The following is a 57671-nucleotide window of genomic DNA, read 5'->3' as shown; positions in this document are numbered from 1 at the left end:
TCACGCACCAGTAAGATCTGACCGTCTCTAATCACGCCAGCCCGTAGATCTATTTTCGGCGTTGGGTAGCCGGTTTCCGGTAGAAACAGTTCTGTCACCTGCTCGACCGGCGCACTACTCAGATGAGCAAACATATCCGCAGCAATGGCTTCCAACTGCACAAAACGTTCAATATCAAATTTGTCTTTGGAGTAAGTCAGCCCAGCCTGACTGATGGCCCGGATCTGCTTAACCCAGTCAATCCAACGATTCATACCACGCTCCTGAGGAATATTGATGGCCCAGACTAGCAAACTCAACAACGGAAAAGTTAGTGTATCGTCAAGCTGTTAGATAAAATTGGTTTGACACATATTGTTTGATGATCAAATATTACTCGTATAAGATACTTTGAAAATCAAACAATATGTCAAATTCTCGCTGTTCAATGCATCAACACACTGCACATCCCGCTCAGCATGCCGGAGAAAGCCGTACCAAGTATGTTCTGGCGCTGACACTGATTACGATGATCGTGGAGATCGCCGCAGGCACCCTTTATGGCTCCATGGCATTACTGGCGGATGGCTGGCACATGGGAACCCATGCCGCCGCATTCTGTATTACGTTGTTCGCCTATCGCTATGCCCGTCAGCACGCTGGCGACAGCCGTTTTTCCTTTGGTACTGGCAAAGTCAGTGTCTTGGGGAGCTACACCAGCGCAATTGCACTGGGCATCGTTGCTCTAATCATGTTTGTTGAATCGCTTCTGCGTCTGTTTAACCCACATACGATTCAGTTCAATGAGGCGATCGCCGTCGCCGTGATAGGCCTGGTAGTAAACCTTGCCAGCATGCTGCTGCTGGGTGACCATCACAGTCACGATCATCACGCTCACGAGCATGGTTCAAACCACACTCATCATCATGACCATAACCTGCGCGCGGCTTACATGCATGTTCTCGCCGACGCTCTGACCTCCTTGCTCGCTATCATGGCGCTGATCGTCGGTAAATACCTTGGCTGGATCTGGCTCGATGCACTGATGGGGATGGTCGGGGCGCTGGTGATCGCCAAATGGACACTGGGTTTGATGAAACAAACCAGTCCGATACTGCTGGATGAGAGTATTGATGACGACTACAAGCGGCAGGTACAACAAGAATTGGAAAAAGACGCGACCGTGACCGACTTGCATGTGTGGAAAGTCAGTGCCGATCATTACGCAGCGGCGATCAGCCTGACCTCCCGTTGCAAAAAAACAACCGATGAATACAGGCAACAACTGGAACAATTTGATAAGATTCACCACCTTACCTTAGAAGTTACCACCGGACACTAACATGCCATCGCTAGAGACTCTCAACCACCTACTGATTGAATTTTACGACAAGCTCTCTTCGTGGGAACAGTCTGTGGTGAAAGGCACCGGGTATTCTCTGGCGCAAATTCACACCATCGAGGTACTGGGCAACCACGGTCCACTGCGCATGAAAGAGCTGGCGGACCGGCTGGGCATCACCACCGGCACATTAACCGTTCAGGTGGACAAGTTGGTGAGGGCTGAGCTGATTGAGCGTTGCCCTCATCCGGATGATCGTCGTTCGATTGTCGTCCAGTTAACCCCCAGCGGAGATGCCTTACATCGCCATCACAATCAACTTCATTTAGCACTGGTGGAAGATCTCACCCGTCATGTTGATCAACAAGAACGCGAAGTGTTAATTCGTTGTTTGGGCAAAATCAATCGCGAGTTCTGATTAACGTCAACTGTTGCTGTACCCCGGCTTGCTGAGCGAATTCCTGGTCGTGCGTGACCACGACAAATGCCCCCTGATACTCTGCCAGTGCCTGCGCCAATTGCTGCCGAGAAAGCAAATCCAAATGGTTGTCCGGCTCATCCAACAGTAACAGCGGAAAGCCCGGTTGATGACTCACTACCAACATGGCGAGTTTCATTTTCTCACCGCCACTGAGCACAGAGACTTGGCGAAATACCGCGCCCCGACGAAAGCCAATACCCGCCAAAAGGGTGCGAGCCTGTGATTCTGCCAGCCCCCGGCAGAGTGACATCAGACACTCCAACATAGTGAATTCGTTGGTGAGGAGGGAGAAATGCTGATCCAGATAACACACTGATGTGTTGATATGTCGCTCTCCGGAACGCGGAAAACACTCCCCGCTGATGATTTTCAACAACGTCGATTTCCCACTGCCATTGTCACCGCTGAGCAGCAAGCGATGTCGCGCGGTTAATCTGAGATTGATCGGTGTGTCGTTACCAAATGGCAAAATAAGGTCACGCAGCGTCACCAGTGTGGCTGCCGAACCTTGCGTCACCGGCAGGTAGATCTTAGGTTTCACCGCCGGATCGAGTTTGTCCTGAACCGCTTCACGCTTGCGATGCAGTTCACTCTGCCGCTGCTGCCCGGCGCGAATCCGTCCGGACGCACTGGCCGATGCATCGCTGCGGCGCTGATTTAACACGATCTTCGGTACGCCTCCCTGACGACGTAACTGCCTGCCCTGGGCAGAACGCTGTTCAGCCTTCTCCTGATTACGCTGTATCTGACGCGCGAGCTGCTTGTGTTCTTTATCCAGCCGCTGGCACTGGCGTGTCAACGCGGTTTGCTCTGCATGTTTCTGCGCCACGTAGTGGTCGTAGTTTCCGCCGTACTGGGTCAAACCCAGTGAACCAAGTTCCCAGATTTGAGCCATTTCCCGCAGCAGAATCCGGTCGTGGCTGACGAGCAATATAGAACCAGAAAATTCACGCATTTGAGCCACCAGCCATTGTCGTGCGGTTTCGTCCAGGTGATTCGACGGTTCATCCAGAATCAAAAGCTCAGCGGTTGATTGAAACAACTGCCACAATTGCAGACGCGAAAGCTGCCCACCGCTTAATGCCCGGCATGGTAAGTGCACATTGTCCGGCAGACCAAGCGAGAGCATCAGCTTTGCCAATTCGTCACGCAGAGTCCAGCGCTCACCCACACGTTCGAAGAGTTCCGGGTCGCAGTGGCCATTTTCTATCTGTTGCAGCGCGTCCAGCACCGGCCATACGCCGAGAAATTCAGCCACGCTCAACTCAGAGTTCAGCAGGTGAGACGGTTGTTGACTGTAAGTACGCAGCGTGACTGAACATTGCACACTGCCGCCGGTGGGCGTCAATTCGCCACTGAGCAGTGACGCCAGTACCGACTTACCAACGCCATTGCGACCGACTAAGCCAGTGCGCTTATCGGTTAGCAAGCCGTTGATTTCACTTAGTAAGGTATGACCATTATCAAAGGTGTAGCTCAGGTGAGTCGCCTGAATCATAGGTAAAGAAGATTGAGTTGGCATTGAGCCTCCTGTAGACAGGGGCACAGACGCAGCTAACGCGTGATCAGAGTCGAATCGATTGTGTAAAGTCAGGTATGACGAAGCTACGCCCACTAACCCTGTATATCCAAAAAAGAAAAAATGTTGGTTTGGATGACAGGTGTTAGATATCCATTGTGGCGCAGTCTCCTGAAGAAGTGATGGTCAGATTCTAGTCATAAGCATGATGGGTGATCAAGAATAAAATTGCGCGGCGTGATCAGGACTGACACTTTTCTTCGCTAAGGGATTGAATTACATTGACCGTATCGTTACCTACCGGGAAGCACCATGAATCTGCGCCAGTTGGAAGTGTTCTACGCCATCATGCAAACCGGCACAGTCTCTGGGGCCGCCAAGAATCTGCATGTATCTCAGCCCAATGTCACCCGGGTTCTGGCACACACCGAACAGCAACTGGGGTTTGCCCTGTTCGAACGAGTGAAAGGACGGCTTATCCCTACTCCGGAGGCGCAAACTCTGCTCCCAGAAGCGGAGCGGGTATATCAACAGCTCGGCCAGTTTCGCGCATTAACCAACAAAGTTAAAAAAGGCAGCCAGCATATTCGCATCGGCGCGCCACCGGTCCTGGCCACCAAGTTACTCCCCGAAGCGATTGCCCGTCTTCGTCGCAATGACGCGATCTCATTTGAACTCGCGACCGCGAACCGCGATGAACTGTGCCATGCTCTGCTGCGCCATGAACTGGACGTCGCAGTTTGCTTTGGAGAGGACGCCCCGACCGGCGTTGCTCAACTTCCTCTACTGAAGGAAACAATGGTGGCTCTGCTGCCCTACTCGCTCAGCCGGACAGACTTGCCATCCCCTTTGAACATGGCATCGTTGCTGACTCAAACTCTGCCCGTTATCGGACTGGATCCGCGAGATCCTCTCGGTATGCAGTTGCATCAGGTGATTCACGCCATTGACCCGAACTATTACCACCCGATTACCGTTCGCAGTTATGCAGCAGCGGCTGAACTGGCGTTACACGGCGCCGGTATCGCGATTGTCGACCCATGGACCGCACGTCATTATGCCACCCGACTTGATGTCTGTGCGCTGGCCCCCACCATCCCGATTGCGGTATCGGTGCTCTACGCCGAGCACTCGCCGTTATCCATCTCCACCAGACTGTTCATTGAGACACTCAACACCCTATAACCGCACGTTATAGGGGAGCAACAAATAAGCATTCGGCACGCGCAAGGCTCAGCCTTAGAGTGAGGAGACAAGACCAAACTCAAAGGAATGCTGATGAACATCACCCAACCCTACCTGCTTTTTCTCGGTGACGTAACCGATCCCATTGCTGCGAAAACCGCGCGCGGTATCCATCAATGGCGTCCCGACAGTTGCCTCGGTCAAATTCGTCTGACAACGGATACCGTCTCCCTTGGCCTGCCGGATCTCAGCCTGACACAGGCAAAACACCAAGGCGCCCGTACTCTGGTTATCGGCACCGCCAACGCCGGAGGAGTGATCCCGGCAAACTGGCAAGCCACACTGATTGCCGCCGCGGAACAAGGGTTTGATATTGCTTCGGGCATGCATCAGCGACTTGACGACATTGACGCACTGCGGCATTTGGCACAGGCAGGAAAAACTCGCCTCTTCGATGTGCGTCATTATAATTTGCCACTGAGTGTTGGCAACGGCAAAAAGCGCGCCGGTAAGCGAGTGCTCACCGTTGGTACCGACTGCTCAGTAGGAAAAATGTATTCGGCGTTGGCACTAGAGCACGCGCTGAACAAACAGGGGGTCAAGGCCCGCTTTCAGGCCACCGGACAGACTGGCATTTTAATCGAAGGACGCGGCATCGCGGTTGACGCGGTGATCGCTGACTTTATTTCCGGCGCTGTTGAAGCCATTAGCCCGGCATTTTCGGATCACGAGTGGGATATTATCGAAGGCCAGGGGTCGTTGTTTAACCCATCATTTGCCGGCGTAAGTATGGGCTTACTTCACGGAGCACAGCCAGATGCACTGGTAGTGTGTCATGAGATAGGCCGTGCGCACATTCGCCATTTGCCCCACGCGGCATTGCCCACCATAGAACAAACCATCACGGCCAATCTAGCGGCAGCGCGGGTGACCAATCCCAATGTCCGCCTGGCCGGAATGTGTCTCAATACCAGCGCAATAGATAGTCAACAAGCCGCAACCTTGTGCGCACAATGGAGCGAGCACTATCAGGTACCGGTCACGGATCCGGTACGCTTTGGTATCCAATCGATTGCGGACACGATCCGCACCTGGCCATCGGAGGATTAAACGCATGATAAGTATTCAATCTCAGGCTCATTCTATTGAAATGGCGCGCGCGTTTCGTATTGCACGAGGCGCTCGTACCCATTGTGATGTGGTCCGGGTGACCCTGGATTATCACGGCCTGCAAAGTGAAGCAGAGTGCACCCCCTATCCCCGCTATGGCGAGTCGGTCACTTCAGTGCAGGAGCAGATCCGTCAGTTCAGCCGCACTATCCAACACTTGACGCCCAATGTGGCCAGACAAGATCTGCAACAACAACCCGCCGGCGCGGCACGCAATGCGCTCGATTGTGCGTTGTGGCGCCTCGAAGCAGCGCTGGCGGACAGCCACTTTCCGGCGCCGTATTTCGCGATTTCGCCCAACATAGAAACGGCCATGACGGTGTCCGTGGATACGCCATCCGCAATGGCTGAACAAGCCAGTGAGTATGTTGCAAGCGGCGCCTCATTACTAAAAATCAAGCTCGATGAACAGCAGATTATTGAACGTTTACAAGCGGTACGAGCTTCGGTACCGAGCACCAAAATCATTGTGGACGCGAATGAAGCCTGGACGCACCTCGATTTGGCAGATCTGTTTGTCAGGTTAGCCGAGCTGGACATCGCCATGATTGAGCAACCTGTGATGAAAGGTGAAGACGAGAGATTGAGGAATATCGCCCATCCGGTAGCTTTGTGCGCCGACGAAAGCTGCCACACGCGTGACGATTTGCCAGGGCTGACCGGCTGTTACGAAATGATCAACATTAAACTGGATAAGAGCGGTGGCCTGACTGAGGCTCTGGCGCTTGAGCAAGCAGCACGCGGTCTTGGTATGAGCATCATGGTGGGTTGTATGCTAGGGACGTCGATGGCAATGAAGGCCGCACTGCCACTGGCCACACGCGCCGAGATCGTTGATCTCGACGGGCCTGTGCTGCTTGGTCAGGATTGTGCTGACGGTCTGCAATACCATCGTGGACGGCTATGGATATAGTCAATATGACAGGGGGAAGTGCTCTATCTCCCCCGTTTCGACCTTATCTCTGGTTATAATGCCGAGAAAGGCCAGCGAGAAATTCGGTTGCCCCCAAGCACAAGAAGACACCCATCACACTTAAAGTCAGATTTACTGCGATTAAAATCAATAACAGCATCCATGTTCTGAATAGGACACTCATTTCCAATCAACCAACACATTTATTTCGAACAAAATCAACCAGTTACCGTTTGACTGGCAATTCAGCCAAATCACCTAGAGGTTTAGGCAACATTAAACGCGTGCTTCCGCTAAAATCCTCAAACCAAATTGTGTGTCCGTCTTTCACTCTTATATGAAGCAACCAAAGTACGTTCCAGCTGGCTATAAACCTGTTCAGGAAGCGCCTCGCGCTCCATCATCCGGAGTCAGAATCGTCAATGAAAAACCTGCGCCCACACCGCAATATGAGTGCAACCTGAAAGTCTTATGTACCCCAGATGAACTGACCCCGCTTCAAGTAGGCACTTGGTCATTAGCCCGGACTGCTAACGAACCTGCCATCACCAAGTGGACTAAGACCGCAGACACTGACGGACACGCGCTGTTAACGGCGCGCTGCTTTGTACAAGAGCCAAAAACCCTCTATCACGAACAGTTTCAGAACGCGGGTCAGGCCGAACAGTACACCTTGCAACCTAACGGACAAAGTGCGGGTGTGAACAACGCGCAATTTTTGCCCGTCAAACTGGCCGTGCAGGTCGACGACTATTTGTGCTGGGTAACAAAGGGCTATTTTTATCACTTCATTGATGGCCACCTGAACAAAGAATACCGCCTGATGGGCGATGGGCGGTGGACGTTTCAAATCACCCGCTCCGACGCTCATCAGTTGAGCGATGAACTCCAGTCACCTCATCAGTTAGCCACGCTGCTGTTGCCTTACAAAGTGGAATCATCACCGGCCGTTCCGCAGCACTTGCTCTACCGTGGCACCAAACTAAACGCAGACACTCTTGCTACCATCGACACAAACTGGCTGGATACTCACGCAACCCGACTTGATATGGACAACGTTGCGGCCGTGCGTCAACACCGCTGCAAAAAGCGGGCGCGACCACAAAGTGACCAGTCAGTGAAAGCTGTCATCACTGAATATCAGGTTGGCTCGGCGTACCCATTTGGCGATATCTGGGGGCAGTACAGCAACCGCCAGGCTGCGGACAACGCCTTACATATCATGTACGCCTCGGTACCCGACAACTTGCCTGTGATTAACGTGGCCAAAATCGACGCAGTCCACTCCAACCGAATCCTGGCGGGTGATGAACGGACCATTGCGAACGCTCGGCCGCCTCAGATGATGAAAAAAGACACGCTGGAAGCAACAGGTTCGCCTGTCAAACCCGACGCTCTGCTCAAGGGTAATTTCGGCCAACAACCGGTCAGTTGTGATTTGCTCAACCGACAACTCAATACTCTGCACGCCAGTACCCGTCAGGATATTCAGGATGGCGGACAGCTGGTCTTTACCGGATTACAATTCAGCCACAATCACGGCACGCTCGGCGCATTGAAAATCGTCGATACGGCAGCCGGAGAAATACCAGACAACAACACATCGCAACTGGCCTACTGGGTTGCCCAAGGTAAGTTCCTGGATGTGCCTAAGCATCCGAATCCGCATCGGGACCCCCAATACATTTTCACGCCAAGTTTTAGCGGATGCTCCTTTGTTGTCGACGAGTGGGATGACAACACACTGCGGGTGTATCACGTTGAAGGCGGGAAAGAAAACACCCAATACAACAACCTGGCTGAGCATGGTAACGGTTTGCTGAACTACATGAGTTACCGAGACTATGGCTACTACCAGCATGGTGACAGCACCATTGAGAACATCACCGCATTTGCGTTCATGAAGTACAACGCCTCGGCACGAAAATGGGAAATCCATTATCAGCGGCAGGAACACGCTCCGGCAATACAAAATTATCAGATTCGCCCGAGAGTACTGAGATCAGAACAGCACTGGGCGCAAGTGCAGGCTGCGCCGGCTTCTCGAGTCGTCAGCACTGGCATCACAACGATAGAACGCGTGGCAAACTGATGTGACCCTGCGCGGACGCTCCGCGCAGGGTAGTTTGCACTCAAAGTAATACTTTCACCCGAGTGTCACGCGCCTCATAAACAAAATTAGAAACACTCTTATTCTCTGCAGAACTGTCCTGACTGATCTCGCCCAGTTCGGTTAACGTCTCAACACTGACGTTACCGTGGCGGTCCTTTTTGATCAGTGAGAACGAGCAACAAACACTGTAGAGAATTTCCGGCCGATAATAATTAAAACAACGCGCGTCCGCACGCTGCATTTTGGCTTCCGGCTTTCCGCTGTAGGCCATGGTTGCCTGAGAAAAACAATCCAGTAATGCTGGCATACCATCATTATCCCACTCAGGCGGTGCCGTCAGATCGTTCTCAGGCATCATCAATTTAAGCAGTGCATAATTGTCGCGCACTCCGTGCTGACCTGTTTTCCACTCATTGGGAGAGATCGCTGTCCCGGCATGCAAGGCGTAAAACTGCCGCCCTTTGACACCCGTGACCATGGTGCAGCCACTCAATGTTCCACCCGTCACAAGTATTTGCTGGCCCGGATCCAGTTCATCCAGGTCAATGCGTACGCCTGCCGCTCCGGTATAACCATTGTGCAACACAAGCACATCCAGCTCTTCGGGCAGTGGATTGTCATCCCAGAAATGAGTCACCCAAGCGTTCATTGATTTGTTGAACGACGTCATCTGTGTGCCATCACTGCACTCCAGTACATCCCGTTGGTCGCTGTCACTGAGACGCTCAGAGGCTTTTTCCGCGCTAAACTCTGCCCTTTGATCAATCCGCGAAAACCAAAACTTCGCTCGTGGTGCGCGTGGCGTTTTGAGGTAAAACGGCCCTCGTCCGGTCAATTGTGTCATCGAAACCTGCTCACCGGTGCTGTACCCCTCTCCGTCCCATTCTCCCACCATCACGACAGGCATACGTTGGTTCACAGAAGAATCCGTCTGAATGTGCACCAGCTCAGGAGCCAGTTCTGGATGGCGATATTGGCCCCAGACATCTCCAAACGGATACACATGGCCAACTCGCAAGTGACCACTTGGCGGAATATCTTCTTGTCGAACTTCTGTCGTCAACGGGCCATTGAACGCGGCAATGACAGCGTCCATATTCAGGCGAAGTCCATGCTGAGCCAACCATGAAGATGAGAGGCTGGCCCACTCTTCAGTGGAAAGTCGTTCACGGCGATACAGTAAATACTGCTCACCCGGCGAATGGTTCTCGATTCGATAGGGCAGCAAAAAATGCGAAAGATGGCGCTCGAACAGCGGACGCTCATCCAGCCCGCGTTCGTCCGAACAGAGCAACTGATAGCTCCAGCGACCTTCGCCTGCAATCTGGCATTCAGCCTGCAGCGCTCCATCAATAAAATGATAGAAGTAGCCTTGCGTTGGCCAGCCTGCGACACCGTCACGAAGCAAAGCCAGTTTAACGGGAACAAACTGTGCATTGATGTCAGACGAGCCTTTGGGGCGGGTCATGACCTCATACTGTTTGCCATAACCCGCCCCTCGAATCCACTCATACACTAACCTGCGACTGGCTTCTTTATGGCAAGACGCGGTCAGTAACGTGGTCCCGTCGTCTTGTGAGCTCACTTCCCAGTTGGCCAAAGGCGCAACCCCTTTTGTATTCGTCAGCAGTTTCCACTGACCTCGCCCTACACTGTACTGACTCAGTTCATCCTCAGCGGTATAGATTCTCAGTACGCACTGAAAGCGAGCACTCGGCTGAGGTTTTTCTCTGACCGTCTCCCTGGTTGGCAGACATTTAGACTGGGGTGTCTCTACCGGCGGATAATAAGCCGCGACAAATCGGGCTGCTGTTTTTTTGGTATTTGGCATCATTGACTCTCTACGTACGATGTTTTTTTCGCTCATCGTAATCAAGTAATGCCAACAGGGATGCTCAACAAAACGCATAAATACATAATTTCATTTCTTTTTAGTTATTTTTTGTCGACCGCCCATGCGCTACGCCCTTCCCGGTCTGAGGATAACCACCCTATCCATTCCAGTCTCATATTAAATTTATCTTTATTTTCAGTCAGATAAATTAATTTGGCATTTAAATTCTGTTCCTTAAGTCTTTCTTAAGTTTCGCCCGTTAACTTGATATTACTCACCAAATACGAGGGCACACGAATGAGAGACGACTGTTCCGCTTCATCACTCAATCTGGAAATCGTGGATCACCATCATGCGCTGTGGCCAGAGGTCACACAGCAAATCACTCGTCGTTATCAGCAAGCCTTTGATGCCAGACTGTGCTCATTTATGCCGGCTTTCATGGCACTGATGATGGACAACGAAATTAAATCTCTGTGCGGCTTTCGCATGGCACACAATGAGCCGCTGTTTCTGGAACAATATCTGGATGAACAGGCTGATGTGCTGTTGAGCCACACCTTTAACACCCATATCCAAAGGACACAGTTGATTGAGTTTGGTCAGTTGGCGTCGTTTACCAATGGCATTTCGCCACTGCACTTTTTGCTGATGACAGAAACCTTAGTCGAGCTAGGGTTTGAATGGTGCATTTTCACCGCTACCGACCCATTGCACGCGCTGATGCGGCGCTTAGGTTTGCGTCCGCAAGTGATAGCCGAAGCCGACCCAAGCCGCATTCCACAAGCAGGAACCATATGGGGAACCTATTACCAGCATCAACCACGCATTCTGGCGGGCAACCTGCAACAAGGGTTAACGCTACTGCGCGCCCAGCGTCAGGGTTTGACCAACAAAGTCATCGGAGGCTGATATGAACGCTATTCTCAATGCGCTGGCTCATCATGCCCGTCAGACTCCAGAAAAACTGGCCTTTTTTGGCCACGACGCACAGCAGAACCCGCACTCTCTGACTTACCAACAGCTGGCTGAGCAAGTCGATTGGGTAGCCGAACAACTGCGTCGTTTGGCACCTCAGTGCATCGCGCTACGCGCTGAAAACAGCCTTGACTGGGTCGTGGTGGATCTGGCAGCCATGCAAGCGGGTATTGCCATCGTGCCCGTACCGACGTTTTTCTCCGACACGCAAACCCAGCATACCTTACTGGCATCCGGTGCTGACCTGCTGATTGGTGACTGGCCAGGTCAGGGAGACGAGATTGAGGAACTCAGTCATCTGTCGGTGCGGCGTAATCCGTTCGCAGTTCACGCCGAACGCCTCGCCGGCACCAGCAAAATCACGTTTACTTCCGGCTCCACCGGCGCTCCTAAAGGGGTGTGCCTGAGCAATACTAACCTGACAAACGTCACGACAGCGCTGGCCGCAAAGATGGACGCGCACCACAAAACACACTTGGTGCTACTGCCCCTTTCCACCTTGTTGGAAAACATCACTGGCATATACGTGCCTCTGCTTGCTGGCGTGACCAGTACGATTTTCTGTGGTCCTCATGTGGGACTGACCGGTTCCAGTCAGTTCGATGCCACTGCCCTGGCGTCAGCGCTGGCTAGGTACCAGCCGGCCAGCTTAGTGTTAACGCCCGCACTGCTGATGGCGCTGATCCATATCATTCAGGCACAACCTGTCCTGGCTAAGCCACTACGATTTGTGGCGGTCGGCGGAGCCCGGGTGGCCCCTGAACTGATGCAAACTGCGCATCAATTGTCCATTCCGGCCTATGAAGGTTATGGCCTGTCGGAATGCGCATCTGTTGTCAGCCTCAATACCCCGCATGCATTTCGACCCGGCAGTTGCGGTCAGGTACTGGAGCATGTCGAGATCCGTGTTGATAAGAGCGGAGAGCTGCTGGTACGAGGCAATATCGCACTCGGATACCTTGGCGAGCCCTTTCAGCAGACCTGGCTACCGACCGGCGATTTAGCCGCCATTGATACCGACGGCTTTGTACATCTGATGGGCCGAAAGAAAAATCAAATCATCACCAGTTACGGACGCAACATTTCTCCGGAATGGATTGAATCCCAGGCTCAGATCTTCCTTCCCGGCAGCACCTTGATTGTCACCGGCGATGCCGAAGCAAGTTTGACCGCGGTGACTACTCGACAGCCGTCACTGGAAGAGAAAATCGTTCAGCTGAATGCCACATTGCCAGATTATGCCCGCATTGGACGTCTGATCGTGGTCAATGACCTGCGCCAGCGGCCAGATTGGTTTACTGACAACGGACGCCCGAAACGACAACACATTGAAGCCTGGGTGAAACAACTGGCGCCGGTAACCCCTCAACCAAATATTGAAATCCGTACACTCGCTAACGCTGAGTCCAATCGCTAACAGGAGCAGAAAATGAGTTCATTCTTTCAGACCTTAAAACTGGAAACCCAACCGGCACAACAGACCATGCTTCAGGCGCCCGTATTTGAAGCGTGTGCCCGCGGAGAAATAAGCCGTGAGATGTACATCGCGTTTCTGACTCAGGCGTTCCATCACGTCAAACATACCGTGCCTCTGTTAATGGCATGCGGAGGCCAGCTGGACGCTCAGCACGAATGGGTACGAGAAGCATTAGCGGAGTACATCGATGAAGAGAAAGGCCATCACGAATGGATCCTGAATGACATCCGAGCCTGTGGTGGGGACGCCGAGGCCGTGCGACAGAATCGCAGCGAGGGCAAAGCGGGAACCGCCATTGAGCTGATGGTCGCATACCTCTACCACCAGATTGACCGCCACAACCCGATGGCACTGTTTGGCATGGTATGGGTATTGGAAGGCACCAGTGTTGGGGTCGGCGGACAGATGGCCTCGCTGGTAAGAGTCACGCTCAATCTGCCCGACGAGGCGATGAGTTACCTGACGTCACACAGCGAATTGGATCAAGGCCACATCCGCTTTTTCGAAACACTCATGGATAACGTCACGGATCCAGCGGACCAACAGGCCATCATCGACTCCGCTAATATGGTCTTTCACCTCTACGGCCAGATGCTGCGTGACTTGTCAGCCACGACCGTTCAGCAAGTCGCATGAGGAGTTGCACATGCAGATAGACAACAGCCACATCCTGCTCACCGGGGCATCAGGCGGCATTGGTCGTGCGATCGCGCATAAGCTGGCCACCAAAGGCGCTCATTTGCTGCTGGTCGCCCGCAACGCGGAAAAACTGGCTCAGTTGCAGGCAGAATTGCCTCATCCAGAGCGACACGACTGCCTCAGCGCTGATCTGGCGAGTGCAGAAGGCTTGGAGACGCTGCGTCAAAGAGCGCAACAAGATCTTCGGGACAACCAACGTATCAGCGCCGTGATCAACAATGCCGGCAGCAATCAGTTTCGCTTTCTGGCTCAGCGCAGCAGCGACTCCATCGAGCAGGAAATCCGCCTCAATCTGCTTACCCCGATATGGATAACGCAGAGCGCTTTGGCTTGGCTGAGCCGCCCCGGCATTATTCTAAACATCGGTTCGACGTTCGGATCGATTGGCTATCCAGGTTACGCCAGCTACTGTGCAGCCAAAGCCGGGGTGCATCGCTTCAGCGAAGCCATGGACAGAGAGCTGGACGGAGCTGGCGTCCGGGTTCTCTATCTGGCTCCCCGGGCAACCAACACCGAATTGAACAGTGCCGTGGTCCATCAGATGAATCAGCAGTTGGGTAACCACAGTGACGCACCGGAGGTGGTAGCTTCACATGTCATCGCCATGCTTGAAAAAGAGCATACGGCCAAGTGGATCGGCTGGCCGGAAAAATTGTTTGCCCGCATCAATCAAGTGTTGCCCGGCATCGTGACCAACGCGATTCGCAAGCAACAATCCACCATTCACCATTACATCAATCAAATCAGCAAACAGTGAGGGAACAACATGAAAACATGGTTAATGATCAGCGGCGTACTGAGTGTCCCCGCCCTGAGCAACAACGCCTTTGCGTCCGACAACGCTCTGAACAACATTCAACAGGAATGGGCACATTGCCAATATGAAGTGCAAGACAGCGACAAACAGCAGACCTGTTTTGAGATCGCCATAATGCACACTTCTCAGGCACTCAACCTCAAGCCTAACAACCCTGACCTCACTGTATGGATGGCCATTAACAAAGCGTCGCTGGCCGGTGCTAAAGGTGGATTAGGGGCGTTATCTTTGGCGAAAGAATCAAAACGCTTACTCGAACAAGTCATTGATACAGCGCCCAAAACACTCGATGGGTCTGCCTACACCAGCTTAGGTTCGCTATACTACAAAGTACCCGGCTGGCCAATCGGGTTTGGCGATGACGACAAAGCCGAGGCCATGCTGAAAAAAGCACTCGAAATTAACCCCGATGGTATCGATCCGAACTATTTCTATGGTGATTTTCTGGCTGAAGACGGGCGCAAACAGGAAGCAATCAAATACCTGACCAAAGCGCAGCGCGCTGCCCCGCGTCCGGATCGTCCGTTAGCCGATCAGGGGCGTCAGCAAGAGATTACCGCACGACTGGAGAGTCTCAAATAAACATGCGTTTGTTACTGGTTGAAGATGATGCCCTGCTGGGGCAATCCATGGTGACGTCGCTCAGCCGCCATGGGTACACGGTGGACTGGGTTCAGCAAGGCAGCGGCGTCACTGTGACGCTGAAAATGGAGCAATTTACCGCAGTGATCCTTGATCTGACCCTACCGGATATCGACGGTCTGGAGGTACTGCGCCAGATACGTACTGCAGGATACGATCTTCCCGTGATGATCCTCACTGCCAGAGACGACATCAATGATCGGGTCAAAGGGCTCGACGGTGGCGCAGATGAATACATCGGCAAACCCTTCGCTCTGGAGGAGTTGCTCGCCCGATTGCGCGTCTTGATCCGTCGCCAGTCAGGCAGTGCCAACGAGGTGATTCAGGTCGGTCCGCTGACATTGTCGCTATCAGAGCAAACCATCAAAAGCGCAGACTCTCCCCTAAAACTGACACGCAACGAATACAAGATCCTCGCCAGCCTGATGACCAACGCAGGTCGGGTGATGAGCAAAGAGCAACTGCAACAATCTCTGCACGGTTGGGATGAAGGCAGCAGTGATAACGCCATCGAAGTTCACATTCACAACGTACGTAAAAAGGTGCCGGACAAAATGATCAAAAACATCCGTGGTGTGGGGTACATCATTGAAAAATAAAGCTGTTTTTTCAATCAAACGTCGCCTGACCGGATCCGTGATCCTGCTGGCGCTAGCGTTGGTGGTGTTGTCGCTGTATTACAGCTTTCAGGCAGCCCGGCATGAAATCAAAGAAGTGTACGATGCGCGTCTGGGTCAAACGGCCAAACTGCTGTTACTCACCACCTCGGTCTCCGCCACGACTTTGGCTGATGAGGCCCACCAGCATCAGTTTGATCAATGGATGAACAGTATCCGGCGTTTGTCCGCCGCCGACGATGACAAAGACACGACTTACGGTCACCCCTACGAGCAAAATATTCTGTTTCAGTTTTACCAGCACGATCGGTTGCTGTGGAGCTCTAACAAGCAAGTCGGCCCACTTAGCCCAGCACCGACGTTTGCCGGCTTTGGCAACCGGGATATCGAAGGTGAGCAGTGGCGCTTCTTTCAGTTGCACGCAACCGCGGATGAGTATGTGGTTGTTGCGGAGAAACACAGCATTCGTCAGGAGATGATTGATGAAATCGCTTTGTCCACCGCTCTGCCTCAGTTGATTCTGATCCCGGCCCTGATGGCGCTGCTGATATTTTTGATCGACAAAAACTTTCGACCGATTTCAGAGCTGCGGTCAGCCATCGCCCAACGCAGTGCCCACAAACTTGACCGAATCTACGTGGCAAACCAGACTCTGGAGTTGTCACCACTGGTGGATACCTTAAACGAGTTGTTGGAACAATTGGAACAGGCGTGGCAACGGGAGAAACGCTTTACCCGCATGGCCGCCCATGAACTCAAAACCCCGTTAACCATTCTGAGGTTGAACGCAGAAAATGCCATCAACAGTGAAACTCGCCATCAGTTAGAGCAGGATTTGGATAACATTCTCAAAGGGATTGATCGTACTGACCGGATGCTGCATCAGTTGCTGACGCTGGCGAAAGTGGAAAGCATCACCAATGTACACAAACAGCCCTGTGAGCTGAAAACGCTGCTGCAAAGCGTGATCGCCGATTTAGCTCCTCTGGCATTGCGTCATCACCAAACCCTCAGTCTGGAGGGCGACAACGTCACCATCGACGGGGACGAAGTGCTGCTGGGCATTTTGTTCCGCAATCTGGTCGACAACGCCATCCGCTATTCCGGTGATCACAGTGTGATTGATGTCGTGATTAAACAACACGCCGACGGTATTGATGTGACGGTGTCGGACAACGGGGCCAATCTAAGCGATGAAACCAGAGACAAGCTGTTTGACAACTTCTATCGCGCCAATACGGAAAAGGGCGATGGTGCCGGTCTCGGCATGTCGATTACACGAGATATCGCGCAATTGCACAACGCCAGCATTACCCTGCTGCCGCGCACGCAAGACAAAAATACCTTTCGGATAAGATTCAGCCAGGCTTAAACATCCAATCCATTCCATAGGGAAGAGCTCTGACAACGCGCCGTCAGAGCACCTCGACATCACACAGCGTGTCTTCAAGGAGAAAAAAGGCTTTACCTAAAGTTAACTTTAAGTATTAGAGTATCAGCCGACCTCAAATACTCCATGGAGAATAACAATGAAAAACAAAACCCTTCCCTATCTTTGTGGGCGGTTCTTCGACGGCATCAGTTCTGGCTTATTCATGATGGCCCTCCCCTGGATCATGCTCAAACAACCCAATATGGGGGCGTTTGTTGCCCTCACGGCTCTCGCCTGTACTGCGGTCTCGTTTGTCCTTACGCCTTTTTTCTCCACTCTGACTGACCGCCATTCACGTAAAAACCTGCTGATTATGGTTCAGATTATTCAGTCTTCCACCGCATTTACCGTACTCGTGGCCTACTGGTTTGACGCAGGCAGTATCTGGCTACTGGCGGCCGCACAGTTATTGTTTTGGGTCAGCAGTAATATGGCCTGGAATGTCAACAATGCCTTCACTCAAGAAAACTACGCCAAACACGAGTACGCGCGCATTTCCGGCTATCAGGAAATTGTCTTGCAGGGCACCACGTTGGGCGCGGGCGCGATTGGGGTCATTCTACTGGAAATGTGGGGCGTGGTGGAATTTGCTCTGTTTGCCGCCGTGGCTTCCACCATTTCCGCCATCAGTTACGTGCTCACGCCCTATCACCGTCAACTGCGAGAGTCGACCAAAACACCGTTCATGGCCCAACTGGCCGAAAGCAAAATGATTTTCCGCCGCCAGCCGACGTTCTACGCTTTTTTGCTGGTTTCGTGCCTCTCGTATCCGGTTCTGACTTACCTTGGTAAGCTGGTGCCAATCTGGTTTGCAGAACAGAATGTCTCCGGCAGTTGGGTGGCCGGGTATAACATTGCGTTTGGTCTTGGCTCACTCATGACCGGTCTGCTGGTCTCCCGTATCCTGACGCTGTTTCCACATCAGAAAATTATGCAATATTCTATGGTTATTTTGGGGGTGTTACTGCTAGCGATGAGCGGTTTCATGCAGCCTGTCTACATCATCATGCTGACGCTCGGGTTTGGCTTCTTTAACGCCCTCAACCGGATCGCACGGACCAACTGGATGCACCACACCATCTCTATCCAGCAGCGCGGCCGGGTTGATGGTGGCCTGGCGATGTTTGCCACTTCGGTGCAAAGTCTGAGCTACATTTTGATTGCTTTCCTTGCCGATGTAGGTGCCACCGATCTTGGCTTTGTGATCATTGGTGCTATCGTACTCACGGCCAGCCTTTACATGCTGCTCATCGGGCATCGGCTGGAAAAACAGCCCCATCTGATCCCTGCCTGAGCCACGACTTCGCCAGGCTTCGGCCTGGCAAAATCTCACTAAATTGAATACAGCCGCATAATTTGCGAAAAATAATGCAGTCCAAAGTTGTAAATATTCCTGTTTTTAGTTTTATAAATCATGCATCATATTGGTGAATCTGTCCCAAGGATCCGTACAGATAAGGTTTATGGATGAACCCTTTATGACGAAGATGCGCATGACGCCATGTCTTCGTCTATGATCCTGATAACACAATCTTTTCTGGAATTACGGTGAGCGAAGCAAACGTCAGAAGACTTCAACAACTCCTGGCCCGGTATGAGCCGGGCAAAGCGTATGATTTAGTTATTGAAGATCTTGAGGCCACGCTCTCAACGTCCCGCCGTAACATCTCCAACATCATGAAATCGCTCTCTGAGTTAGGTTGGGTCAACTGGAGCCCTTCTGTCGGCCGGGGAAAAACCAGCAAACTCACCGTTGTTCGTGACGTCAACGAAGCACTGATTGAGCTGATCACATCCGAACTGCAAAGTGGTCGTTTCACGCTGATCACTCGGCTGCTGGAAAGCTATGGCAGCATGGCGGTAACGGCGCTGTCGATCGCCACCGAATGCCAGAGCAACAAAAACCAGTCCGACGATCATCTGCTGATCGCACAATACCCCTGGGTTGATGTGCTCGACCCCGTCAGTACCTACAGGCTGGCGGAAATGCAGGTCATTAAAAGTATCTATGCAACCCTATTGCGGCAGGGTGACGACGGCGAAATTTATTCCTGCATTGCACATACCTGGGAGATGACCGGGAACACCATCACACTGTGGATTCGCCCCGACGTCATTTGCCACGACGGACAAAACCTCACCGCTGACGATGTGGTGTATTGCATTCAACGTTTGTGTCAGGTCGACGGACCGGTTCAGCACTTGTTTGAACAGGTCAAAGAGGCCAAAGTGAGTGGTTTACGCCAGGTCTCCCTGACGCTGGCGTACCCCAATCCCTTGTTTTTGTATGCTCTGTGCTCCAGCAATGCCTCCATCTATCGCAAACGCAGCGTCCACTTCTCCGCGAACCACGCGGCTTTTGTCGGCAGCGGGCCTTTTGCGATTGCCAGCTGGGATAACGAGCAGCTGACACTGAAACGTCACCATCAGTTTTTCTGTCGCCGGGCGCTGCTGGAAAGCATCACGCTTTCCAGTAACGGCGATCTTGCTGAGCAATACCTGAGCTTCAATGATCATGAGGGCGAGAAAGAATCATTTGTCATCAATGCATTAAGTTATCTGACGGCCAACTACCGAGCCGGAGCTGATATCTCTCCAACAACTTTGTCTCAATTGATGGCCTTTATCGATCAGCAACGCCGTCATCACGATCCGGATAATGCCGTTATCGGGCTGAATTTTTCTCCGGCAATCACACCAGATACCCCCAGCGATATCCCTCAACTGAGTGGCAGACTGGTCTTAACTCAGCCTCCGCTGACGCTGCCCATCCTCAAGGAGATCGCTCAGTGGCTGCATCACACCATTCGTCTGACCGGTCTGACGCTGGAGATACTCGATCTGAACAACATCAGCGACCCCAGCACCGTCAGAGAACAGGCAGATATGCTGTTCATTGAAGAGATCATTGAACAACCTTATGAGTTTGGTTTGTATGAGTGGCTGCTGATTTCTTCCGGGCTGCGTTTCGCATACAGCGACGAGGAACGCCGGGATCACGAACGTCGGGTACAGCAGGCGCTGGCCAGTTCTTATCCACAAGCAGCGCTGGAAACAATTGAGCAAGATCTTTACCAGAGCTATCGTTTTTTGCCGCTGTTCAACGGCCGCGAAGAAGTCTACCGCACTGTGGAGGTTCAGGGTATCGATATCCGGAAAACCGGCTACAGCGAGTTCTTCAAATTGTGGATCGCTCATAACCGCTAAACTCCTCCATAACGAGGAAAGTACGGCGCCTTCCTCGTCACACATTTCTCCACTCAAATCCTCTCTCTTGCACCAAATTTGTGAAAACATGTCATTTTAATTACATGACTAATAATTACATGACAAATTAAATAAAATTTTAATATTCATTAAAAACAAATAGTTAATACAAAATTACCGCTTAAAGTCACTTTGACAACTTGATCAACTCAATCAGTTATGTATCCTTTAAATGCAAATTTAATTCGAACTCTAATGAATTTTAAACAATATGTGGTACACAATGATCACGTCAGCACCCTGGGTAATGTACCCAGAAATTAAAACCAAGGAAGAACCCACCTGGCTGTTTCGCATGCCAGACAAGCATGATGGAGAGAGAGTTCACCAGTTGATTGCGTCCTGCCCACCGCTGGATGTCAACTCAGCATATTGCAACTTCCTCCAGGCATCGCATTTCAGACGCACCTGTGTGGTGGCCGAGAAAGGTGGCGATATTGGCGGATTTGTTTCCGGCTATCTCAAGCCAGGAAACGACAAAGAATTATTTATCTGGCAGGTCGCTGTTTCGCCGCGTTATCGCGGACAGGGCCTGGCCTTAAGAATGCTAAATCAACTGCTGGAACGCGAATCAGTCGAGCAGGTTGAGGTGATAGAAACCACCATCACTGAAGACAACCAAAGCTCCTGGGGTCTGTTTAAGAAACTGGATCGGGCCAATGGCGATCAAGGTAAAGTCACGACTTTCCTTGATGAAGACGAACACTTTGCAGGCAAACACGATACTGAGTATCTGTATCGCATTCCACTGACAAACTCTTAACTCACTAAAGGAAAAGAAAAGGTCCACAATGGATATTTTTAATCAGCAAGAGTCAAATGTACGCTCATACGCTAACAGTTTTCCAACCGTATTTACCTCAGCGAAAGGCAGCTGGTTGTACAACAACCAAGGCCAGCGCTATCTTGATTTTCTGGCTGGCGCCGGTTCGCTGAACTACGGACACAATAACGCCATCCTCAAGCAGGTACTTCTGGACTACATCGACAGCGATGGTCTGACCCACGGTCTGGACATGCACTCTGCTGCCAAAGAGGAATTCCTTACTGCGTTTACCCAATACATCCTGAAGCCGCGTAACCTGGATTACAAGCTGCAGTTTACTGGCCCTACAGGTACTAATGCGGTCGAGGCCGCTTTGAAACTGGCGCGCAAGGTCACTCAGCGTACCAACGTTGTGACTTTCACTAACGGTTTCCACGGCTGTACCACGGGTGCTTTATCTGCTACCGGTAACCAACACCACCGTGGCGGTGCGGGCATGCCTCTGTCGGGCATGAGTCGTTTGCCTTTTGAAGGTTATGCCGGCATTGATGGTCTGCAACTGTTTGAAACCATGTTGAACGATAATTCAAGTGGTCTGGACAAACCGGCAGCAGTGCTGCTGGAAACCGTTCAGGGTGAAGGCGGCTTGAATGCAGCCTCGAACGAATGGCTTCAGCGCCTGAACAAACTCTGTAAAGAACACGACATTCTGATGATCGTCGATGACATTCAGGCAGGTTGTGGCCGAACGGGTACCTTCTTCAGCTTTGAGCCTGCGGGCATCGAACCAGACATCGTCACGTTGTCGAAATCCATCAGTGGTTACGGCCTGCCGATGGCGCTGGTACTGCTGAAACCGGATTTGGATATCTGGCTACCCGGCGAGCACAACGGTACATTCCGTGGCAACAACCATGCATTTGTAACGGCGACGAAAACTATCGAAACGTACTGGACCAATGATGAGTTTGAAAAACACATCGCCGAGCGAGCATCGCAGGTGACCCGTGCATTGCAGCGCACACTGCGTAAATACCCGAGCTTGTTCAGCCGCCTGAAAGGTCGCGGCATGATGCAAGGAATCGAGTGTAGCCGTGGTGAAATCGCTTCCGCCATTGCGCGCGAGTGTTTCGAAAATGGCATGATCATTGAAACCGCCGGCCCAGACGACGAAGTCGTGAAGTTCTTCTGTCCGCTGACCATCAGCGAGTCGGAACTTGAACAGGGTCTGCATATTTTTGAGCAGGCGGTCGACACTATCGCCCCTCAACTCACCCGTAAAGCGTCTTAAGGAGTAAAAGATGATCGTAAGAACCCTGGAAGAATGTCAAAACAGTGAACGTCGCGTAGTAGCAGACAACTGGGAAAGTGTCCGCATGCTGCTGAAAGACGACAAAATGGGTTTCTCATTTCACATCACGACGATCTATGCGGGAACCAATACGCACATCCACTATAAAAACCACCTGGAGTCGGTGTACTGCATGTCCGGCCGTGGCGAAATTGAAGTGATTGGTGATAAAACCTATCCAATCGAACCGGGTACGCTCTACATTCTGGACAAGCATGATGAGCATTACCTCCGCGCATTTGACGGTGGTGACATGGTCATGGCTTGCGTCTTCAACCCGCCGATTACCGGTGCCGAAACGCACGACGAAAACGGTGTATACCCACTAGTGGAATAACCTCTTATCAGGGGCGAAAGCCCCTTTTTATTTGAACGAGAACACAATACAACCAAGGACTCAATGATGACTATTACCGTAGAGAAAATCGGCGGTACCTCCATGTCTGCATTCGATGCAGTGATCGACAACATTATTCTGAAACCAGAATCTCCCTACAACCGTGTGTTCGTGGTTTCCGCCTACGGCGGCATTACCGACGGCCTGCTGGAGTGTAAGCGTTCCGGTAAACCTGGGGTTTACCAGATGATCGCCAAACGGGATGAGGACTGGCATCAGTCGATGGCCGATCTTGAGCAGCGTATGTTGATGATCAACGAGAACTTGTTTGCCGATCCCATGAATCGTATCCGCGCGGATAAATTCATCCGTGCTCGCATCAGCGAAGCGACCAACTGCGTCGAGAACATTCTCGATACTTGTCAGTATAGCCAGTTTACCCTGCGCCAGTACTTGCCCCAGATTCGTGAATTTCTGGCATCACTTGGCGAAGTTCACAGTGCCTATAACCTGGCATTGAAACTGAAAACACTTGGCATTAACGCCAAATTTGTGGATTTATCCGGTTGGGAAAATCAGTTCGAGGGCGATCTCGATGAAGTCATCGCTGATGCGATGAAAGACATCGACTGCACCAATCAGTTACCGATCGTTACGGGTTATGCGTATTGTAAAGCGGGCCTGATGAAAACCTATGATCGTGGCTACAGTGAAATGACGTTCAGCCGGATCGCGTGCCTGATGGACGCCGAGCAGGCAATCATTCACAAAGAATACCACCTGAGCAGTGCAGATCCGCGTATCGTCGGACCGGAAAATGTTCACCCAATGGGACAGACTAACTTTGACGTTGCTGACCAGCTGGCCAACCTGGGAATGGAGGCTATTCACCCGAATGCCGCCTCAGGATTGCGTCAGAAAGACATCCCGTTACGGGTGAAAAATACCTTTGAACCGGACCACCCGGGCACACTGATTTCGACCAAGTTTAAGCCAAATAGCGACAAGATCGAGATCATCGCCGGTAAAAGCAAAGTCTTTGCGCTGCATATCTTTGATCAGGGCATGGTGGGAGCAGTCGACAATGTCAGTTACGACATGATGGAGATGATCTCCGACGCTCGAGTAAAACTGGTGAGCAAAGAGATGAACGCGAACTCGATCACTTACTACCTGAGTGGTAACACCAAAAGTCTCAATGAGTTGCTCTATCAGGCAGAAAAACGTTTCCCACAAGCCGCTATCACCGGCTCTATGGTTGCGCTGATCGCCGTCATCGGTGCCTACATCAATACTAACGAGGTGCTGAGCAAAGGCGTCCTGGCTCTGACAGGCCAGAGTATTTCGCCAATTGCTGTCCACTCTTCTATGCGTAACGTCAGCGTTCAGTTTGTGGTGGATGACGACAAGTACGAAAGCAGTATTTGTGCCTTGCACGACACGTTCTGCGGCGAACATTACGAGCGCCAGACAAAAGTCGCATAGTCGACAAACCATTAAACAACAGGGCCGACTGGCCCTGTTGTCTTTTCCTCACCATCCCGCTTTTCTCTTATCTAACCGCCCGTTACACCTACCCCTTTAGGGTTATTTTTATTCCGAGAACGTTATCTTGGTTACACTTTAACCACACTATTTTTGTGGCTTATACATGCCACTTATAGAATAGAAACGGAAAGTAAAGCAGTCGCCATAGAAAACAACTTTGCAGCAACGTACTGCATCCCTGTGAACGAGGTTCATTATGGAATTTGAACGGTTGACTAACAGGCCCGGGACACTTTGGTTGGTGGTGGTTCTGGCAATGATTACACTGGTTTTATCTTCTCATGTGGCCGCGCAACCTAAAGCGCTGGTCATGAAACCTTTTGAGCAGCTCAGCGCCGAAAGCAAAGAATGCGCTGCATGTCATAAAGACGAAAACCCGTCTTTGTACGCGCAATGGGGCCGCTCGAAGCACTACGGTGCCAACGTAGGTTGCTACGAATGCCACCAAGCTTCACCGAAAGATCCTGACGCCATTAAGCACCAGGGTTTCGACATTGCTGTAATTGTCTCGCCTAAAGACTGCGGCAGTTGTCATACTCAGGAAGTCTCTGAGTTTTCCGCCAGTCACCATGCCAATGCAGGTAAAATCATCGGCTCACTGGATAATTTCCTTGCAGAAGTGGTTGAGGGATCGTTGAGCTTTAATGGTGCGTCTCCCGCAGCGGTCAATGGATGCTGGCAGTGCCATGGCTCAGAGGTCAAAGTACTTGAGAACGGCGATCTCGACCCGGCCACCTGGCCCAACACCGGGATCGGACGCATCAATCCAGACGGCTCCCTGGGTGCCTGTAGTGCCTGCCACCAGCGTCACGAATTCGACATGGTACAAGCACGCCGTCCGGAAGCGTGCGGAAAATGCCATTTGGGCCCAGATCATCCACAAAAAGAGATCTACGAAGAGTCCAAACACGGAATTAACTTCTTCGCGCATGTGGATCGCATGAACATGGACTCCGCCAAATGGATCGTCGGCGAAGATTACGACGCCGCACCAACCTGTGCCACCTGCCATATGTCCGCGACGCGAGAGCTGCCTGTGACACACGATGTCGGCAACCGGATTTCCTGGACACTGCGCCCGGCTGTGTCGGAAAAAATTGATGCAAAAGACAAAGCCATGGGTGTTGCAACGAAATCGTGGCAGGACCGCCGTGCCGATATGCAGAACGTTTGTGAGTCCTGCCATACCAAGTCGATGGTAGATAACTTCTATCAACAGTTCGATTCACTGGTCAATTTGTACAACGACAAATTCGCTAAGCCAGGGAAAGCCCTGATGGCCACATTGCAACAAGAAGGCATGCTGACAGAAACCGGATTTGACGAAGAAATTGAATGGACCTGGTTCTACCTCTGGCACCACGAAGGCCGTCGCGCACGCCACGGCGCAGCGATGCAGGCTCCGGACTACGTGCAATGGCATGGCCTGTATGAGGTCGCCGAGCGTTTCTACATCGAAATGGTGCCTCAGTACTTGGAAACCGTCGAGAAAGCCGAACACGCTGGTAATATCGAAGGCGCCAAACGGGCAAGAAAAGTGCTGGAAGAGATCCTGGAACGCCCGGAACACGCATGGTTCAGTGGCAAGGAGCCGGAATCAGTGAAGCGTGCCCGTAAAGAAGCGCAAGCGGCCTTTAAAGCCCGCTATCTGGATGAAAGCAACTAACAACTCCGGAACGGCAGGTAGACCTACCTGCCTCCTGAGGAGGAAGCATGGGAAACAACACCTCCCGTAATGATGCGTTGTCCAGGAAACAGCGATTATGGCGCTGGCTGAAGAAGCCATTGCTGCTCGGCATACCAGTGGGCATATTTGTTCTGCTGACCGGCTTAGCTGGTTTTCAGGGTGTGATGGTGGCATCAAACCAGAATGCGTTTTGTTTCAGTTGTCACCTAAAAATAGACACCATCGTTCAGGAATATAAAGCCTCGCCACATTACATTGATGAGCAACACGTTCTGGCGACTTGCGCTGACTGTCATGTTCCACACGAGTTCGTCGATAAAATGAAAGTCAAAATCATGGCCACTGCAGATATCTACTACATGTTGGCTGGCACCATCACCAAGGAGAATTTTGAACAACAGCGCCCTCGACTGGCGCAAATGGTCTGGGATGACATGGTCGCGAACGACTCGGCAAACTGCCGACATTGTCACGTGGGCGATAACTTCGATCTGAGCCAGCAGCCTCAGCGAGCCAGACTGAATCATGAGTTGATGGAGAAACGTGGTGAAACCTGTATCGACTGCCATACGGGGATCGCCCACAAACGCATCACCATCGAATAGCCTTATTGCCCTCCCTCTGCCCTCTTTATTCCCTCACATGTAAAGAGGGCTTTTCATACCAAGTCATTAACAAGGTAGATACAAAATCACAAAACCATCACTAAAAACAGGCAAGAGCCGGCATCATCCCTTCGTGTTTTAATCCACATAAAATTTGTACGATCTGAGTTCTATAAAAAACACTGTTTAATAAAAAGTACAGGATTCAGAATGAACAAGACAATAACCTTATTAGCAATATCGAGCCTGGTGTTAAGTGGATGTGGCGGCGGTGGCGGCGGAAGCAGCAGTGACAGCAAACCCGCAGCACAAACTGGTGAAGTAAAGTACGACCTGTCCCAGGCCTTCAAAGACTACTACCAGGCCAGCGCTATCCTGAATCTGGGTCAAGTTGGCGAAAGCGTGATTCATCCTGCCAACTACCGTCTGTTAATGGACAGCCAGGATCAGGTCATTGACTACAGTTTGTCTGCCGAACCCAGCAACAGTGCATCGAAATGTCAGCTCGCACCGTTTACTCCGTCATTAAAAGCAAAAACAAACTACGCTGATGACAACGCGATGACTTTGGAGAAACTGGGGAATCAACCGCTTTTCTTAATGAACATTGAAGGTATCCCAGCCAAATACAGCGAATCCACGTGTCAGTACGTAGACGTCAACCGCAGCTCAAACGAAAGTACCTCGAAAAATGTACTGGCGCTTGCCAATCAGGCAGGCGTCGTGAAAGAACTGGACTTTACGATTGAAAAAATCCTCGCTCGCGGTGATCTGGCCAATAACCTTTCAGACTACACTCTGGCAATTTCAACCACAGGCGACGTGTATCAGCTTGGCCTGAACAGTGCCAACGGCGAACCCGAAGTGAAAAAAGTCGCATCGACAGGGAGCACACGCTGGCAGCAGGCAACATCCGATTATCTGGTCTCTGATGTCAAAGACTACAACATCAAACTGTACTCATTGAAAGACAACAAAGAGTATAACTTTGTCGCCAAAGAGAATGTCGAGAGGCTTGCCATTGCTAACTCAACTCTGGCAAACAGCGAATTTATCTACACCAAATACTACTCTAGCACGAAGCTGTTTATCTTGGAGCTCGACAGCAGTACCGACCAATTGATCAACACCCGTGAAGTGCCAGCAGCGCTGATTGACCCGATTACCACTACGGATTACTCGGTGAATGACAACACCTGTCAAGTCACGTTTGGCGGCACCACAGAAACCATCTACGATGATTCCGACGCCTCATACTTCAACGGAAACCTGGCAACGAAAGACATCGCTGATTTCTTTATCTGCCAGTCAGATAACCGTAAAACACTGGCAGTACGCCAGGTCAACAAATCAACGGGTGATTCAAAAAACTACAACCTGTTTACTTTTACTTCTGACAAAGTCATCACCTTTGATAAAGCACTTGTCGCGGCCAACAACGCAGTGTACGTCAGTGCTGGTGAAGGTTACTTAGGCGCCTCCAACTACGAAGCGTACAAACTGGATTCGGCCAACAACCAACCTGTGTTGCTATCCAACCTCAGCAACGTACCCAGCGGCATGGTCATTACCCACGTGGATTCTATCGCCAAGTAATCTACTGACCGGGAAGCCTGTCGTGGGCTTACCCGGTTTTCCATCGATGACAGGATAAAATAATGAATATTCAACACCTGATTCTTCTTTCTGTCTCTGCAAGCTTGGTAGCTTGTGGGGGCGGCGGTGGCGGGAGCAACAACAGCACACCAGCCCCTTCCCCAACCCGCAGCGTATCCGGGACCGCAATCGACGGCTACATCAAAGGCGCCACGGCATTTTTGGACCTGAACTACAACGGCCAACTCGACAGCGGTGAACCGAGCAACATCACGGATACGGAAGGGAATTACCGGCTGGCTATCACTGGGAACAACGCAGACTGCGTCGACTACGCGCCGATCGTCGTCAATGTCCCTGTTGGCGCTATTGATGCCGACCATCCAGACACCCCAATCAGTGAGGCTTACCAGCTGGTGTACCCGCCGGTCAAAGCCATCAGTGATAACGCCACCATCAAGTCCACTACGCCATTAACCACGGTATTGTGGAACCAGATTCAACAAGACATTCACAAGCAGTCTCTCAACAGTTGTCAGGCGCTGAAACAGGCTATTAACAGCCAGAATCAAATTGTCCAAAATATCAAAGAGCAAGAGCTGCGTATTGCGCAGCGCTACAACATCGACGTCAGCGACTTGTATGGCGACTTTGTGAAAAGTCAGAGTGCCGAGCTGTATCAACTGGCGCAAAACCTGATGCCAGCCATCAAGCGCTCATACGAAGAAACCAAACAGCTGCAATTGGCCTACCCGACGGCACAACGGGCGTATGTGGATTACTATTGGGAATACTGGGACTACACGGCAAAACAAACCGTCGACAAATGGTATCGCAAAGAAACTGTTCTTTATGCCAACAAGCTCAGCAGCATCACGCAGCAGGTGAGCGCTGATCTGGACAATCCATTGCAACTCAAGGAACGAATTGAGCGCAATACCAAACAGGTCGATGGATTAACTTACAGCAAAGAAGCCTGGCTGTATCTGGGGACAACGTCCGGTACTTATCGCTGCCTGATTGATGAAACATTTGCCCAGCAACTACAAGCTAATGCCCTGACCATTTATGGCATCGCCAACCGCTCATTCACCGACGCCACCGAAGACAGCTGGCAGGAGTGTGTGAACAACAATGTCGGCAACGATTACTCCCAACAGCTTTACACTGCGATTTACGACAATGAACGAGATCAAATGTTGTTGAGTAAAGGGAACTACTACTACCAAAAGAACCCGAAATATCCGGATTTGGTGAACCTGCAAGATCGTTTGGATAGCTATCAGCGAGGCGATCTTGATGTGTTGAATACCCTCTCAGCGGAACTGAGCAATACACAAGCTCATGGCGCTGATAGCTGGTCTCGTGAAAAATATCAGTACATCAAGAACGGCACCAACGATTACACCGGGATACTGACTATGCGGTACTCCAGTGGTTTGTGGACGCAGGAGCATTTTTACCAAAACGGCACCCGAACTTACCAATGCTCCGATGACGGCAGTAATTGGTCTGCAGAAAACTGTCCAAAAGAATAATAAGTCCCCTAACAATTAGCCACCTGACGGTGGCTTTTTTTCGCAGGCGATTGAGGATGCTCAATAAGGACGATTTAGGCCAGATTAAAAAACAACTCATCGTCAGTCATATAGCGGTGCTTCGATCCCATGTTTCGCAGATGCATAAACATAAAATCAGGGAAACCGGGCGCAATCATGTCGTTGGGTTCCCAACAAATACCACCAATGAAAATATAACGCCCCTGACACTCATCGGTGTGAAGCGGATTGTTGAGTGGTGTCGACAATTCCGCTCTGACGCCTTCCACCACACACACGATCTGCCCTTTGACCACGCCAACAACGCGTTTGACAAGGTTGGCTTTAATACCACAACGCCAAGCCTGACGAGTGGCCATTTCATAACCCTGTTTTCTCACCCCTTTCTGGATGTGCACTATCAGATTCATCCGGGAACTCCCGAGTTAACATCCCGTTACTATAACTTAACTAAGTGTACGTCACAGAGCGAGATTTTTATCGTCACCATCATGGGTGTTAATGGCGAATTTACATTGTAAAGATTCGTTGGCATTAACCGACATTCGCCAGATCCGGAACTGCAATCCAGATTCCGATTGATAAATCACTCGCCTTAGTTCACATTGAAATCAATACGATAACGTCGCAGTGAGCGCGCAAAAATGAGTCAAGGATAGGTATGTCTGTAGTCAGTTTTTTTCAACTTCTCGGCCTCGCGGCCATCTGGGGCGGTTCCTTTTTATTTATGCGTATTGCTGCTCACAGCTTTGGCCCGGCGTATCTGATTGAAGCTCGCGTCGGTTTTGCGGCGTTAAGTTTGCTACTCGCCGCGTTGTATTTACGTAAAGGCTTGCCCCCTCGCCAGCATATTCGCCATTTCATGATTCTTGGCCTGATAAACAGTGCGATGCCATTCCTGTTGTTTGGTTACGCGGCGCAAACGCTGAACGTATCAACCTTATCAATATTAAACTCCACAGCCCCTATATGGGGGGCACTGATCGGCTATTTGTGGCACCGGGCACCACTGACCAAATCCGCAATTCTCGGAATGCTCATTGGTATTACAGGCGTGTCCATTCTGGTTGGCTGGGATCTATCAGTCTCAGGTTACGACAAACTGATACCGATGATCGCCGCAACGTTGGCGGCCACCAGCTACGGACTGGCAACCAACTACACCAAAAATGCGCCACAAGTGTCCTCATTCGACAACTCCCACGGCAGCATGTGGGCAGCCACCTTATGGGTTCTGCCACTCCTGCCCTTTGTGCCGATGCAACAGACCCCAACCGGTACAGAAATGCTGTCCGTGGTTGCGCTCGGTGTGGTTTGTACTGGCATGGCGTATCTGCTGTATTTTAATCTGGTGCGTGATATCGGCCCTACGTCCACTTTGACCGTCACCTTTCTGATCCCAATTTTTGGCATTTTCTGGGGCTACCTTATCCTTGATGAACCCGTTGGCTTTAACACCATTGCTGGCACCGCTCTGGTGCTTGGCGGCACCATGCTGGTTACCGGCTTTTCCCCGGTTAAATTCCTGAAACGTCAAAGGATTAGCCAAGTATAACCAACACCTTATCAGCTAAAATATTTTTCTATAATGCCTTAACAATTAAACACTGTTCGATTATGCTGTGAGTCTATTATTCAACAGAGGAATGGATCAGCATGAAGACGTCGCTGATGGCTCTATTTGCGGTAAGCACGCTTGCCGGTTGTTCAAGTATTAGTGTGGAAGAGTGTCAGACAGCAGACTGGTATCAAACCGGATATCGGGACGGCCAGAACGGCAATAATCCAAACATCGTCAATGATTACGCCTCCGATTGTGAGGAAGCCAACATTGTGGTGGATAAAGTGGCATGGCAAAAAGGTTTCTCTCAGGGTACACGACTTTACTGCGCACCCAACAACGGTTACGTGGTCGGCTCTCAAGGGCGAGCTTACTACGGCGTATGCGATAGCGACCAATTCCTGAAAAACTATCAGCTCGGCAAACTGGAATACCAGCGTCAGCAACGGCTGACTGAGCTGAATAACCAAATCGCCGATCTTGATCGTCAGATTTCCTCAGCAGATAAAGGCGATTCGAAGAAGCTGGAAAGGCTTCGTGCGCAGCGCAAAGATCTGGCGCGTGAACGCTCGTCACTGCTGACGCCAAACGTTAACTTTCGTTTCGACTTCTAGCCCAGAATAACCGAGACACCATTCTGGCTTAAATACTCGATGTCGCCCTCAGGGGCGGCATCGTCTGTCAACAGCACAGAGACGGCACTGGTTGGTCCGATGGCCGACGGATAGATCTGACCAAACTTGCTCGAATCGGTCAAAACAATATTGCGCCGTTTCTTGGCGATAATCGCCGCCGCAATATCGGCACGCATCATATCGCGACTGGTAAATCCGGTATCCTGATGATAGCCATCAATGCCCAGAAAGGCAGTGCTAAAATGGATATTTTCAATACATAACCTGGTCAACGGCCCCACCAGGCTTTCCCCCTGATGCTGATAAACACCACCAAGCAAAATAATATTGGCCGATGTACTGCGTATCAAATGCGCAATGTACGCTGACGGCGTAATAATGGTCACGTCGCCACGTTCTGCCAGAGTACGCGCCAGCAAAGCATTCGCACTTCCACCTTCAATCAGAACCGTTTCATTAGCCGCGACCAAATCCGCCGCTTTATTAGCCAACGCCTGCTTTATATCAAAACGAACAGTCAGACGGCTATCCATGTCATCACTTTGCAGTGCAATTGCGGCACCGTGTACCCGTTTTAAATAGCCCTGTTGCTCAAGAACATTCAAATCCTGCCTGATGGTTACTCCTGACACGCCGAGCAAGTCAGAAAGTTCCGTCACCTGCACGCGCTTGCGCTCATTCACGACCTGCAGGATTTCATTTTGCCTTGAGTTCACCGTCTTCTCCGTTACGTATTAACTTTCATATCTTACCGCACACAGGTTTCATTTGAAACATCGCCCCGCTCGCGAATGCATTCATAAAATGAGCACTTCTTAACCAGAGTCACATCATTAATATGCATTTATGGTCATACTTATTCTTTCCCATACGCATTGAAAGGATATCACGCAGATGACACCTCCTTTACTCTTTCGCGGCGCACGCCTGGCTTGGCTGTCCATTGCGCTGGCGGTCAGCGCCTGCTCAACAACACCGACCGCCTATATTGCAGCCTACAGTAAAGATGCCACTCAGGTGACATCTCGGGTGCAAACACTTATCGATGATTACAACCGCTCAGCACGCAACGAAGAGCTGGCGACTCTGACCACCAGCCCACACAGCGTCACCAAAGATGCCTTAGCCGGAGCGGCGCGATCTGGGTTGCCAGACATTAACGCGGTCGCCCTGTTTCAGGCCAATCAAGCACTGCACCAGTATGCGCAGTCTCTGTTCCATCTGAGTATGACAGCCAGCGATCAGGCGGTTGCTCTGGCCAGTGTGGAACTGATTGAATCGTTGAACACGCTGAACAAATCGTACGAAAAACTCCAGTCAGAAACGCTACTGACCCAAGATCAAAGCGCGACCGGTGGACGGGTGATCGGCCAGCTCAGCGCCACTTACCTGCAAAACAAACGTGCCGACGCCATCAAAGCCGTTGTCATGGACGCGGATCCGCTGGTGCAAGAACTGACCGAACGTCTGGCAGCGGATATCCTCCGTCAGGACTTTATTCGCCGGCTTGAAATCGCGCGTGATACTGAGCTGTCGCTCTACCTGACAGCGGTCAACAACACATCACGCAGTGATTTATTACGGCGGCATGAGGCGGTTGAGCAAAGCTATGACAAGTATTCAGCCATGATGGCTAGCCTGGCGTCGGTGGAAGCAACCGCCAGCGCGCTGCGCGAAATGGCCCGAGCACATCATGTCATCGCCACCGAAGTCGCCGCGGATCGTTTCACCTCTGATGCCCTGAAGAAATCGGTCAGCGAACTGCACGCCACTCACAAGATGTTCGCCTCCCTCGAAGAAATGATGCAAACCTGCCCGAATCAGATAGTGGTTGGAGCCCGCTCCGCCCGTTGTCCGGAATGAGGAATTGAACCATGGATAAAACCGAGCTAAGAAATGAATTGTACGAAACATTGCTTCAAATCAATCAGTTGATGGCCGTCATGACCATAGGAAGTCGGGAGTATGACGAACTGTGGCACAAACAGCGTACCTTGAGATTGCAGTACGATGATCTGGTTAGTGCCTCTCTGACAGACACCAGTCAGGTGGCTGACGTGATGCATTTGCTGGGTGAACTGCGTCGCCAGAGCCAGCAGGCTCGCGACGATCTGAATAACCAAATCGAGCAGTTTGAAAGCGTAGCAAAGGTACTTAATACGGTTTCTAAAGTCAGCTCAGTGATGGCAGACGTCATTCGTTGAATACAAGCAGAAAATAAAGGAAGTCAGTATGCATAAAAAGCTTGTTCTTGGCCCGATCCTGGGACTGGAATCAGACCACCATTATACGGTCGTGGTGGTTACCGACCAATCAGCAGGCTCGGTAAATGTCAGCTATCCGCATCACCAACCCGTACCAGCCCAGCTGATTGGGGAGATCGACAATGGCAAAGTATGGCGCATGGAGCTCAACATTGATTCTGCGGGCGAGGAAACCATTGACTATACCCTGCAACAAGATGGCCTGACGCTACTCGATCAGCGTGGCAAGCAGCGCTGGTCGTTCTATGTTCCTGGCGACAAAGAGAAACCAAAGTTTGCGTACGCATCGTGTAACGGCTTCTCGGATTTAACCCTGATGAACAGCACCGAAGCACCTTTTCGGCTCTGGGAAACCATGGCACAGGAGCACCAGCGTGAACCATTCTCCCTACTCCTGATGGGGGGCGATCAGGTATACGCCGATGCGATCTGGACCAAAATCACCGCATTGAAACGCTGGAATGAACTCGATCGCAAAGACAAGGTAAAACGCCGGGCCACTAAGGATATGACTCGACAAATTGATCGCTTCTACAGTGAATTGTATGTCGACCGCTGGAACAAAGAACCCATCGCCAGCATGCTGGCTTCTATTCCGTCGATTATGATGTGGGACGACCACGATATCTTCGATGGCTGGGGCAGTTACCCAGAAGACATTCAGACATGTGACGTCTATCAGGCTATTTTCCGTTCCGCACGCAAACATTTCGAGTTACTACAAATCCGGGGCGTGCAGAACCAAAGCTTAATGTCAGCAAATAACCAGCCTCGCACGCACTATGGCGCCGCCCTAAGCTTTCACGGCTACGATATTTTGGTGCTGGACAATCGCTCTGAACGCACCTTGTCTCAAGTCATGGGATCCGCTCAGTGGCAGTCCGTCACGAAATATCTAAAGCACAACAACAACCAGACTCTGCTGGTCATGAGCGCCGTCCCGGTGGTGTACCGGGACTTTTCCTTTGCCGAAAATGCCGTGGATGCTACGCCATGGGAAGAGGAGCTGACCGACGACCTCAAAGATCACTGGCGAGCGAAAGAGCATGAAGGAGAACGTTCACGCCTGATCATGCATCTGCTGGACAGCGGCACACGGCGTCAGGGGCGCAGTGTGATTTTATCCGGCGATGTGCATGTTGGCGCGTTAGGAGTTATCCGCGATCTGCGCAGTGCTGACAATCGCGCAGTGCATCAGGTCGTGTCATCCGGCATCGTGCACCCGGCGCCAAGTTATATGCAATGGCTGGGGATCTGCGCAATTACCAATGACCGTACAGAATATCTGGATGAGAATCATCACATTGTCGCCGATATGCTAAGGCCATACGGTTCAGACAAATACATTCGCACACGTAACTTCGCGACGTTGCTGGAAGGTAGCGACCAGAAACTGTGGGTGAACTGGCTAACCGAAGGCAAAGACACCCCCGCCTTTCCGATACTCTGACCGTAAACTTGTTCGGGCCGACCGGCGCCATGGAGCGCCGGTTCGGTCATGATACATTGGCAACCAATACTTTTTTCAATAACATGGCCAACTGAGTTTTCTCGTCCTCTTCCAGCATGTCCAACATGGTATTCATGTTTTCTACATGCGACTCGAGTGCGGCATCAAGCGCGCGCTGGCCTTCTTCCGACAATCGTACTTTACAGCTACGGCGGTCGTTTTCACTGGCAATCCGCTCTATCAAACCACGTTGCACCAGCTTTTCAATCCGAGTACTCATCGCGCCGGACGATAACATCAGGGTTTGATACAACTCCGTTGGCGTCAGTGGCATTTGACTGCGTCTTAGCGTCGCGAGAATGTCGAACTCGATACTGCTCAACTGATGTGCCTCAAACACTGTTTCAAGCTGCTTTTGCCAACTTTGATTGACCCGGCGCAAGCGTCCGACAACTCCCATCGCAGAACAATCCAAATCAGGTCTGGCCTCACTCCACTGCCGCAAAATGCCGTCTACTGGGTCTTGCATACATCTTTTCTCCAAAAATATCTTTCAAAAAAGATACTTGATCGAAAGTTAAATCTCTATTATTTTTTAAAAAGTATCTTTCATAAAAGATACTTTTATAAGAGAAATATAGCCACACAGGAATATCAACATGCAACGGATTCAACTTCTGATGACATTGGCGCTGACCGCCATCGCCCCCATTGTGTGGGGCAGTACCTACATAGTGACGACGGAACTGCTACCGGCCAACAGCCCGCTTATCGCCTCAATGCTCAGAGCACTCCCGGCGGGTATTGTGCTGGTGATGCTCAGTCAGACTCTCCCTCAAGGCAAATGGTGGGCACGTCTGGCCATTTTGGGCTTCCTGAACATTGGATTTTTCTTCTACTGCCTATTCTTTGCCGCTACGTATCTTCCCGGTGGGATGGCTGCGTTGGTGATGTCGATTCAACCGGTACTGGTGATGGGGCTGAGCTATGTACTGCTTAGCAATACGCTCAGTATGAAACAAGGGATCGCCAGCATGCTCGGCATGGGTGGCATCGCCCTGCTCGTACTCAATAATCAAGCGGAATTAAACACCAATGGAATACTGATTGGCCTGCTGGGCACCGTCAGCATGGCGTCCGGGGTCGTGATGACCAAACGTTGGGGACGTCCGTCTAGCATGACATTGCTTAGCTTCACGGGTTGGCAACTGCTCTTTGGCGGTTTGATGTTGCTACCGGTGGCATTGTGGATGGAAGGCTTTCCGGAACACCTCAGCATCAAAAACTATCTTGGCTACGGATATCTGACGGTAGTGGGGGCCATGCTTGCCTACTCACTTTGGTTTCGGGGCATCGAGAAACTGCCCACCATCACCGTATCGTTTCTGGGCTTCTTGAGCAGTGTTTCCGCTGTCGTGCTCGGTTACATCGTCCTCGGCCAATCGCTAACCTGGTTACAACTGTGCGGCGCGGCGGCCATTTTGTTGTCCATCTTGCTGGCCGCGCCTAAGTCTCATTCATCTCAATCAACCTCTTTGACCAACACGAAAAAGGAATTCGCATGAAACTCACCATCATCTCCGGCAGCCAACGTGCGCAGTCACAAAGCTTCAACGTCGCAAAATACCTGAAACATATTGCGGCACCACATTTCGATCAAACGCAGATCCTTGATCTGCATGAACTTAACTTGCCTTTGTGGAATGAAGGCGTCTGGAATGGCAGTGAAGAATGGAGCCCGTGGAAAGTAGTCGCGTCAACCCTTAAAGCGTCTGATGCGTTTGTCTTCATTACCCCAGAGTGGCACGGCATGGCGACACCTGCACTAAAAAACTTTCTATTGCTGACCACCGACGATGAGCTGGCACACAAACCCGCTTTGGCGGTCAGTGTGTCCGCCAGTGTCAACGGCGTGTATCCGATCAGTGAATTGCGCATGACGGGCAGCAAAAACAACCACGTCTGCTTTCTGCCGGACCATTTGATCTTCCGTGACATTGACACCTCACTCAATCTGGAACTGACAGACGCTGGCGAGTTCATGCAGGCGCGAAGTCAATATACGCTGAGCCTGTTGGCCGCTTACGCACACGCACTGAAGCCAGTTCATCGGGATATGCTGCAGGCCGGTAAACCGTTCCGCTATGGCATGTAAGGAGGCTCATATCCGGGAAGAACGCCGCCAATGACAATCAAGTTGCATAGCAAAGTTTAATCTTGACGACAAACACTCTGATTAGGTGAACAATGCGGAATCTGCTTAGAATGCCAGCCAGAAGATTTGTCATACTCTTACCCAAAATCAAGGTGTTAAAATGTTTGCAGTTGATGATGTCGTCGTTGCGACAAAAGGTGTTGATCTGGGCCAAATGAAAGTGGTTGGCCTCAGTGGCGGTGGTTTTTACGTTCACGTCAAAGTGGGTGAAATCTCGCTGACGTACCCTGCTCATGATCTGAAAAAAGCGTAATCTACCGATCGATTACCCAAAACTAAAGGCAGCTTACGCTGCCTTTTTGTTTTGCTTCAACACCCCATGTCAGAGCCACTCGCCATCACTTAGTGGAAGCGGCCAGACCAGCGGCAAATCCAACAAACACCCCACCACTGACTTTATTCATCACTTTTTTGCTTTTCTCTGAAGCCAGTTTGATCCTGACCGCCGATGAGAACAGCGCATACACACTGTGAATCACCACCACCAAACCACAGAACGTAACCGATAACAGAATGAGTTGTGGCGTATGCGACTGAGAAACATCGATGAACTGTGGGAAGACCGACATAAAAAATACGATGGCTTTGGGATTTGAAATCGACACCAACACACCTTCACTAAAACACTGATAGTGAGAACGACTCGCCGCCCCGTGACGGGATGAGAGTCTGGCATCGGAACGCCACATTTTGAATCCGAGATACAGCAAATACATAGCCCCGAGCAACTTGATGGCGGTAAAAATAAACACCGACTGGGAAAGAACCACCCCCAGACTGGTGGCTGAAATAGCGGAGATACACAAGATGCCGGTAGCAATACCCAATATGCCAGCGAATGCTTTCCGTATTCCATTCTGGATGGCGTTATTGACGGTCAGCATTACCGCCGGCCCCGGCAAACAAATGGTTGCTGCCGCTAACAAAACGTATACAACGTAATTCTCCACACTAACTCCCTTTCCTTGTTTTTAGTTTTCACTGCTTATCCAAACATCTCTCGGATGTCACCATAATAAACACTAATTACATAATGCCCTAAGCGAGAAAAAGCGCCATAACACATTGAACGCCTGTTGAAACTTAATTGCGTGTCATTGTTCGCTAATAAGCTTTTGGTGTTATCACTGAGATAAAACACTTCGGGACCACGCTCTTTAATACATTTTGGCGCTAGCGTTAACTCGTTTAATATTTTGTAGAAACTTGGCTTGATAGTTAACTTACACAGAAACAACCCAAATAAGCAACATAATGCACACATGAAAGTTTAATATTTAGTTATTTTAACTATAAATTCAGTAAATATCCGCATAGCCAATATGATAATATGGCCTTATTTATCAGCACGTTAATAGAACTCGATGAGCATAACAATTAATGCCGATGGACTAAGCATTGTCCACAAAGGCTCCGGCGGCGAAGCCAATGCCACTTTACCTGATGTGTGCTTAACAACGGTGGGGAATGCCGTGGTCCCCATTCCCTACGGGAATAGCGCAAAGTCGACCGACCTCGTTAACGGAAGCAAAACAGTCTCCGCAGATGGCGCGAATAGTATTGCGATCAAAGGCTGTAAATTTTCCAAGAGTACCGGAGATGCTGGTGGGGATAAAAAAGGCGTAGCATCAGGCACCATAGAAGCAGAAGCCGAATTTATATCCAGTTCACCTACGGTTAAAATTGAAGGCAAAGCCGTGTGTCGCTTAAGCGATCAAATGACGATGAACAGTGCGAACACTCTGTGCCTCGGTGGCTTAATGCAAAGTTCTGTTAAGCATACCCCCGATAAAGAGGGCACATATACAGTCGATCTGTCGCTGCGTTATTCAGATGGCGACGCGGTTCAAGATGCTTCGTATACCGTCATCGATAGCCAAAATACCAAGTTTGAGGGGCATTTAGACAACGAAGGCAAAGCCAGCGTTAGCGGACTCGCGCCAGGAGAATACTCCGTTGAATATGGCGAAGACGCCAGAGATTTTGTCCCGAATGAGCCAACTGTGGCAAACCCGGATTTTAATGCCGCAGCGACTGCCGAAGACATCATCAACGCGGCAAAAAAAGGAAAGCCAGGGTATTGGGAGTCCACCAAATCTTCAATATTGGGTGCATTTCAGTGGGTATGGGGGATCATACAAGGGGACTTCAACGAAGACCAGACTATCGCTCAAATTATCACGAGTGCGGGCATCACAATGATCCCGTTTGTTGATCAAGCCGCAGACGTACGAGATATCGTGGCGAATATCATGAAATTGAGCAGTGAAGAAGGAAGAGAAAAAACAGAAAACTGGGTCAACCTGACGCTGAGTATCCTTGGTTGCATTCCTTCCCTTGGCAGTGTGCTCAAAGGCGTAGGAAAAATCATCGTTAATATCGGCAAAGACATCAGATTGGATGATCTTCTGGCCATTTTACGCAAGTTGGGCAAAGGGAATCCTGAAAAATTTTTGCGTGAATTAAAATTCACGAAATATACTCAAGACTGTGCCAAAATCTTGTCCGATGTCCTTATCCCATCTATTGAAGCGTTTGAAGAAATGGCGGGGTACGCAAACAGATTAGGCTATGCCGCTCTGGGTAATACCTTAAAATCGGTCGGCGTTGAACTAAAGATTATCGATGACATGGCCCCCGATATGTTCAATCAAGTCATGAAAGAGATGGACGACAACGTGGCCAGAATCACCGCTAAATCCGGCAAAGTGTATCCCGCCCGTTCAACCTACGATGCGAAACCTACCGCTCAACATGGCAACCGTAATGACGTCGCTAACCAAAAAGATAAGAAAAAAAAGAACGATTGCCCACTATGCGGCAGAACCATCAAAAAAGGCGCAAAGGAAAACAGCAAGAAATTCTGTAAAGGCGTGAAGTCCCCTCCACTCGGAAAATATGCCGAAGAGGGAAACAGTGCCTTTTTAGCTAAAAACCTGCTGAATGATGGCTGGCGTGCTGGTATTACTACTAAAAAACCGTCCGGTAAGGATTACGAACATCACCCTTGGTGCGATAATCGCAATACCAGTTCGGGCAACCTACAAGCTCATCACGTGATCACCTCCGAAACAGTGATGAACGATGAATGGAAAATGTACCGCAGCCATTTTAAGTATGACATTGATGAAACCAAAAACGGAGTCTTTCTGCCGTCGGCTACCGACGTTGCCTGTCAGTTAGGGGTAGCGGTACACAAAGGTCCTCACACTAGAGGTGTTGATTACACTAGTGTTTTGGCATTGATGGCGGCGGGAAAAGATATCCCTGATTCGTTGGACAGTAAGCTGCGTGTCTCAAATGCCACTTATATTCGGGCAATACAGAATGAGTTAAATGACATAGAGGATTCAATAGAGACTGGCATATATTGTCATGACAAAAAACAAGATCATGAATTTTTTAAAAAAATGCGGGATTTAAGCAAGTTTGGTGTAAAACACATTGATGATTTCCGTTGGACCATCACAGGTTTTGGTAAGGATTATCGCTCTGGTATGAATATTGGTTGTGCCAATGGTAAAACCGAGAGAAAAAGCAAAAAGCGCATCTCATGCAAACATAGGAAAAAACATCCACTAGGTCAGCACGATTTAAAAAACGCCAAAGGACAACTGATGACCAAAGCGTTGGTTGGCAATACATTAGAGATAGGAAAATGAGTGAATATTATTTAATTACCAGCAGTGGTCCCTGTGCGATGACTGAAGTAAGTGACCACGATAAACGTTATATCAATTATAAAGAGTGCGCCCGCCCGCCGATTGAACCTATTCGTATCTACGAAACGTTCAAACCGGAAGACGACTATGAAACTCCTGAATTTGTGCACACGAAAGTGATCGCGTTGTCTAAACGAGTAGTGATGAAGGCGGGTCTACAATACCTCTACGGCATCAATTGGGTACCCGCATACATCAACAATGACCAGGTGCAGCGAGATTACTTATTCATCAACTGCTTACAACGGATTAAATGCGTCGACCTTGAGAAATCGGAGTATATGTCTGTTGATTCAATAGGCAAGGTTACGGGAATAGAAAAGCTGGTGCTAGATGAAGCGATACTCGCCCAAATCCCTCTCAATCAGCGGCTTGTATTTATGATGGAAGAATCGACGAGAATTCTTTTCCATCATTCCATCGTAGAACGCATCATGGCGACCAATCCGATCAACACCACGTTCAAACCCTGTGAACAGTCTATTTAACAAGGACGTAGTATGACATTCATTCCTTTTGACAAAGTCGCTGTGACCACTGTGCTACCTGAAAAACGCGCGAAATTTGTGTTCACGCAACCGGATGTGTATATGCATTTTGGTGACATCAAAACGCTGTATATTTATGACGATATCCTTGAGGAACTTGACGAAAAATGGCTAGATCAACTCACACAGTGGTGGGGAGAGTTGGATTTTAACACGCCCAATTCCGAGCATGATCTGGATAAAGTGTGCACAGAGTATACCTTTATCGATTTTGCTCTCCTACCGGAGCTGGCTTCGCTCGATGAGCACGGCTTAAAAGACACGCCACTGGCGTGGGATGGGAAAGAGCTCGTTATCAACACCGACTTCCTTGCCGGGCTGCAACAAGCAGGAGCGGTCGATGTTTGGTTTGATAAACTGTACTAACTCACTAGCTTGCTAACCCTAGAGCACTGAGCCTTCTGTCAACAAGCCAGGCCCAGCCCTTAAAATGGATACCGTGAGCGGCCAGGCCTGTGAGCGTTTTCAATTTTTATAAATGGCAATATGGGTAATAAAAAATATAAACAATGGATCTAAACGGCGCCTTTTCGGTTAGTAGGTATTGAAACCATCACAACTCGTGTTCGGTACGGGCGATGATGTCATCCTGCGCGTCTGGTGATAGCGCGGTAAAGAAGGCTGAATAGCCCGCAACTCGTACGACGAGATCGCGATATTGCTCAGGGTTCTTTTTCGCCGCCAGCAAGGTTTCACGAGAGACGATGTTGTACTGCACGTGCCAACCTTTGTGGTGATTAAAGAAGGTACGAATCAGCATCGATAGCTTGAGCTTATCTCCTTCTGAAGCGACAGCCGCTGGGCTTAACTTCTGGTTAAGCAGCACGCCACCCAAGATTTTATTGGCTTGAATTTTACCGACTGAGTTATACACCGCCGTTGGTCCCAAACGGTCAGAGCCCGATGCTGGACTTGCGCCTTCTGCCAGTGGCGTTTTCGCTTTTCGACCATCTGGTGTTGCCATCGTGGATGCGCCAAATGGCACGTTAGCAGAGATGCTCGATGTTCCCGCGTAGTAGCCACCACCAATTGGTCCGCGCCCATAACGTGTGTTGACAAATTGCGCCAACTCATCGATATAAACTTGGTAAACATCAGCCAGCAATTGGTCGACATAATCGTCGTCATTGCCGTATTTTGGCGCGAAGTTGATTAAGCGTTGGCGAAGTTGTTCGTTCTCAATACCATCAAAGTCTTGTTCTAATGCTTTTGCCAGTTCCGTTTGGCTGATTTGTGCTTCTTCAAACACCAAATGTTTGATCGCCGCCAAACTGTTACCCAAATTGGCGATACCCACTTGCAGGCCAGATACCCAATCGTATTTCGCTCCACCTTCTTTTACTGTTTTACCACGCGCCAAACAGTCATCCACCAGCGATGAGCAGAAAATATCTTGCGCTTGCTGCTCAAGCACGCTGTCGACTACGGTATCGAGCTCAATCGATTTACGTGTGTAGTAGCGAATTTGCTCCGCCCAAGAAGCGGTGACTTGCTCAAAGCTCTCGAAGTTACCTTTTGCTAGCGACTTATCATGCGGAAAGAAGGCTTTGCCCGTGGTTGCATCCACACCTTCGTTAAGCGCAGCCAGTAAAATACGCGCAAAGTTAATGAAGCTCATGCCCGTGCAACGGTAACCCCATTTGCCCGGAACAGCGGTTTCAATACAGCCAATAGACGCGTAGTTGTAAGCGTCTTCTTTCTCGACACCTAGCTTGATGAATTCTGGAATGACGATTTCATCGTTGTTGAATGCGGGCATACCGAATCCACATTTGATCACTTCAATACAGCCCATCAAGAACTCTTGATTCAGACCTTCATGATAGCGAACACTCAAGTTCGGCTGTGTGGAACGTAGCTGCCCACAAGACTCCAAAATCGCCCAAGATAGCGGATTTACGGCATCTTCAGGTTCTCCATTCTCATTCAGCTTTTGGCCACCTATACAGACATTTTGATACAACGGAGAACCTGCCGACGCTTTTGAGTGCGCACCAGAGCGAATCTTGTTGACTTCAAGCAATTTCAACCAACAGCTTTGCAATAGCTCAAGGGCGAACGCTTTGCTCATCGCGCCACTTTCAAGATCACGCACATAGTAGTCGTTTAGGAACTGGTCCATCCGACCGAATGAAACAGAGTGGCCATTCGATTCAATTTGCAACATCAACTGCACAAAATAGCTCAGTTGCAGAGCTTGCCAGAAGTTGGTTGGCGCATGGAAAGCCACATGACGACAGTTTTCTGCGATTGTCTCCAGTTCCGCTTTCCTCTCTGGTCGCGTTTCGTTTTGTGCCATTTCCAGAGCGAGATCGGCGTAACTCACCATGTGTTCCTGAATCGCAAGCAAGACAATTTCGACGGAGTTATAAAACTGCTCTTTCTTCAACCCTTCATACGTCGACACGTCGTTATTAGCGCGATGCTGACGAACCTCATCCAGCAAACCGTTCATACCGATCTTCAGGATTTTTTCGTTATCCACCGCAAGGTGCGCGTCGCCCGAAGTCATGTTGCCTTCGGCTTTAATGATGGTGCTGGCTAAGATCTCTTGCTGCTCGTCGGTAAAGAGTCCATAGCAGCGATCTTGAACCGTTTTACCGCGCCAGTATGGCGTAATGGCGTGAATGCTTTGTTTGTCTTCTTCACTTACCGCAAAACCAGCCCCAGGTCGGTCGGCCAGTTCGTCGATTTCCGCTTCAATCCAACGCACTGTGTATTCAGGGAAGATCGGCGCAGCGCGTACTTTGCTCGCTTGGTTACCGACAATCAGCTCGTCGTGCTTAATCCAAATGGTACGAGTGCGTAAGTGCTCTTGTAACGCCAACGCTCGTTGCACAATCACAGGTTTGTCTTCATTTGCCTGATACGCCCGAGTGTAAGCCTCTGCGCGCTCGGTACAGATAGGCGGCGTTACGATGTTGACCAGTGCCGATTTGTGGGCTTTGATCCGCTCAGGAAGGGTATGTAGGTCCATGGTTAACCTCTAACAATCACGTTAAGTTGAGTATGTTCGCTTGCGTATTGCATTGCGTTTTCTAGCAGTTCTGGATTATTTAATGGTTTGTCAGAACACTCGTAAGGCATATCGAGCAAACGGTATTTATTGATGCCGAGGGTGTGATACGGCAGCAAGTGGAGTTCTTGACAGCTTTCTAATGAAGCAGCGAAATCAATGATCGCTTTGAGCTCATCAATGGTGTCATTGAAGCCCGGCACAACCGGCACGCGAATCACAATGCGTTTGGCAACTGGTGCCAATTTTCTAAAATTGTCTTTGATGCGTTTTAACGATCCCTTCGCCCAGCAGAGAAACTTTTCTTCGTCGGTGTGTTTAAGATCCGCTAACCAGCAATCAATATATGGCGCGACTTTTTCTACGTTTTTCCACGGAACATGCATGCACGACTCCACCGCCGTAGACACATGGTTTTGATGCAAACGTTCGGCAAGTTCTGCCACAAGACTTGGCTGCATCAGCGGCTCGCCACCAGAAAACGTCACGCCACCTTGGCTTTGATCGTAGAAAGGCTTGTCTTTCATCAACACCTCAAACAGGTCGTCCGATTTCGCCGCTTCTCCACATATGCTGAGCGCTTGTGTTGGACATACGTTTCGCAGCGCAATGATCTGCGTTTCGCTCATGACGTTTCGATTGATGATGATGTGATCGTCAATGCGTCGGATACCATCGTTCGCCATGTCGCCGTTTACGGTTTGTTTATAAGCTGACACACAAAGCTGGCAGTCCGCCATACAACTGCGCTCATCAAACAGAAGAGAGTGCTTTTCACTGCGGCTTTCTGGGTTTTGGCACCAAGGACAGGACAGACTGCATCCCTTCAGAAACAGAATGGTGCGAATACCATCACCATCGTGGGTCGAGAACCTCTGAATATTGAAATACATTGCTGTCCGCCTCTTGGTTTGCTCTTCTACTCTTCACGCTTTTCTTTTGCTGAAAGCTTCATTTGATAATGAAATATTGCCACTTAACTTTCGTTTTGTGAAATTATTATAGTTTCAATTGAAATTACAATTGATCAAAATCAAGATCTCAGCGGATTGTCAGATCTATAGTGATCCCATCATTACAACGAAGATTTTGTATAAGGTAGAACCCATGATCGAACTCTATTTAGATACTGCTGATGTGGCAGAAGTAAAACGCTTTAACCAATGCCTACCTCTGAAAGGGGTGACCACAAATCCAAGTATTTTGGCGAAGTCAAAACAAGGCTTGAACCAAACCTTAGCTGACATGCAAGAAGCGCTAGGGGGCACACCCCGTTTCCATGCTCAAGTGGTGAGCACAACTGTAGAAGGCATGGTGGAAGAAGCGCGCCAAATCCATGAATTACCTTATGATATGGTCGTCAAAGTGCCAGCAACCGAAACGGGCTTAGCGGCAATTAAGTTAATGAAAAAAGAGGGAATTCAAGTGCTCGCTACCGCTATTTACTCTGCTCAGCAAGGTTTCCTTGCGGCATTGTGCGGCGCTGACTATCTTGCGCCTTATGTGAACCGTATAGATACGATGAACGGGAACGGTGTAGAAGTGGTTGCAGACCTGCAATTGCTACTGGATCAAAACCAACTGTCTGCAAAAATTTTGGCCGCGAGTTTTAAAAATACCCAACAAGCGATGGAAGTGATGAAGTTGGGTATTGAAGCGATCACCTTGCCTGTCGATGTGGCCGCGCAGATGTTTTCTCATCCAGCAGTTCAGCCGGCTGTCGATCAATTTGACCAAGACTGGAAATCCACGTTTGGTGACAAGCTTTCATTTGAAAGTTAACCCCGAAGCTTGAATGGGTAAGCCGGGATCATCTCCGGCCTCCCCAACAAAACGCTTGCTCTGATGTTATGGACTGACCTGCTGTTGCTGAGCCCAGATAACGACTTTTTCCAACAAACTTTTCTGTATTCGCCGTCTGCTCTTTTTGCACAACGCTGTGCGAGTCACTGCATGCTGGTTGATGCACTCCCAGCGCTCGGTGCTTAGGTACGTCTTCATAATGTGGTCTTTCTCCACTAACAGACTCATGGGAATATGTGCTCAGTTGACACGCTGAGCGCACTCTTTTTCGCCATTGATTAAGGTCCAGACCGGTCGCAATTCGCGACATCGGCTTGATCAGCCGCTTTGTGACTGCGTTCGTACCAATCCACATGACGGGTCAACAGCATCACCAGGCTGAGTATGGCAAAACAGAGCAGTGTCCCCATCAATAACGCATAGCTTTCTGCCTGCAACAACCCAAATAACAGGCCATAGAGTATCGCCAAACTTACGCCAAACGCCGCACCGTGCTTACGATTGCCCAGCATGCCACCCACGTAAACACTCAGTAATCCCGTCGATGCCAGAGCCGACACCAGATAGGCAAGGTTGAACCCGATGTGCTCACTCATTGAAATCAGCAGCAAGTAAAACAGCGCCAGCGCCAATCCGACAAAACCGTATTGAATCGGATGCACCGGACGCGCCTGAAATATTTCCAGCAGGAAGAAACTGGCAAACACCAATGTGATCACCAATAAAGAGTAATTCACTGCACGATGGGACTTCAGGTAGTGATCCACCGGATCGATCAGGTCGACCCCCATTTGTCTCTGTTCCAACTCATGGCAAGCGCTGTTGGATGACAAACAACTCATGAATAATTGAGCAATATTGGTGGAGAAGTTGTTGCTTGACCATTGCGCGTTAAAGCCAGAATCCGAAATCTCGGAAGACACAGGTAAATAGTCGCCGATAAAACTCGGGTGCGGCCAGGACGATGAGAGCGCAACCGTCGTCCGATTCCCAATCGGCGTAACTTGCAGTTGTCCCATGCCTTGCAGTAAGAAGTTGAGGTCAAACTCAAGCGATTGACTCACATCGAGTTGCGTAAGGCTTAAGTCACTGTGAAAACCTTGTGGCAGTTGATCTAACCCGGTGCCCGGCGCCACATCGAGAGCGCGTTCCGCCAACGTCATATCATCTAAGCGGATCAACCCACGACTGTCTTGGATCCCGACAACCAGACTGACGGTTTTGATATCAAACTTACGCAGCGTTTCTATCTCTCGGAGATCAAAGGTGCCCGTTAATTTGGTCTGCGCTTTATACAGACGTGCGCGATAAATACCGCGGTATTTTTCAAAGCTATCGAGATCCGCGCTCATATCAAAAGTGTCGGGCAGAATGAATGTCTGGCGCGGGATTCGATACGTTTTGTCTTCTCGGGACTCCGTTTCAACGTAGTCCACTAACACAAACGGACCGATAATTCGCTGCTCACCACTGCTGCTGCGCGCAATGTCATTACGCACGGCTTCCTGACGATCCGACCGCTCGGAGATCAAGCCACTGACCATGGACACCGGAATCTGAAGCAGTACAAACAAAAACAGCACGAAACCAAATTTCATGCCGAGTGGATTGTTGAGGATTTTTTTCATGTTTTGTTCTCCCTGAATTGATGCTTTGACTCTAAAACATCAATGTGGAGAACGAATGGAGCCTGTGTGGAGTTTTTATGGAGTTGGCAGATTCAGCGTCACTTGCACGCCCCGCGCGACATTGTCGATACGAAGCGTGCCATTGTGCAGCTTCATCACTTGTTCGACAAAATTCAGCCCCAATCCGGTACTTTTCACCCCATTCTCCCGCGCCAGGGAATAAAAGCGCTCAGTCAGGCGAGGCATGGCGTAATCGGGAATATGAGGCCCGGAATTGAAGACAGACAGTCGGATCGTCGGCCCGGATACCGTCGCCTGCCACGTGATCTCGCCTTCGTTTGCGACAAAGTCCAGCGCGTTATCCATTAAATTAAATAGAGCCTGTTTGAGCAAAAAGCGTTCGCCGACAATCACACTGTTCGGGTCAATGTCAACGCGACACACCACCGCTTTACTGCTCAAGCGAGCGTCTGCGGCTTGTACGACGTCGTTCACCGTATCTTGCAGTGAAATAGACTCCAGATGCTCTAACTGTGGACGCTTTTCCAAACGTGCCAGCTCCAACAATCTGTCGATCAGCGCCTGCATGCGATCACTTTCACGCTCAATATTGTTGGCAAAACGGGCGATTTTCTCGTCTGGCAGCGGCATTTGCAGAATTTCACTGGCCCCTTTGATGGCAGACAACGGGCTTTTCAGTTCATGTGTGAGGGTTTGCACGTACTCTTCCACATACTGCTTGCCATCCAGTTGATTACGCATTTTCTCTAACGCATCACTGAGCGTGCCGTACTCATAAAAAATCCGAAATGTCGGCTTGGCAATCTTTTCACCTTGGCCTGTTTTCAGTGCGTACTGCTCCAGCTTGTTGAGCGCGGAGTGAATGCGCCACGCAAATAAAGCACCGGCAATTAATACCAGCCCGCTCATCCACACCATCCAAAACAACACATTACGCTTAGACAGGTCGATAAACGGCTGCACTGAACGATTCGCTTTAGCGACCGTGACACTGCCAATAATCTCACCGTCATGATAGATCGGCGCTGCGACATACATCACTGTCGACAAGGGATCATTCGGATCGTCCGCGGTGCTGCGAGCCCCATATTGTCCCCGCAGAGTCAGATACACGTCGTTCCATTGCGAGAAGTCCTGGCCAATATCCTGCTGCCAGGAATCCGCAATCACAATGCCTTGTTTATCGGTAATATAGATTCGATGATTGATGGCTTTCTTGCCAATTTCCCAAATACGCGCCTGAGGTTCACGCTGGCCATAAGACGTGAGCAGTGTCGAAAAGCGGCTCTGGGATAACTGGCCATTGGCGACGTCTTCTTCGGCCAGCACCGCCAGCAGATTCGCCATATCCACCAGCGTCTCTTCGGTCGTCTGACGCACGGTCGGCTTCAGCTCCTGAATCACGGTTCGGCTCACCATATATGCCGTCATGCCTACCAGGACAAAATAGAGAAAGAACAGCCGTAACCCGAGCGGAATTTTCGGCCAGCGACTCATGATTCACCTGTCGTCTGATAGAAGTAACCGAAACCACGTTTTGTGCAGATCCGCTCGGCCAGGTTAAAAGGTTTCAACTTACTGCGGATAGCTTTGATGTGCGTGTCGATGTTACGTTCGTACACTGCGTCTGGCGCCATGTCCGCTGCAAGCATCAGTTGCTCTCGACTCAGCACCTTGGAATCTGCGTTGATCAATTTATGCAAAATCTTAAACTCCGCCGCCGTCAATCCCAGCATCTGACCGTTCACGCAATAATCAAAGTTTTGTGCGCTCAGCTCTTGGCTGACTGGTAGCGCAGCGGACATAGCCTGAGACGCAGGAACGCGTGACTTGATGCGCAGCTTAATACGCGCCAGCATTTCCCGAGGACTGAATGGCTTTGTCACATAATCGTCCGCACCAATTTCCAGCCCCACAATGCGGTCGATTTCGTCGTTTCTGGCGGTCAGAAAAATAATCGGGACGGCCGAAAACTCGCGGATCGTCTTACACAATTCGAAGCCGTTGCCGTCAGGTAAACCAACATCAAGTACCAGCAGCGCAACAGGATTGTGTTGTAGATACGCCAGCCCTTCTCCTGCTGTGGTAAACCACTCGGCGTGGTAACCGTCCATGTCGAGGACATGAATGAGGTTCTCAGCAATCGCCGCCTCATCTTCGATGATGACTACGGTTAACTTATCGCTCAATATCTCGACCTCGTACGCTGTTGGTGATGGCAAACCACGATGTTGGCCCAATGACCTGATCCCGCCTGTGTGAATGCTTTTTTGCTTTGTTCATTTAATCCAGTGTTAACGTCATAAAGCGGCTATTCGGATCCGGCAGATAGCCAGCAAAAGGCTCACAATATTCGAAGCCATACTTCTGATACAAAGTCCTTGCCGGACGAAAAAAATCCATCGAACCGGTTTCAAGACTGATCCGACGATAGCCACGCAAGCGGGCCTGTTCAATCACATGACTAAGTAAATCTGACGCCACCCCACGATTTCGGGCGCTACGCGCTGTGCGCATTGACTTGATCTCGGCATGGTCATTGTCTAACTCTTTCAGCGCTGCACACCCCAACAACTCTTCTTCCTGCCAACCTGTCCAGAACGTCACCGAAGGATGTTTGAGCTTGCCGAGATCCAACGCGTGTACGCTTTCCGGTGGAGAGGTAGCGTACATGTCTTCCAGATGTTCTTCTAGCAGCGCAATAACGGCTGCGCGATCCAAATTGTCCACTTCGATCTTCATTGCATTTTCCCGTGCTAAGTGATTCATCTTCCATGAAATGATGGGATTTAATCTAAAAACTTTCAGAACAAAACGCAATCGCTAATAACCTCATCAACTAGATAGACTGACTGCACAGGTTATACTCAAACCATTGATGCTGCTGAGAATACCACCCGTGCCAACCCTGCTGATCACCATTGCTGCAATGATAGCCTTCGCTGCCAACTCCTTATTGTGTCGTCTGGCTTTAAGTAACGGCGCGATCGATGCGGGCAATTTTACCCTGCTGCGCTTGCTTTCTGGTGCATTAACCTTAGCAATCATTGCCTTTTTAACACGGCGTCCCATCGGCTTACGCAGTGACTGGCGCTTTAGCATTCAAGCCGGTCTGGCGTTATTTGGTTATGCGATCTTTTTCTCGTTTGCGTATCTTGAACTGTCTACCGGGACAGGCGCTTTGTTGCTGTTTGGTTCTGTGCAACTGACCTTATTGGCGGTATATCGTTGGCAGGGTAATCGCTTTACTGCTCAGGAGCTATGCGGCGTAATCGTGTCATTACTGGGGTTTGTGTGGCTGATGGCACCCGCTGCCAGTCGCCCGGATCCGTTGGCTGCGCTGTTGATGATCGTCTCTGGGTTGAGTTGGGCTGCGTTCACACTGCTCGGCAAACAAGCTCAATCCCCGCAAAAAGCCATTACACAAGGCTTTATTGTCGCGGCCGCACTGAGCTTGCTAACACTGCCCTGGCTGCTCCTCTCCTCATCGCTCTCTTTGCAGGGTATCGTTCTGGCCACCATCTCGGGAGCCCTGGCATCGGCTCTGGGTTACATTCTCTGGTATATCGCTGTCGCGCGGATTTCTTTGCTGCAAGCCTCAATCAGCCAGTTGGCCGTGCCTGTCATCGCGCTCTTGCTTGGTGCCCTTTGGCTCGGAGAGGCCATTACACTACTCAATATCACCACCAGTGCATTAGTATTAGGCGGTATTGCATTAGTATTTGTCGCGCGTTCCAAAAAAGTATGAAAGATGAAAATAAACTATATTTATTTTTTGTACTTCATCAAAAATTTCTCACCCACATTTATTAATTTATGTTTTCTTAGATCTGGATCATAAAAATATTAATGCAAAAGAAATTATCAGAAAAATTTTATTTTTGAGACCAATTTCACTTCTGTTTAATAAGTATAGGCAGCCAACCTATCTTAACGCATATGTATTATTTATTGAGTCATATTAATACAAGGATTTTGACATTACCCTTACAAAAGAAAGGAGTTCAGATTTTATAGTCTCGCCTCATTTTTTCAGGTTAATCAATAGTAAAGTTTTAATAGTCAGGTGATACGGTAACCCGGCGTCTACACTTTATTGCGTGAATGGCCGAAGCAGAAACAAAACAAGATGAATGAAAAAATAAAATTTGCAACCAAGGCCGCCCTCAGCCTCACTTTAGCCTTTTTGATTCCTTTTGCATTGGGCTGGCCACAAGCGTCCACGGCTGCAACCACAGTGATGTTAATTGCGTCGACCGGCGGTACCCGGGAGTCGCTGGCCAAAGGCACATTGCGTTTATTAGGCACACTCGCAGGAGCGGTGTTAGGTTTGTTATTGGTGGGCTGGTTTGCGCAAGATCGCCTGCTCTATATGTTGACGGTATCGGTTGTGGTGGCGTTCATTTTTTATTTCCGCAATGCCTATCAGAAAGATCCGACCCTGTTTATGCTCACCGGTGTCACTACGTTAATGATGGCCAATGGTGGTGATGCCGAGGGTGCATTTATTTATGGGGTAGATCGCGCCTACATGACAATGTTTGGTATCGTGATATACACATTAGTCGGCACCTTTTTATTTCCGACTAAAACAGAGCAAAACTTAAGGAAATTATCCGACAAACTCAATGAAGCACAACGACAATTATTTCATGCCATCATCAATAATCTCCGTATTAAAACGCAACTATCTACTCATCAAGATGCACAATATAATGCGGGCTCACCGCCAATAACCACTGATAAAAGTGATACGTCTTCAGAGGATATCTCCGAGTTAATAGATAACGTTTTCAACGCGCAATCGGCCCTGGAACAACACTTTTATACCGTCAGTCATGAATGCAGTGAAATATCAGCGTATCTAAAAGAGTGGCAACTGACACTGCATTATTACCAGTCGATCAGCCAACAATTGGTGATCACCGCGCAAAGTCATTTTATCCACCCAGAGGACCGCGCGCTCCTCAGTAATTTTGACGAATCCATTGCTGCAATTGATGCATTGTTTAACGCCAGCCAAACCGCTTGGGACAACCAGGGAACGCCTTATCGCACGGACTCTCACCAAACGACCTACAATCAAGACGCCCTCACCAACGCAAGCCACGTTGAAAAAGGCTCAGCCCTGACATTGGGCTATGTGATCAACCAACTGCACCAGAACCTGTCCAGGCTCACTGAAACCATCAGTTGCATTGACTCAGTGACCAACCGCATTTCCTTCGATCCGCCGTTACAACACAAAGCTGAACGGTTTTTGTGGTGGGATGCCGAAAACTGCAAAACAGCCATCAAAGTTTTTGTGACCTATTGGGTGGCAGGCGCCGTTTGGATCTATCTGAACCCTCCCGGGGGCTACCAGTTTGTGGTCTTCTCAACCATTTACATGTCCCTGCTGTCCTTTGTGCCAGTGCACCCAGTTATGCTGTTGGTACTGTTTACGTTCGGCTTTCTGTTCGCCGTGCCATCTTATGTGTTTGTGTTACCCCAACTGGAATTACCCGCCGAACTGGGCGCGTTTATTTTTATCTATGCCTTCGTTGGCTTCTACCTGTTCAAAGGTCCCGTTACGATTTTCTTTCTGCTGGGGCTATTCATACTCGGGCTCAACAATCAAATGACTTACAACTTCAGTATCATAATGACCATCATGATGCTGTTTTACATGGTCGTATTCATGATCATTTTCTCCCACTACTTTCCGTTTTCATCACGGCCCGAGCATCTGTTTGTGACCCTAAAAGAGCGCTACTTTCGCCATGTCAACGCGCTTTTCACGGCGTACCAAACGCAGAAAAACGACTGGTACTCGAGCACCATACGTAGCCTGCATCTGAAAACCCTGACGACGTCCGGCAGCAAGCTTCAGATGTGGGGGACCAAACTCAACCATAAACTGTTCTCAACGATCACTCCGGAGAGCGTTAAAGCCTTTACCGATGCCTGTCAGGTGCTTAGTAGCCATCTCAAAATTATGATCCAAGCCGAACATCAGTTGCAAGACAACCGATTGCTACGTGAACTTCGCTCGGGTAACCGCGACGATATCCTACCTGCCATGGCGCTGGCGTTAGCCCGGGATCATCACACCAGCGACCTGAATCATCGCTTCGATACGTTCGACGCCGAGTATCAGGAGTTTGAAACCAAACTGGAACAATTCTTCACGGATCTTGATTTCACTGACTACGCTTATTCAGAGATAGCGGGGTTTTATATCCTGCTGAATTTAAAGCGTAATGTGTATGAAGCTCTCAAACAGTGTAAAGCAACCTATGAGGATATCGATTGGGTGAACTTAAAACAAAAACGTTTTTGAGGTAGACACGATTATGACACTCTCCCTCAAACCCTATTGGCTCATTTTACCCCTTTGCGGATTGACCGCGTGTACCACGCTTGGGCCGGATTTCACCCGCCCCCAACCACTCGCTTTGCCAGCCAGTTGGACGCAGGACGATACTCATCAAGCACAGAATGATACCGCACTGTGGTGGCAACAGTTTCAAGATCCGGTATTAAACCAATTGGTTGAGCAAGCCGGGGCGCAAAATCTCGATCTGGAAGCGGCCGGGTTACGCATCTTGCAGGCCCGCTCATTGCTCGGCGTTGCCGACGGCCTGCAATACCCTCAAGTTCAGACAGTATCGGGCAACCTGACGCGTCTCTACCAACATGAAAACTCGTTCAATAATGCGGCAGTGAGTTTCGATGCCGGATGGGAAATGGATGTGTGGGGAAAATACGCGCGCGGTATCGAATCTGCACAGGCGGCCTATTACGCCTCGATTACTTCTTATCAGGACATCATGATTACGGTCACGGCAGAAGTGGCTCGTAATTACATTAATTACCGTACCTTCCAGGAGCGGATCCTGCTGTCACAACGCAATATTGAAATTCAGGAGCGAGTCGTCAACATCACACAAGTACAATACGACTCCGGCAACGTCACTGAGTTGGATGTACAGCAGGCCAAAAACCAGCTGTACACCACCAAAGCTGCCCTACCTTCACTGGAGATTGCCAAGCGTCAGGCGCGCAACGCTCTGGCAGTGCTGCTCGGCGTTTTGCCTGAGGAAGTACAGCCACTTCTGGATGGCAATAACTTGAGCGCCAAGCTAGCCGCGTATGAGGCAAAGTTTAAGGCAACCGGCAGTAAGCAAGCACTCTCAGGCGATGACAGCGATTCTTTGGTGCCACGTCCGCCGCAACTACAAACGGCAATCAATGCGAACCTGGTGATGCGCCGCCCTGATCTTCAGGTCGCCGAACTGCAAGCGCGCGCTCAGAGTGCCCAGATTGGCATTGCTCAGTCGGCGTTGTACCCCAGTTTTTCGCTGTTTGGCTCCATCGGCATAAACAGCACCGTACCCGATGGCAGCAGCTTCAGTTTCAGTGATTCCTTAACCCTCGCAGCAGGACCGACATTCAGCTGGAATATCTTCCAGTACGGACGGGTGAAGAACAACATCCGCTATGAAGACGCCCGTTTTCAGGAAACCCTGACCAACTACAACAAGAAAGTGCTGCAGGCGGTTCAGGAAGTCACTAACGCCATTGATGCGTATGACTTGTATTTGCAGCAAAAAGCACTGCGTTTGCAATCAGTCAACGCCTCGATTCGCGCCTTCAATATCTCAATGACGCAGTATGAAAACGGTCAGATCTCGTTTGAACGACTGTTGAACTCGGTCGAGAAAATGACTCGCAGTGAAGACAGTTATGCGCAAATTAAAGGCAATGTCGCCAATCAGGTCGTTGCACTGTACAAAGCGCTTGGTGGAGGCTGGCAAGCCTACTCAGGCAAACCCTTCGTCAATGACGATCTGGCGAATCAGATGAGCGAGCGCACTGACTGGAAGGGCACACTGGCCCCCGAAGCGCGCGTCTTGCCTCACGTGCAAAGCATCAATATGCGGGAGGTGCAGTGATGCCACATGAACTATCCTGGGGAGATATCTATTACTCACCATTGCTGCTGGTGCTGGTGATTGCGGTCACGGCGACCTGGATCACAGTACTGATTTTCAACAAGACCCGGCTCTCCCGATTTGTGGCCTATCCATCGTTGACCTTTATGGCCATTTTGGTGATGTACGTCGTTGCTATCGACAGCTTTTTCTTAAAATTTTAGGTACCCAACAAGATGAAAAAATTCCTTATCATCGCTGTAAACATTGTCATCCTGGGTGGGGCCATCTGGCTTGGCTACCAAAAGTATCAGGACTATTTTAACAATCCGTGGACTCGCGATGGGCAGGTTCGGGCAAATGTGATTAAAGTGGCTCCGCGGGTTTCCGGCCCCATTGTCGATGTTGCAGTGGCGGACAACCAGCCAGTTAAAGCGGGGGATCTGCTGTTTGTCATCGATCCTGAAACCTATCAGGTGGCGCTGTCACAAGCCCAAGTGTCATTGGAAAAAGCCATCGTCAGTTCTCGCGGTAAAAAAATCGAATATGACCGACTGAAAGATATCCGGGCAAAAGACAGAGGCGCGGTGTCTCACAAGGATCTGATCCGTCGCGAAATCGCCTACGAAGAATCACTCCTGCAGATCAAGGCCGCCGAAGAACAACTGAAATCCGCCAAACTTAACCTAAGCTATACCAAGGTTTACGCCTCGGTAGATGGTTTCGTTTCCAACCTGGATATTCGCACCGGAACACAAGCCGTAGCCAACCAACCACTGCTGGCTCTGATCGACAGCAGCAGTTTCTGGGTGTTCGGCTTCTTCCGCGAAAATCAGTTAGCCAACATCCACCCAGGCAGTGAAGCCCGAGTTACTCTGATGTCGCATCCGGATACACCGATTAAAGCACGTGTGGATTCGATTGGCTGGGGCATCGCCCCGAAAGACGGAACCGTAGGGTATAACCTGCTGCCGAACG

Annotated in this window: 53 protein-coding genes (2 of these 53 running past the window's edge); 40 read left to right on the top strand and 13 right to left on the bottom strand. The window is 50.2% G+C overall.

Annotated elements, in window-relative coordinates:
- Positions 1 to 254, bottom strand: the start of a protein-coding gene (locus VPR01S_RS14700) for an NUDIX hydrolase (RefSeq protein WP_021706142.1). It extends 364 nt beyond the left edge of the window; the window shows 254 of its 618 coding nt (coding positions 1-254); its start codon is at positions 252 to 254; its stop codon lies beyond the left edge, outside the window.
- Between the two features lie 152 nt (positions 255 to 406).
- Between VPR01S_RS14700 and dmeF the strand changes: the two genes are divergently transcribed.
- Positions 407 to 1321 (top strand): CDF family Co(II)/Ni(II) efflux transporter DmeF, encoded by a 915-nt coding sequence (dmeF, locus tag VPR01S_RS14695; protein WP_081693177.1) that lies wholly within the window; start codon positions 407 to 409, stop codon positions 1319 to 1321.
- A gap of 1 nt (position 1322) precedes the next feature.
- Complete coding sequence (locus tag VPR01S_RS14690; protein ID WP_021706140.1) at positions 1323 to 1739, top strand: MarR family winged helix-turn-helix transcriptional regulator; 417 nt, start codon at positions 1323 to 1325, stop codon at positions 1737 to 1739.
- On the opposite strand, the gene VPR01S_RS14685 is transcribed toward VPR01S_RS14690, so the two are convergent.
- Positions 1723 to 3324: an ABC-F family ATP-binding cassette domain-containing protein gene (locus tag VPR01S_RS14685; RefSeq protein ID WP_021706139.1), complete on the bottom strand. Its 1602-nt coding sequence runs from the start codon at positions 3322 to 3324 to the stop codon at positions 1723 to 1725. The genes VPR01S_RS14690 and VPR01S_RS14685 overlap by 17 nt on opposite strands.
- Before the next feature lie 309 nt (positions 3325 to 3633).
- On the opposite strand from VPR01S_RS14685, the gene VPR01S_RS14680 reads away from it, so the two are divergent.
- The 4 genes from VPR01S_RS14680 (at position 3634) to VPR01S_RS21995 (ending at position 8681) form a co-directional block, all read left to right on the top strand.
- Positions 3634 to 4506: a LysR family transcriptional regulator gene (locus VPR01S_RS14680; protein ID WP_021706138.1), complete on the top strand. Its 873-nt coding sequence runs from the start codon at positions 3634 to 3636 to the stop codon at positions 4504 to 4506.
- A 93-nt stretch (positions 4507 to 4599) separates the two neighbouring features.
- Positions 4600 to 5616, top strand: a complete 1017-nt coding sequence (gene dgcN / locus VPR01S_RS14675; RefSeq protein ID WP_021706137.1) for an N-acetyltransferase DgcN — start codon at positions 4600 to 4602, stop codon at positions 5614 to 5616.
- Between the two features lie 7 nt (positions 5617 to 5623).
- On the top strand, positions 5624 to 6589 hold the full coding sequence (gene dgcA / locus VPR01S_RS14670) for an N-acetyl-D-Glu racemase DgcA (RefSeq protein WP_040902840.1): 966 nt from the start codon (positions 5624 to 5626) through the stop codon (positions 6587 to 6589).
- Positions 6590 to 6926: 337 nt separating this feature from the next.
- Positions 6927 to 8681 (top strand): hypothetical protein, encoded by a 1755-nt coding sequence (locus tag VPR01S_RS21995; RefSeq protein WP_052035761.1) that lies wholly within the window; start codon positions 6927 to 6929, stop codon positions 8679 to 8681.
- A gap of 40 nt (positions 8682 to 8721) precedes the next feature.
- Here VPR01S_RS21995 and VPR01S_RS14660 read toward each other — a convergent pair whose 3' ends face one another.
- The gene (locus tag VPR01S_RS14660; protein WP_021706134.1) at positions 8722 to 10533 is read right to left on the bottom strand and encodes a cytotoxic necrotizing factor Rho-activating domain-containing protein; all 1812 of its coding nucleotides are present in this window, start codon (positions 10531 to 10533) and stop codon (positions 8722 to 8724) included.
- 300 nt (positions 10534 to 10833) lie between these two features.
- Here VPR01S_RS14660 and VPR01S_RS14655 point away from each other — a divergent pair, with 300 nt between their 5' ends.
- From VPR01S_RS14655 to VPR01S_RS14575, 17 genes are all read left to right on the top strand, one after another.
- A complete protein-coding gene (locus VPR01S_RS14655; RefSeq protein ID WP_021706133.1) occupies positions 10834 to 11448 on the top strand; it encodes a thermostable hemolysin in 615 nt (204 codons plus the stop codon).
- Between the two features lies 1 nt (position 11449).
- Complete coding sequence (locus VPR01S_RS14650) at positions 11450 to 12931, top strand: AMP-binding protein (protein WP_021706132.1); 1482 nt, start codon at positions 11450 to 11452, stop codon at positions 12929 to 12931.
- A 12-nt stretch (positions 12932 to 12943) separates the two neighbouring features.
- Positions 12944 to 13627 carry an iron-containing redox enzyme family protein gene (locus tag VPR01S_RS23070; RefSeq protein ID WP_021706131.1) on the top strand — a complete coding sequence of 228 codons (684 nt, stop codon included), beginning with the start codon at positions 12944 to 12946 and terminating at the stop codon, positions 13625 to 13627.
- A gap of 10 nt (positions 13628 to 13637) precedes the next feature.
- Positions 13638 to 14447 (top strand): SDR family oxidoreductase, encoded by an 810-nt coding sequence (locus VPR01S_RS14640; protein WP_021706130.1) that lies wholly within the window; start codon positions 13638 to 13640, stop codon positions 14445 to 14447.
- A 9-nt stretch (positions 14448 to 14456) separates the two neighbouring features.
- Positions 14457 to 15089 (top strand): tetratricopeptide repeat protein, encoded by a 633-nt coding sequence (locus tag VPR01S_RS14635; RefSeq protein ID WP_021706129.1) that lies wholly within the window; start codon positions 14457 to 14459, stop codon positions 15087 to 15089.
- A 2-nt stretch (positions 15090 to 15091) separates the two neighbouring features.
- Positions 15092 to 15748 carry a response regulator gene (locus VPR01S_RS14630; RefSeq protein WP_021706128.1) on the top strand — a complete coding sequence of 219 codons (657 nt, stop codon included), beginning with the start codon at positions 15092 to 15094 and terminating at the stop codon, positions 15746 to 15748.
- Positions 15738 to 17138, top strand: coding sequence for an ATP-binding protein (locus VPR01S_RS14625; RefSeq protein ID WP_040902814.1), 1401 nt, complete (start codon positions 15738 to 15740; stop codon positions 17136 to 17138). Before VPR01S_RS14630 ends, VPR01S_RS14625 begins: the two co-directional genes overlap by 11 nt.
- Before the next feature lie 157 nt (positions 17139 to 17295).
- Positions 17296 to 18492, top strand: a complete 1197-nt coding sequence (locus VPR01S_RS14620) for an MFS transporter (RefSeq protein WP_021706126.1) — start codon at positions 17296 to 17298, stop codon at positions 18490 to 18492.
- 254 nt (positions 18493 to 18746) lie between these two features.
- Positions 18747 to 20405 (top strand): ABC transporter substrate-binding protein, encoded by a 1659-nt coding sequence (locus tag VPR01S_RS14615; RefSeq protein WP_021706125.1) that lies wholly within the window; start codon positions 18747 to 18749, stop codon positions 20403 to 20405.
- Positions 20406 to 20676: 271 nt separating this feature from the next.
- On the top strand, positions 20677 to 21228 hold the full coding sequence (gene ectA, locus VPR01S_RS14610; protein ID WP_021706124.1) for a diaminobutyrate acetyltransferase: 552 nt from the start codon (positions 20677 to 20679) through the stop codon (positions 21226 to 21228).
- 28 nt (positions 21229 to 21256) lie between these two features.
- Positions 21257 to 22522 (top strand): diaminobutyrate--2-oxoglutarate transaminase, encoded by a 1266-nt coding sequence (ectB, locus tag VPR01S_RS14605; protein WP_021706123.1) that lies wholly within the window; start codon positions 21257 to 21259, stop codon positions 22520 to 22522.
- A gap of 10 nt (positions 22523 to 22532) precedes the next feature.
- Positions 22533 to 22919 (top strand): ectoine synthase, encoded by a 387-nt coding sequence (locus VPR01S_RS14600; protein WP_021706122.1) that lies wholly within the window; start codon positions 22533 to 22535, stop codon positions 22917 to 22919.
- 66 nt (positions 22920 to 22985) lie between these two features.
- A complete protein-coding gene (locus tag VPR01S_RS14595) occupies positions 22986 to 24404 on the top strand; it encodes an aspartate kinase (protein ID WP_021706121.1) in 1419 nt (472 codons plus the stop codon).
- 259 nt (positions 24405 to 24663) lie between these two features.
- The gene (locus tag VPR01S_RS14590; RefSeq protein ID WP_021706120.1) at positions 24664 to 26133 is read left to right on the top strand and encodes a multiheme c-type cytochrome; all 1470 of its coding nucleotides are present in this window, start codon (positions 24664 to 24666) and stop codon (positions 26131 to 26133) included.
- Positions 26134 to 26180: 47 nt separating this feature from the next.
- Entirely contained in the window at positions 26181 to 26759 is a 579-nt protein-coding gene (locus tag VPR01S_RS14585; RefSeq protein WP_021706119.1) for a NapC/NirT family cytochrome c, read from the top strand.
- 210 nt (positions 26760 to 26969) lie between these two features.
- Positions 26970 to 28355 (top strand): hypothetical protein, encoded by a 1386-nt coding sequence (locus VPR01S_RS14580; RefSeq protein WP_021706118.1) that lies wholly within the window; start codon positions 26970 to 26972, stop codon positions 28353 to 28355.
- Between the two features lie 62 nt (positions 28356 to 28417).
- Positions 28418 to 29893, top strand: coding sequence for a hypothetical protein (locus VPR01S_RS14575; RefSeq protein ID WP_021706117.1), 1476 nt, complete (start codon positions 28418 to 28420; stop codon positions 29891 to 29893).
- 74 nt (positions 29894 to 29967) lie between these two features.
- Here VPR01S_RS14575 and VPR01S_RS14570 read toward each other — a convergent pair whose 3' ends face one another.
- Positions 29968 to 30324 carry a hypothetical protein gene (locus VPR01S_RS14570; protein ID WP_021706116.1) on the bottom strand — a complete coding sequence of 119 codons (357 nt, stop codon included), beginning with the start codon at positions 30322 to 30324 and terminating at the stop codon, positions 29968 to 29970.
- Between the two features lie 251 nt (positions 30325 to 30575).
- On the opposite strand from VPR01S_RS14570, the gene VPR01S_RS14565 reads away from it, so the two are divergent.
- Together VPR01S_RS14565 and VPR01S_RS14560 are read left to right on the top strand one after the other, a co-directional pair.
- Positions 30576 to 31469: a DMT family transporter gene (locus VPR01S_RS14565; protein WP_021706115.1), complete on the top strand. Its 894-nt coding sequence runs from the start codon at positions 30576 to 30578 to the stop codon at positions 31467 to 31469.
- Between the two features lie 101 nt (positions 31470 to 31570).
- On the top strand, positions 31571 to 32089 hold the full coding sequence (locus VPR01S_RS14560) for a DUF2799 domain-containing protein (protein WP_021706114.1): 519 nt from the start codon (positions 31571 to 31573) through the stop codon (positions 32087 to 32089).
- On the opposite strand, the gene VPR01S_RS14555 is transcribed toward VPR01S_RS14560, so the two are convergent.
- Positions 32086 to 32826 (bottom strand): DeoR/GlpR family DNA-binding transcription regulator, encoded by a 741-nt coding sequence (locus VPR01S_RS14555; RefSeq protein ID WP_021706113.1) that lies wholly within the window; start codon positions 32824 to 32826, stop codon positions 32086 to 32088. The two genes, VPR01S_RS14560 and VPR01S_RS14555, sit on opposite strands and share 4 nt — an antisense overlap.
- A gap of 178 nt (positions 32827 to 33004) precedes the next feature.
- Here VPR01S_RS14555 and VPR01S_RS14550 point away from each other — a divergent pair, with 178 nt between their 5' ends.
- Genes VPR01S_RS14550 through VPR01S_RS14540 form a run of 3 tightly spaced genes read left to right on the top strand, consistent with a single transcriptional unit; the run spans position 33005 to position 35824 of the window.
- Entirely contained in the window at positions 33005 to 33973 is a 969-nt protein-coding gene (locus VPR01S_RS14550; RefSeq protein ID WP_021706112.1) for a hypothetical protein, read from the top strand.
- An 11-nt stretch (positions 33974 to 33984) separates the two neighbouring features.
- The gene (locus tag VPR01S_RS14545) at positions 33985 to 34314 is read left to right on the top strand and encodes a hypothetical protein (protein ID WP_021706111.1); all 330 of its coding nucleotides are present in this window, start codon (positions 33985 to 33987) and stop codon (positions 34312 to 34314) included.
- Between the two features lie 28 nt (positions 34315 to 34342).
- Positions 34343 to 35824 carry an alkaline phosphatase D family protein gene (locus VPR01S_RS14540; protein ID WP_021706110.1) on the top strand — a complete coding sequence of 494 codons (1482 nt, stop codon included), beginning with the start codon at positions 34343 to 34345 and terminating at the stop codon, positions 35822 to 35824.
- 46 nt (positions 35825 to 35870) lie between these two features.
- On the opposite strand, the gene VPR01S_RS14535 is transcribed toward VPR01S_RS14540, so the two are convergent.
- Positions 35871 to 36353, bottom strand: a complete 483-nt coding sequence (locus tag VPR01S_RS14535; protein WP_021706109.1) for a MarR family winged helix-turn-helix transcriptional regulator — start codon at positions 36351 to 36353, stop codon at positions 35871 to 35873.
- Positions 36354 to 36483: 130 nt separating this feature from the next.
- On the opposite strand from VPR01S_RS14535, the gene VPR01S_RS14530 reads away from it, so the two are divergent.
- The 3 genes from VPR01S_RS14530 to VPR01S_RS22865 all read left to right on the top strand — a co-directional run bounded on the left by VPR01S_RS14530 (position 36484) and on the right by VPR01S_RS22865 (position 38292).
- Positions 36484 to 37389 carry an EamA family transporter gene (locus tag VPR01S_RS14530; RefSeq protein WP_021706108.1) on the top strand — a complete coding sequence of 302 codons (906 nt, stop codon included), beginning with the start codon at positions 36484 to 36486 and terminating at the stop codon, positions 37387 to 37389.
- Positions 37386 to 37979, top strand: a complete 594-nt coding sequence (locus VPR01S_RS14525; RefSeq protein ID WP_021706107.1) for an NAD(P)H-dependent oxidoreductase — start codon at positions 37386 to 37388, stop codon at positions 37977 to 37979. Before VPR01S_RS14530 ends, VPR01S_RS14525 begins: the two co-directional genes overlap by 4 nt.
- 160 nt (positions 37980 to 38139) lie before the next feature.
- On the top strand, positions 38140 to 38292 hold the full coding sequence (locus VPR01S_RS22865) for a hypothetical protein (RefSeq protein WP_021706106.1): 153 nt from the start codon (positions 38140 to 38142) through the stop codon (positions 38290 to 38292).
- 85 nt (positions 38293 to 38377) lie between these two features.
- Here the strand turns inward: VPR01S_RS22865 and VPR01S_RS14520 are convergent, their stop codons facing one another.
- Complete coding sequence (locus tag VPR01S_RS14520) at positions 38378 to 38989, bottom strand: LysE family translocator (RefSeq protein WP_021706105.1); 612 nt, start codon at positions 38987 to 38989, stop codon at positions 38378 to 38380.
- 414 nt (positions 38990 to 39403) lie between these two features.
- Here VPR01S_RS14520 and VPR01S_RS22360 point away from each other — a divergent pair, with 414 nt between their 5' ends.
- From VPR01S_RS22360 to VPR01S_RS14505, 3 genes are read left to right on the top strand one after another with little or no spacing between them, the layout of a single operon-like run.
- Complete coding sequence (locus VPR01S_RS22360; RefSeq protein WP_021706104.1) at positions 39404 to 41701, top strand: PAAR-like domain-containing protein; 2298 nt, start codon at positions 39404 to 39406, stop codon at positions 41699 to 41701.
- Positions 41698 to 42249 (top strand): hypothetical protein, encoded by a 552-nt coding sequence (locus tag VPR01S_RS14510; protein ID WP_021706103.1) that lies wholly within the window; start codon positions 41698 to 41700, stop codon positions 42247 to 42249. Before VPR01S_RS22360 ends, VPR01S_RS14510 begins: the two co-directional genes overlap by 4 nt.
- A gap of 12 nt (positions 42250 to 42261) precedes the next feature.
- Positions 42262 to 42675: a hypothetical protein gene (locus VPR01S_RS14505; protein WP_021706102.1), complete on the top strand. Its 414-nt coding sequence runs from the start codon at positions 42262 to 42264 to the stop codon at positions 42673 to 42675.
- 187 nt (positions 42676 to 42862) lie between these two features.
- Here the strand turns inward: VPR01S_RS14505 and VPR01S_RS14500 are convergent, their stop codons facing one another.
- Together VPR01S_RS14500 and VPR01S_RS14495 are read right to left on the bottom strand one after the other, a co-directional pair.
- On the bottom strand, positions 42863 to 45286 hold the full coding sequence (locus VPR01S_RS14500; protein ID WP_021706101.1) for a formate C-acetyltransferase/glycerol dehydratase family glycyl radical enzyme: 2424 nt from the start codon (positions 45284 to 45286) through the stop codon (positions 42863 to 42865).
- Positions 45287 to 45288: 2 nt separating this feature from the next.
- A complete protein-coding gene (locus tag VPR01S_RS14495; RefSeq protein ID WP_021706100.1) occupies positions 45289 to 46218 on the bottom strand; it encodes a glycyl-radical enzyme activating protein in 930 nt (309 codons plus the stop codon).
- Between the two features lie 214 nt (positions 46219 to 46432).
- Here VPR01S_RS14495 and VPR01S_RS14490 point away from each other — a divergent pair, with 214 nt between their 5' ends.
- Positions 46433 to 47107: a fructose-6-phosphate aldolase gene (locus tag VPR01S_RS14490; RefSeq protein ID WP_021706099.1), complete on the top strand. Its 675-nt coding sequence runs from the start codon at positions 46433 to 46435 to the stop codon at positions 47105 to 47107.
- Positions 47108 to 47406: 299 nt separating this feature from the next.
- Here VPR01S_RS14490 and creD read toward each other — a convergent pair whose 3' ends face one another.
- The 4 genes from creD to VPR01S_RS14465 form a co-directional block, all read right to left on the bottom strand.
- On the bottom strand, positions 47407 to 48756 hold the full coding sequence (gene creD / locus VPR01S_RS14480; protein ID WP_021706098.1) for a cell envelope integrity protein CreD: 1350 nt from the start codon (positions 48754 to 48756) through the stop codon (positions 47407 to 47409).
- Between the two features lie 75 nt (positions 48757 to 48831).
- Complete coding sequence (creC, locus tag VPR01S_RS14475; protein ID WP_021706097.1) at positions 48832 to 50274, bottom strand: two-component system sensor histidine kinase CreC; 1443 nt, start codon at positions 50272 to 50274, stop codon at positions 48832 to 48834.
- Entirely contained in the window at positions 50271 to 50966 is a 696-nt protein-coding gene (locus tag VPR01S_RS14470; RefSeq protein ID WP_021706096.1) for a response regulator, read from the bottom strand. Before VPR01S_RS14470 ends, creC begins: the two co-directional genes overlap by 4 nt.
- Before the next feature lie 94 nt (positions 50967 to 51060).
- Positions 51061 to 51519 (bottom strand): GNAT family N-acetyltransferase, encoded by a 459-nt coding sequence (locus tag VPR01S_RS14465; RefSeq protein WP_021706095.1) that lies wholly within the window; start codon positions 51517 to 51519, stop codon positions 51061 to 51063.
- Positions 51520 to 51676: 157 nt separating this feature from the next.
- Between VPR01S_RS14465 and VPR01S_RS14460 the strand changes: the two genes are divergently transcribed.
- The 5 genes from VPR01S_RS14460 to VPR01S_RS14440 form a co-directional block, all read left to right on the top strand.
- Complete coding sequence (locus VPR01S_RS14460) at positions 51677 to 52525, top strand: DMT family transporter (RefSeq protein ID WP_021706094.1); 849 nt, start codon at positions 51677 to 51679, stop codon at positions 52523 to 52525.
- A gap of 381 nt (positions 52526 to 52906) precedes the next feature.
- On the top strand, positions 52907 to 55099 hold the full coding sequence (locus VPR01S_RS14455; protein ID WP_021706093.1) for an FUSC family protein: 2193 nt from the start codon (positions 52907 to 52909) through the stop codon (positions 55097 to 55099).
- 13 nt (positions 55100 to 55112) lie between these two features.
- Positions 55113 to 56714, top strand: coding sequence for a TolC family protein (locus VPR01S_RS14450; RefSeq protein WP_021706092.1), 1602 nt, complete (start codon positions 55113 to 55115; stop codon positions 56712 to 56714).
- Complete coding sequence (locus VPR01S_RS14445; RefSeq protein ID WP_021706091.1) at positions 56714 to 56917, top strand: DUF1656 domain-containing protein; 204 nt, start codon at positions 56714 to 56716, stop codon at positions 56915 to 56917. The genes VPR01S_RS14450 and VPR01S_RS14445 overlap by 1 nt, the downstream gene beginning before the upstream one ends.
- Positions 56918 to 56929: 12 nt before the next feature.
- Positions 56930 to 57671 carry the 5' portion of an efflux RND transporter periplasmic adaptor subunit gene (locus tag VPR01S_RS14440; protein WP_021706090.1) on the top strand. Its footprint extends 146 nt past the window's final position, so 742 of the gene's 888 nt are visible here — the first part of the coding sequence; the start codon lies at positions 56930 to 56932; its stop codon lies off the right edge, out of view.

This window comes from Vibrio proteolyticus NBRC 13287, assembly GCF_000467125.1.
Taxonomy (GTDB): domain Bacteria; phylum Pseudomonadota; class Gammaproteobacteria; order Enterobacterales; family Vibrionaceae; genus Vibrio; species Vibrio proteolyticus.
Note: the sequence above shows the minus strand (reverse complement) of the source record. Positions and strands in the feature narration are given on the sequence as shown.

Coding starts and splice junctions, on each gene's coding strand:
- VPR01S_RS14660 (WP_021706134.1), bottom strand. CDS start 10,533: ATGCCAAATACCAAAAAAACAGCAGCCCGATTTGTCGCGGCTTATTAT.
- VPR01S_RS14635 (WP_021706129.1), top strand. CDS start 14,457: ATGAAAACATGGTTAATGATCAGCGGCGTACTGAGTGTCCCCGCCCTG.
- VPR01S_RS14680 (WP_021706138.1), top strand. CDS start 3,634: ATGAATCTGCGCCAGTTGGAAGTGTTCTACGCCATCATGCAAACCGGC.
- VPR01S_RS14490 (WP_021706099.1), top strand. CDS start 46,433: ATGATCGAACTCTATTTAGATACTGCTGATGTGGCAGAAGTAAAACGC.
- ectA (WP_021706124.1), top strand. CDS start 20,677: ATGTGGTACACAATGATCACGTCAGCACCCTGGGTAATGTACCCAGAA.
- dmeF (WP_081693177.1), top strand. CDS start 407: ATGTCAAATTCTCGCTGTTCAATGCATCAACACACTGCACATCCCGCT.
- VPR01S_RS14545 (WP_021706111.1), top strand. CDS start 33,985: ATGGATAAAACCGAGCTAAGAAATGAATTGTACGAAACATTGCTTCAA.
- creC (WP_021706097.1), bottom strand. CDS start 50,274: ATGAGTCGCTGGCCGAAAATTCCGCTCGGGTTACGGCTGTTCTTTCTC.
- VPR01S_RS14685 (WP_021706139.1), bottom strand. CDS start 3,324: ATGCCAACTCAATCTTCTTTACCTATGATTCAGGCGACTCACCTGAGC.
- VPR01S_RS14500 (WP_021706101.1), bottom strand. CDS start 45,286: ATGGACCTACATACCCTTCCTGAGCGGATCAAAGCCCACAAATCGGCA.
- VPR01S_RS14640 (WP_021706130.1), top strand. CDS start 13,638: ATGCAGATAGACAACAGCCACATCCTGCTCACCGGGGCATCAGGCGGC.
- VPR01S_RS14455 (WP_021706093.1), top strand. CDS start 52,907: ATGAATGAAAAAATAAAATTTGCAACCAAGGCCGCCCTCAGCCTCACT.
- VPR01S_RS14650 (WP_021706132.1), top strand. CDS start 11,450: ATGAACGCTATTCTCAATGCGCTGGCTCATCATGCCCGTCAGACTCCA.
- VPR01S_RS14540 (WP_021706110.1), top strand. CDS start 34,343: ATGCATAAAAAGCTTGTTCTTGGCCCGATCCTGGGACTGGAATCAGAC.
- VPR01S_RS14655 (WP_021706133.1), top strand. CDS start 10,834: ATGAGAGACGACTGTTCCGCTTCATCACTCAATCTGGAAATCGTGGAT.
- VPR01S_RS14505 (WP_021706102.1), top strand. CDS start 42,262: ATGACATTCATTCCTTTTGACAAAGTCGCTGTGACCACTGTGCTACCT.
- VPR01S_RS14600 (WP_021706122.1), top strand. CDS start 22,533: ATGATCGTAAGAACCCTGGAAGAATGTCAAAACAGTGAACGTCGCGTA.
- VPR01S_RS14630 (WP_021706128.1), top strand. CDS start 15,092: ATGCGTTTGTTACTGGTTGAAGATGATGCCCTGCTGGGGCAATCCATG.
- dgcN (WP_021706137.1), top strand. CDS start 4,600: ATGAACATCACCCAACCCTACCTGCTTTTTCTCGGTGACGTAACCGAT.
- VPR01S_RS14495 (WP_021706100.1), bottom strand. CDS start 46,218: ATGTATTTCAATATTCAGAGGTTCTCGACCCACGATGGTGATGGTATT.
- VPR01S_RS14595 (WP_021706121.1), top strand. CDS start 22,986: ATGACTATTACCGTAGAGAAAATCGGCGGTACCTCCATGTCTGCATTC.
- VPR01S_RS14450 (WP_021706092.1), top strand. CDS start 55,113: ATGACACTCTCCCTCAAACCCTATTGGCTCATTTTACCCCTTTGCGGA.
- VPR01S_RS14445 (WP_021706091.1), top strand. CDS start 56,714: ATGCCACATGAACTATCCTGGGGAGATATCTATTACTCACCATTGCTG.
- creD (WP_021706098.1), bottom strand. CDS start 48,756: ATGAAAAAAATCCTCAACAATCCACTCGGCATGAAATTTGGTTTCGTG.
- VPR01S_RS14585 (WP_021706119.1), top strand. CDS start 26,181: ATGGGAAACAACACCTCCCGTAATGATGCGTTGTCCAGGAAACAGCGA.
- VPR01S_RS14535 (WP_021706109.1), bottom strand. CDS start 36,353: ATGCAAGACCCAGTAGACGGCATTTTGCGGCAGTGGAGTGAGGCCAGA.
- VPR01S_RS14560 (WP_021706114.1), top strand. CDS start 31,571: ATGAAGACGTCGCTGATGGCTCTATTTGCGGTAAGCACGCTTGCCGGT.
- VPR01S_RS14550 (WP_021706112.1), top strand. CDS start 33,005: ATGACACCTCCTTTACTCTTTCGCGGCGCACGCCTGGCTTGGCTGTCC.
- VPR01S_RS14510 (WP_021706103.1), top strand. CDS start 41,698: ATGAGTGAATATTATTTAATTACCAGCAGTGGTCCCTGTGCGATGACT.
- VPR01S_RS14525 (WP_021706107.1), top strand. CDS start 37,386: ATGAAACTCACCATCATCTCCGGCAGCCAACGTGCGCAGTCACAAAGC.
- VPR01S_RS21995 (WP_052035761.1), top strand. CDS start 6,927: ATGAAGCAACCAAAGTACGTTCCAGCTGGCTATAAACCTGTTCAGGAA.
- VPR01S_RS14590 (WP_021706120.1), top strand. CDS start 24,664: ATGGAATTTGAACGGTTGACTAACAGGCCCGGGACACTTTGGTTGGTG.
- VPR01S_RS22360 (WP_021706104.1), top strand. CDS start 39,404: ATGAGCATAACAATTAATGCCGATGGACTAAGCATTGTCCACAAAGGC.
- VPR01S_RS14530 (WP_021706108.1), top strand. CDS start 36,484: ATGCAACGGATTCAACTTCTGATGACATTGGCGCTGACCGCCATCGCC.
- VPR01S_RS22865 (WP_021706106.1), top strand. CDS start 38,140: ATGTTTGCAGTTGATGATGTCGTCGTTGCGACAAAAGGTGTTGATCTG.
- ectB (WP_021706123.1), top strand. CDS start 21,257: ATGGATATTTTTAATCAGCAAGAGTCAAATGTACGCTCATACGCTAAC.
- VPR01S_RS14620 (WP_021706126.1), top strand. CDS start 17,296: ATGAAAAACAAAACCCTTCCCTATCTTTGTGGGCGGTTCTTCGACGGC.
- VPR01S_RS14575 (WP_021706117.1), top strand. CDS start 28,418: ATGAATATTCAACACCTGATTCTTCTTTCTGTCTCTGCAAGCTTGGTA.
- VPR01S_RS23070 (WP_021706131.1), top strand. CDS start 12,944: ATGAGTTCATTCTTTCAGACCTTAAAACTGGAAACCCAACCGGCACAA.
- VPR01S_RS14565 (WP_021706115.1), top strand. CDS start 30,576: ATGTCTGTAGTCAGTTTTTTTCAACTTCTCGGCCTCGCGGCCATCTGG.
- VPR01S_RS14690 (WP_021706140.1), top strand. CDS start 1,323: ATGCCATCGCTAGAGACTCTCAACCACCTACTGATTGAATTTTACGAC.
- VPR01S_RS14570 (WP_021706116.1), bottom strand. CDS start 30,324: ATGAATCTGATAGTGCACATCCAGAAAGGGGTGAGAAAACAGGGTTAT.
- VPR01S_RS14465 (WP_021706095.1), bottom strand. CDS start 51,519: ATGAAGATCGAAGTGGACAATTTGGATCGCGCAGCCGTTATTGCGCTG.
- VPR01S_RS14580 (WP_021706118.1), top strand. CDS start 26,970: ATGAACAAGACAATAACCTTATTAGCAATATCGAGCCTGGTGTTAAGT.